The sequence below is a fragment of the Mesorhizobium sp. WSM4849 genome (assembly GCF_055811385.1).
The window spans coordinates 126457-182041 of sequence record NZ_JBVVPW010000008.1; the positions used below are offsets into that span (position 1 = coordinate 126457).

General features: G+C 61.1%; 55 protein-coding genes and 2 pseudogenes (1 of these 57 cut by a window edge). 16 read left to right on the top strand and 41 right to left on the bottom strand.

Going from position 1 to position 55585, the window contains the following annotated elements; all coding sequences use genetic code 11:
• Window positions 1-135: 135 nt before the first annotated feature.
• Together AC0L3L_RS10940 and AC0L3L_RS10945 are read right to left on the bottom strand one after the other, a co-directional pair.
• Window positions 136-1806 carry a peptide ABC transporter substrate-binding protein gene (locus AC0L3L_RS10940; protein ID WP_473637560.1) on the bottom strand — a complete coding sequence of 557 codons (1671 nt, stop codon included), beginning with the start codon at window positions 1804-1806 and terminating at the stop codon, window positions 136-138.
• Between the two features lie 38 nt (window positions 1807-1844).
• Entirely contained in the window at window positions 1845-3509 is a 1665-nt protein-coding gene (locus AC0L3L_RS10945; RefSeq protein WP_473637651.1) for an ABC transporter ATP-binding protein, read from the bottom strand.
• A 783-nt stretch (window positions 3510-4292) separates the two neighbouring features.
• Between AC0L3L_RS10945 and AC0L3L_RS10950 the strand changes: the two genes are divergently transcribed.
• The 3 genes from AC0L3L_RS10950 (at window position 4293) to AC0L3L_RS10960 (ending at window position 7262) form a co-directional block, all read left to right on the top strand.
• The gene (locus tag AC0L3L_RS10950; protein ID WP_473637561.1) at window positions 4293-5618 is read left to right on the top strand and encodes an NAD(P)/FAD-dependent oxidoreductase; all 1326 of its coding nucleotides are present in this window, start codon (window positions 4293-4295) and stop codon (window positions 5616-5618) included.
• Window positions 5619-5701: 83 nt separating this feature from the next.
• Window positions 5702-6775 carry a tartrate dehydrogenase gene (locus tag AC0L3L_RS10955; protein WP_473637562.1) on the top strand — a complete coding sequence of 358 codons (1074 nt, stop codon included), beginning with the start codon at window positions 5702-5704 and terminating at the stop codon, window positions 6773-6775.
• A 10-nt stretch (window positions 6776-6785) separates the two neighbouring features.
• A complete protein-coding gene (locus tag AC0L3L_RS10960; protein WP_123145906.1) occupies window positions 6786-7262 on the top strand; it encodes an Lrp/AsnC family transcriptional regulator in 477 nt (158 codons plus the stop codon).
• A gap of 40 nt (window positions 7263-7302) precedes the next feature.
• Here the strand turns inward: AC0L3L_RS10960 and AC0L3L_RS10965 are convergent, their stop codons facing one another.
• Together AC0L3L_RS10965 and AC0L3L_RS10970 are read right to left on the bottom strand one after the other, a co-directional pair.
• Entirely contained in the window at window positions 7303-8679 is a 1377-nt protein-coding gene (locus AC0L3L_RS10965; protein ID WP_473637563.1) for an aminotransferase class III-fold pyridoxal phosphate-dependent enzyme, read from the bottom strand.
• Window positions 8680-8692: 13 nt separating this feature from the next.
• Window positions 8693-9535, bottom strand: a complete 843-nt coding sequence (locus tag AC0L3L_RS10970; RefSeq protein ID WP_473637564.1) for a GNAT family N-acetyltransferase — start codon at window positions 9533-9535, stop codon at window positions 8693-8695.
• A gap of 321 nt (window positions 9536-9856) precedes the next feature.
• Between AC0L3L_RS10970 and AC0L3L_RS10975 the strand changes: the two genes are divergently transcribed.
• Window positions 9857-10546 carry a haloacid dehalogenase type II gene (locus tag AC0L3L_RS10975; protein ID WP_287174371.1) on the top strand — a complete coding sequence of 230 codons (690 nt, stop codon included), beginning with the start codon at window positions 9857-9859 and terminating at the stop codon, window positions 10544-10546.
• 109 nt (window positions 10547-10655) lie between these two features.
• On the opposite strand, the gene AC0L3L_RS10980 is transcribed toward AC0L3L_RS10975, so the two are convergent.
• The 5 genes from AC0L3L_RS10980 to argE form a co-directional block, all read right to left on the bottom strand.
• A complete protein-coding gene (locus AC0L3L_RS10980) occupies window positions 10656-12131 on the bottom strand; it encodes an NAD-dependent succinate-semialdehyde dehydrogenase (RefSeq protein WP_473637565.1) in 1476 nt (491 codons plus the stop codon).
• A 20-nt stretch (window positions 12132-12151) separates the two neighbouring features.
• Entirely contained in the window at window positions 12152-13195 is a 1044-nt protein-coding gene (locus tag AC0L3L_RS10985; protein WP_473488322.1) for a tartrate dehydrogenase, read from the bottom strand.
• 177 nt (window positions 13196-13372) lie between these two features.
• Window positions 13373-13729 carry a cupin domain-containing protein gene (locus tag AC0L3L_RS10990; protein WP_292178204.1) on the bottom strand — a complete coding sequence of 119 codons (357 nt, stop codon included), beginning with the start codon at window positions 13727-13729 and terminating at the stop codon, window positions 13373-13375.
• A 14-nt stretch (window positions 13730-13743) separates the two neighbouring features.
• Window positions 13744-14667 (bottom strand): 2-hydroxyacid dehydrogenase, encoded by a 924-nt coding sequence (locus AC0L3L_RS10995; RefSeq protein ID WP_473637566.1) that lies wholly within the window; start codon window positions 14665-14667, stop codon window positions 13744-13746.
• A gap of 17 nt (window positions 14668-14684) precedes the next feature.
• Window positions 14685-15809, bottom strand: coding sequence for an acetylornithine deacetylase (gene argE / locus AC0L3L_RS11000; protein WP_473526737.1), 1125 nt, complete (start codon window positions 15807-15809; stop codon window positions 14685-14687).
• A 242-nt stretch (window positions 15810-16051) separates the two neighbouring features.
• Between argE and AC0L3L_RS11005 the strand changes: the two genes are divergently transcribed.
• A complete protein-coding gene (locus tag AC0L3L_RS11005; RefSeq protein WP_473637567.1) occupies window positions 16052-16930 on the top strand; it encodes a GNAT family N-acetyltransferase in 879 nt (292 codons plus the stop codon).
• Window positions 16931-16980: 50 nt separating this feature from the next.
• Here AC0L3L_RS11005 and AC0L3L_RS11010 read toward each other — a convergent pair whose 3' ends face one another.
• The 5 genes from AC0L3L_RS11010 to AC0L3L_RS11030 all read right to left on the bottom strand — a co-directional run bounded on the left by AC0L3L_RS11010 (window position 16981) and on the right by AC0L3L_RS11030 (window position 22891).
• On the bottom strand, window positions 16981-18159 hold the full coding sequence (locus AC0L3L_RS11010) for a MalY/PatB family protein (RefSeq protein ID WP_473526739.1): 1179 nt from the start codon (window positions 18157-18159) through the stop codon (window positions 16981-16983).
• 164 nt (window positions 18160-18323) lie between these two features.
• Window positions 18324-19463 (bottom strand): amino acid ABC transporter permease, encoded by a 1140-nt coding sequence (locus AC0L3L_RS11015; RefSeq protein ID WP_473637568.1) that lies wholly within the window; start codon window positions 19461-19463, stop codon window positions 18324-18326.
• Between the two features lie 3 nt (window positions 19464-19466).
• Complete coding sequence (locus AC0L3L_RS11020; RefSeq protein WP_473637569.1) at window positions 19467-20654, bottom strand: amino acid ABC transporter permease; 1188 nt, start codon at window positions 20652-20654, stop codon at window positions 19467-19469.
• A gap of 67 nt (window positions 20655-20721) precedes the next feature.
• The gene (locus tag AC0L3L_RS11025) at window positions 20722-21735 is read right to left on the bottom strand and encodes an amino acid ABC transporter substrate-binding protein (protein WP_473637570.1); all 1014 of its coding nucleotides are present in this window, start codon (window positions 21733-21735) and stop codon (window positions 20722-20724) included.
• 202 nt (window positions 21736-21937) lie between these two features.
• Window positions 21938-22891 (bottom strand): LysR family transcriptional regulator, encoded by a 954-nt coding sequence (locus AC0L3L_RS11030; protein WP_473488331.1) that lies wholly within the window; start codon window positions 22889-22891, stop codon window positions 21938-21940.
• A gap of 41 nt (window positions 22892-22932) precedes the next feature.
• Here AC0L3L_RS11030 and AC0L3L_RS11035 point away from each other — a divergent pair, with 41 nt between their 5' ends.
• The 3 genes from AC0L3L_RS11035 to AC0L3L_RS11045 all read left to right on the top strand — a co-directional run bounded on the left by AC0L3L_RS11035 (window position 22933) and on the right by AC0L3L_RS11045 (window position 24944).
• On the top strand, window positions 22933-23430 hold the full coding sequence (locus AC0L3L_RS11035; protein ID WP_473637571.1) for a TetR/AcrR family transcriptional regulator C-terminal domain-containing protein: 498 nt from the start codon (window positions 22933-22935) through the stop codon (window positions 23428-23430).
• A 231-nt stretch (window positions 23431-23661) separates the two neighbouring features.
• On the top strand, window positions 23662-24177 hold the full coding sequence (locus AC0L3L_RS11040) for a lysostaphin resistance A-like protein (protein WP_473637572.1): 516 nt from the start codon (window positions 23662-23664) through the stop codon (window positions 24175-24177).
• Between the two features lie 164 nt (window positions 24178-24341).
• A complete protein-coding gene (locus AC0L3L_RS11045; protein ID WP_473488332.1) occupies window positions 24342-24944 on the top strand; it encodes a cupin domain-containing protein in 603 nt (200 codons plus the stop codon).
• A 283-nt stretch (window positions 24945-25227) separates the two neighbouring features.
• On the opposite strand, the gene AC0L3L_RS11050 is transcribed toward AC0L3L_RS11045, so the two are convergent.
• Window positions 25228-27402, bottom strand: a complete 2175-nt coding sequence (locus AC0L3L_RS11050; protein ID WP_473637573.1) for a xanthine dehydrogenase family protein molybdopterin-binding subunit — start codon at window positions 27400-27402, stop codon at window positions 25228-25230.
• An 11-nt stretch (window positions 27403-27413) separates the two neighbouring features.
• On the bottom strand, window positions 27414-27884 hold the full coding sequence (locus AC0L3L_RS11055) for a (2Fe-2S)-binding protein (protein ID WP_123145890.1): 471 nt from the start codon (window positions 27882-27884) through the stop codon (window positions 27414-27416).
• Window positions 27885-28204: 320 nt separating this feature from the next.
• Here AC0L3L_RS11055 and AC0L3L_RS11060 point away from each other — a divergent pair, with 320 nt between their 5' ends.
• Window positions 28205-28924: a response regulator gene (locus AC0L3L_RS11060; protein WP_123145889.1), complete on the top strand. Its 720-nt coding sequence runs from the start codon at window positions 28205-28207 to the stop codon at window positions 28922-28924.
• Window positions 28921-30402, top strand: coding sequence for an ATP-binding protein (locus AC0L3L_RS11065; protein WP_473488335.1), 1482 nt, complete (start codon window positions 28921-28923; stop codon window positions 30400-30402). The genes AC0L3L_RS11060 and AC0L3L_RS11065 overlap by 4 nt, the downstream gene beginning before the upstream one ends.
• 183 nt (window positions 30403-30585) lie before the next feature.
• On the opposite strand, the gene AC0L3L_RS11070 is transcribed toward AC0L3L_RS11065, so the two are convergent.
• From AC0L3L_RS11070 to AC0L3L_RS11085, 4 genes are all read right to left on the bottom strand, one after another.
• The gene (locus AC0L3L_RS11070; RefSeq protein ID WP_473488380.1) at window positions 30586-30852 is read right to left on the bottom strand and encodes a BrnA antitoxin family protein; all 267 of its coding nucleotides are present in this window, start codon (window positions 30850-30852) and stop codon (window positions 30586-30588) included.
• Window positions 30853-31382: 530 nt separating this feature from the next.
• Window positions 31383-33248: a CHASE2 domain-containing protein gene (locus tag AC0L3L_RS11075; RefSeq protein ID WP_473637574.1), complete on the bottom strand. Its 1866-nt coding sequence runs from the start codon at window positions 33246-33248 to the stop codon at window positions 31383-31385.
• Between the two features lie 5 nt (window positions 33249-33253).
• Window positions 33254-33790, bottom strand: a complete 537-nt coding sequence (locus tag AC0L3L_RS11080; RefSeq protein WP_473637575.1) for a FecR domain-containing protein — start codon at window positions 33788-33790, stop codon at window positions 33254-33256.
• Window positions 33791-34285: 495 nt separating this feature from the next.
• Window positions 34286-34879 carry a hypothetical protein gene (locus AC0L3L_RS11085; protein WP_473637576.1) on the bottom strand — a complete coding sequence of 198 codons (594 nt, stop codon included), beginning with the start codon at window positions 34877-34879 and terminating at the stop codon, window positions 34286-34288.
• A 32-nt stretch (window positions 34880-34911) separates the two neighbouring features.
• Between AC0L3L_RS11085 and copM the strand changes: the two genes are divergently transcribed.
• Together copM and AC0L3L_RS11095 are read left to right on the top strand one after the other, a co-directional pair.
• Window positions 34912-35187, top strand: a complete 276-nt coding sequence (gene copM / locus AC0L3L_RS11090; RefSeq protein ID WP_473637577.1) for a CopM family metallochaperone — start codon at window positions 34912-34914, stop codon at window positions 35185-35187.
• A gap of 51 nt (window positions 35188-35238) precedes the next feature.
• Window positions 35239-35570 (top strand): annotated as a pseudogene (locus AC0L3L_RS11095) (four-helix bundle copper-binding protein).
• A gap of 82 nt (window positions 35571-35652) precedes the next feature.
• On the opposite strand, the gene AC0L3L_RS11100 reads toward AC0L3L_RS11095, so the two are convergent.
• The 17 genes from AC0L3L_RS11100 to AC0L3L_RS11180 form a co-directional block, all read right to left on the bottom strand.
• Complete coding sequence (locus AC0L3L_RS11100) at window positions 35653-36402, bottom strand: DUF4336 domain-containing protein (RefSeq protein WP_473637578.1); 750 nt, start codon at window positions 36400-36402, stop codon at window positions 35653-35655.
• A 150-nt stretch (window positions 36403-36552) separates the two neighbouring features.
• Window positions 36553-37134 carry a hypothetical protein gene (locus AC0L3L_RS11105; RefSeq protein WP_473637579.1) on the bottom strand — a complete coding sequence of 194 codons (582 nt, stop codon included), beginning with the start codon at window positions 37132-37134 and terminating at the stop codon, window positions 36553-36555.
• A gap of 16 nt (window positions 37135-37150) precedes the next feature.
• Window positions 37151-37891 carry a cytochrome c biogenesis CcdA family protein gene (locus tag AC0L3L_RS11110; RefSeq protein ID WP_473637580.1) on the bottom strand — a complete coding sequence of 247 codons (741 nt, stop codon included), beginning with the start codon at window positions 37889-37891 and terminating at the stop codon, window positions 37151-37153.
• A 32-nt stretch (window positions 37892-37923) separates the two neighbouring features.
• A complete protein-coding gene (locus tag AC0L3L_RS11115; protein WP_473637581.1) occupies window positions 37924-38676 on the bottom strand; it encodes a DsbA family protein in 753 nt (250 codons plus the stop codon).
• A gap of 65 nt (window positions 38677-38741) precedes the next feature.
• Window positions 38742-39488, bottom strand: coding sequence for an SCO family protein (locus tag AC0L3L_RS11120; RefSeq protein WP_473637582.1), 747 nt, complete (start codon window positions 39486-39488; stop codon window positions 38742-38744).
• Window positions 39481-39816: a hypothetical protein gene (locus AC0L3L_RS11125; RefSeq protein WP_473637583.1), complete on the bottom strand. Its 336-nt coding sequence runs from the start codon at window positions 39814-39816 to the stop codon at window positions 39481-39483. Before AC0L3L_RS11125 ends, AC0L3L_RS11120 begins: the two co-directional genes overlap by 8 nt.
• 11 nt (window positions 39817-39827) lie before the next feature.
• The gene (locus AC0L3L_RS11130; RefSeq protein ID WP_473637584.1) at window positions 39828-40355 is read right to left on the bottom strand and encodes a TlpA family protein disulfide reductase; all 528 of its coding nucleotides are present in this window, start codon (window positions 40353-40355) and stop codon (window positions 39828-39830) included.
• A complete protein-coding gene (locus AC0L3L_RS11135; protein ID WP_473637585.1) occupies window positions 40352-40966 on the bottom strand; it encodes a DsbE family thiol:disulfide interchange protein in 615 nt (204 codons plus the stop codon). Before AC0L3L_RS11135 ends, AC0L3L_RS11130 begins: the two co-directional genes overlap by 4 nt.
• Entirely contained in the window at window positions 40963-41130 is a 168-nt protein-coding gene (locus AC0L3L_RS11140) for a hypothetical protein (protein WP_473637586.1), read from the bottom strand. Before AC0L3L_RS11140 ends, AC0L3L_RS11135 begins: the two co-directional genes overlap by 4 nt.
• Window positions 41131-41134: 4 nt before the next feature.
• Complete coding sequence (locus AC0L3L_RS11145; RefSeq protein ID WP_473637587.1) at window positions 41135-41572, bottom strand: DUF411 domain-containing protein; 438 nt, start codon at window positions 41570-41572, stop codon at window positions 41135-41137.
• A gap of 27 nt (window positions 41573-41599) precedes the next feature.
• Complete coding sequence (locus tag AC0L3L_RS11150; protein WP_473637588.1) at window positions 41600-43069, bottom strand: multicopper oxidase family protein; 1470 nt, start codon at window positions 43067-43069, stop codon at window positions 41600-41602.
• Window positions 43070-43204: 135 nt separating this feature from the next.
• Entirely contained in the window at window positions 43205-43555 is a 351-nt protein-coding gene (locus tag AC0L3L_RS11155; RefSeq protein WP_473637589.1) for a hypothetical protein, read from the bottom strand.
• 159 nt (window positions 43556-43714) lie between these two features.
• On the bottom strand, window positions 43715-46882 hold the full coding sequence (locus tag AC0L3L_RS11160; protein WP_473637590.1) for an efflux RND transporter permease subunit: 3168 nt from the start codon (window positions 46880-46882) through the stop codon (window positions 43715-43717).
• Entirely contained in the window at window positions 46879-48303 is a 1425-nt protein-coding gene (locus AC0L3L_RS11165; RefSeq protein WP_473637591.1) for an efflux RND transporter periplasmic adaptor subunit, read from the bottom strand. Before AC0L3L_RS11165 ends, AC0L3L_RS11160 begins: the two co-directional genes overlap by 4 nt.
• Window positions 48300-48707 (bottom strand): FixH family protein, encoded by a 408-nt coding sequence (locus tag AC0L3L_RS11170; RefSeq protein WP_473637592.1) that lies wholly within the window; start codon window positions 48705-48707, stop codon window positions 48300-48302. Before AC0L3L_RS11170 ends, AC0L3L_RS11165 begins: the two co-directional genes overlap by 4 nt.
• Before the next feature lie 126 nt (window positions 48708-48833).
• A complete protein-coding gene (locus tag AC0L3L_RS11175; RefSeq protein WP_473637593.1) occupies window positions 48834-49181 on the bottom strand; it encodes a hypothetical protein in 348 nt (115 codons plus the stop codon).
• 238 nt (window positions 49182-49419) lie between these two features.
• Window positions 49420-50121: a spondin domain-containing protein gene (locus AC0L3L_RS11180; protein ID WP_473637594.1), complete on the bottom strand. Its 702-nt coding sequence runs from the start codon at window positions 50119-50121 to the stop codon at window positions 49420-49422.
• 315 nt (window positions 50122-50436) lie between these two features.
• Between AC0L3L_RS11180 and AC0L3L_RS11185 the strand changes: the two genes are divergently transcribed.
• The 4 genes and pseudogenes from AC0L3L_RS11185 (at window position 50437) to AC0L3L_RS11200 (ending at window position 52014) form a co-directional block, all read left to right on the top strand.
• A complete protein-coding gene (locus AC0L3L_RS11185; RefSeq protein WP_473637595.1) occupies window positions 50437-50592 on the top strand; it encodes a hypothetical protein in 156 nt (51 codons plus the stop codon).
• Between the two features lie 238 nt (window positions 50593-50830).
• The gene (locus AC0L3L_RS11190; protein WP_292178089.1) at window positions 50831-51040 is read left to right on the top strand and encodes a DUF2243 domain-containing protein; all 210 of its coding nucleotides are present in this window, start codon (window positions 50831-50833) and stop codon (window positions 51038-51040) included.
• Between the two features lie 217 nt (window positions 51041-51257).
• Window positions 51258-51455 (top strand): annotated as a pseudogene (locus AC0L3L_RS11195) (four-helix bundle copper-binding protein); the annotation flags it as partial.
• Window positions 51456-51645: 190 nt separating this feature from the next.
• Window positions 51646-52014 carry a hypothetical protein gene (locus AC0L3L_RS11200; protein WP_473637596.1) on the top strand — a complete coding sequence of 123 codons (369 nt, stop codon included), beginning with the start codon at window positions 51646-51648 and terminating at the stop codon, window positions 52012-52014.
• Window positions 52015-52057: 43 nt separating this feature from the next.
• Here AC0L3L_RS11200 and AC0L3L_RS11205 read toward each other — a convergent pair whose 3' ends face one another.
• The 4 genes from AC0L3L_RS11205 to AC0L3L_RS11220 form a co-directional block, all read right to left on the bottom strand.
• The gene (locus AC0L3L_RS11205; RefSeq protein WP_473637597.1) at window positions 52058-53467 is read right to left on the bottom strand and encodes an adenylate/guanylate cyclase domain-containing protein; all 1410 of its coding nucleotides are present in this window, start codon (window positions 53465-53467) and stop codon (window positions 52058-52060) included.
• A gap of 354 nt (window positions 53468-53821) precedes the next feature.
• Window positions 53822-54106, bottom strand: a complete 285-nt coding sequence (locus AC0L3L_RS11210; protein WP_473637598.1) for a copper-binding protein — start codon at window positions 54104-54106, stop codon at window positions 53822-53824.
• A 38-nt stretch (window positions 54107-54144) separates the two neighbouring features.
• Window positions 54145-54633, bottom strand: coding sequence for a cupredoxin domain-containing protein (locus AC0L3L_RS11215; RefSeq protein WP_473488347.1), 489 nt, complete (start codon window positions 54631-54633; stop codon window positions 54145-54147).
• Between the two features lie 43 nt (window positions 54634-54676).
• A protein-coding gene (locus tag AC0L3L_RS11220; RefSeq protein ID WP_473637599.1) for a multicopper oxidase family protein crosses the window boundary here: on the bottom strand, window positions 54677-55585 show its 3' portion. It continues 450 nt past the right edge of the window; the window shows 909 of its 1359 coding nt (coding positions 451-1359); its start codon lies beyond the right edge, outside the window; the stop codon is at window positions 54677-54679.

Below are 55585 nucleotides of genomic sequence, written 5' to 3' on the forward strand. Positions count from 1 at the left end.
TTCCCCCCCCCCCACCCGCCCCTGTTGCCGGCCCGCCGCCCGGGGTAAAACCCCCCCCCCCCCAAAAAAACCCCCATTTAAAACCCCCCCCCCCCCCCCCCCCCCCCGCGGGGGGGGGGCCGCGGCGTATGTATGTCAGCCCTTCCAATACCATCCGGCGGCATGCCAGGATGCGACGCGGGTGTTGGAATTTGCCTCGAAACCCTCCAGCCCTTCCTTGCGGCCGAACACGTTGGTGGAGGCAAACAGAGGCAGGAACGGCAGATCCTGACGGACGATTTCCTGCACACGCAGATAAATGGCGCGCCGCACTTCCCGATCGAAGGTGCGGGTGCCCTTCTCAAGCAGCGCATCGACCTCCGGGTTGGAGTATTGGCCTGTGTTCGAGCCCTTTCCGCCCTTCGCGACGATCGCCTTGGTGTGCAGGCGGTTGGAAACGTCGGGGTCGCCCGCGATGACATTTGTTACACCGGAGATGGCTGACTCGAACTGCGATTTGAGCCAGAAATCGCCCCACATGACGGCGGCCGGCAGGTTCGAGATGGTCATCTCCACCCCGATCTCGGCGAATGTCTGCTGCAGGAACTGCTGCGTCTGCTCGCGCAGGTGGTTGCCGGAGGTGGTGGAGTTGGCGAACGACAGACGCACCCCGTCCTTCACCCGTATTCCATCGGCTCCGGGTACCCAGCCGGCCTCGTCGAGGATCTGGCCCGCGCGCTCGAGGTTGAACTCCTGGGCCGGCAGGTTCGGATTGTAGTAGTAGGAACTCTGCGGCATGAACGTCTCGGTGGGGGTGTGGACCCCGTAATAAATTGCTTCGAGGATCGCTTTCCTATCGATTGCGGCGTAGAGCGCCTGGCGGACCGCCGGGTCCTTGAATTGCGGCTTCTCAAGATTGAGATAGATCGACTCGACCGATGCCCCAGGCTCCAGCTTGACCACACGATCCGATAGTTTGCTGGCTTCCGCGTAGTGGTCGGCGGTTATGAATGCTTGGTCGACAAGATCAATGTCGCCGCTCTTGAACTGGGTGTAGAGCACCGTCATGTCGGGGATGTATTTGAAGACGAGCCGCTCCAAATAGGGGCCCTCCCCGACATAATCCGCGTTCGCGACGAGTTCGATATGGTCACCGGCAACGCGCTGCGCCCACTTGAATGCGCCAGTGCCGACAGGCGCCTGATTGAAGGCGGCGGCGTTAGGGTCGGCCTCTTTTTCGAGGATGTGCTTGGGAACCATGAAGGTTTCGGCGAGAAACGACAGGTAGGGGGCGAAAGCCTCCTCCATCCGCCAGGTCAACTCGGTCGGCGAGACCACCTTGATATCGCGCACCAGCGAATGGCCGGCCGTGCGCCAGGCGCGGAATTGCGGATTGGTGATGAGCTCAAGAGTGAATTTCACATCCTCAGCCGTGAAGGGCTTGCCGTCGTGCCAGCGGACGTCGTCACGCAGGCGGATGCGCCACTTAAGACCGTCCTCTGAAATGTCGCCGTTTTTCTGGCTTGGCACTTCGACCGCAAGATTGGGCTGAAGAACGCCTTTGGGATCCATGCGGAAGAGCGCATCGAAAAGCGAGAAATGCACAGCGTCGTCGACCTCGATATGCGGCATCAACGGATTGAACACGGTGGGTTCCTGCGAAAGTCCGACGACGACGCGACCGGTTGGGCTCGCTGGCGGGGTCTGGGCGAAGGCGGGCTTGCCCAACAGATTGGGCGCAATGAGGCCTGCCGCCCCGCCTATCGCCATCAATCGCAGTGCATCGCGCCGCGAGTAGTTTGATTTGGTGTCTGAGCGTTCAGTCATTGGAATTCCCCTTGTTCTGGCGGCATCCGCCGTGGCTCTTACCCATTTGCTGCAACCGGACGGGTAGATCCCGGCTGCTCTCCAGGAATCGCCGCCACCAGCTCACGCGTGTAGGCTGATTGCGGGTCGAGGAAGATTTGCGAGGGCGGTCCGCGTTCCACGATCCGCCCTTTCTGCATCACCGCGATTTCGTCGCAGATCTGGCTGGCGACGCGCAGGTCGTGGGTGATGAAGATCATCGAAACGCCGGTCTCCCGCCGGATCTGGTCCAGCAGCTGCAGGATCTGGGCCTGGATCGACACGTCGAGCGCCGACACAGCTTCGTCGGCGATCAGCAGCTTCGGTTTGAACATCAGCGCCCGAGCAATGCCTATGCGCTGGCGCTGCCCACCGGAAAATTCATGCGGAAAGCGACCAAAGGCGCCGGCATCGAGTCCGACATGAGCCAGGAGCGCCTTCGCCTCATCACGCGCCTGGGCATAGGGCGTCCCGTGCGCGACTGGGCCAACGGTCAGGATGTGGCCGATCGTCGATCGCGGGTTGAGCGAGGCGAAGGGATCCTGGAAGATCATCTGAACCCGCGGCCGCAGCGGGCGGAATTCGACTTCGGAAAGCTTCGCGATGTCGCGGCCCTCGAACAGAATCCCGCCGCCGTCGCTGTCCAGCAGCTTGATCAGGAGCCGGCCAAGCGACGATTTGCCGGAACCGCTTTCGCCCACAACGCCCAGCGTACGCCCGGGCGCCAGATCGAACGAGACCTCGTTGACCGCGGGCACGACGCGCTGCGAGCCGAACAGGGAACTGCCGCTGCGGTAGGTCTTAACCAGGCCTTCGACCTTCAGGATCGGCGCTTTGTCGGCCGTCTCCAAAGGAACGCGGTCCTCACCGGTCAGGTGCGGGACGGCTGCGATAAGACGCCGAGTGTAGGGATGGCTAGGCGACTTCAGGACCTGTTGGGCGCTACCCTGTTCGACGATGTGGCCCTTCTCCATCACGACGACACTGTCTGCGATCTCGGCCACCACCCCGAAGTCGTGGGTGATGAACATGACGCTCATTCCCTTGCGGCGCTGAATGTCGCGGATCAGGTCCAGAATCTGTGCCTGGGTGGTCACGTCGAGCGCGGTCGTCGGTTCATCCGCAATCAGGATCGTGGGCTCGAGTGCCAACGCCATGGCGATCATAACCCGCTGCCGCTGCCCGCCAGAAAGCCGGAACGGATACTGATGGTACATGAGTTCGGGGTCGGGCAGCCCCACCTCGGTCAGCAACTCGATAGCGCGGCCGCGACGGGATTTCGGGGTGCCGACGCCATGCGCCGCCATGACCTCGTCGATCTGCGCGCCCACCGTCATCAGCGGGTTGAGTGCAGAGAGCGGATCCTGGAAAATCATCGAGACAACCCGGCCGCGTAAGCTGCGCAGCTTGTCGGGCGACAGGCCTATGATGTTCATCCCATCCAGCTGGATGGCGCCCGAGGAGACGCGGATCACCTTGGGCAGAAGCCCCATGATCGCATTGGCTGTGACAGACTTTCCCGATCCGGATTCGCCGATGATGCACAGGATCTGTCCGCGCTTCAGGTCAAAGGAGATGTTCTCGACGGCATGGGTCCGTTCCATGCCTTCCGGCAAACTCACCGTGAGGTCGCGTATCGAAAGCGCCACATCGTGGGGGGCTACGGCCTGAATGCTTGCGATCATCGAGATCACCTCCCCTTTCAACCGAGCGGGTCCACGCTGTTGCGGACCGCATCATCGCCCTTTGAGCAGAAGCGCCTCACTGTAGCGGCCGTCGTCTGGCCATCTCGGCGCTTCGCGCCCTGAGGCTGCGAGAAACGGATTCTGCTCATCCTGGCGGCTCCCTTGATGAAATCCGGTCCGTGTACCGGACACTGTTCCCTTTTCTTGGAGAAATCTCCGAAGGCGTAAGCCAGCCTATCGGAAGTCCTCTGGAGCTTGCCTGCCATAAGGAAGGGCTGCTCCGTTCTTTCAGCCAGTTTGACTGTTTTGTTTCCGCAGAGTCATCGAAACTTGGCCCTCGCGCGGCAGGAACTTCTGAAAAGAACGTCCAGTTCGGCATTTCACTCTGCAGCTGTTCGGCGTCCGCGACATGATCAGGCAACCATATCCTTCATGCGGTAATAGGCCCCACGACGGGCAGGAATCAGGGCTTCCGGCGTGCGTCGGCACCCTGTGCCAGAATTCGGTCGAGCGGATCGGTGTCGGTGCGGCCCATCGCAATGTCGGCCAAGGCACTGCCGATCAGGGTCGGCAACTGTGCGTCGCGCTGTGAGTAGCCATGCCTTGGATGACGCGACTGTATGAAGTGTACTCCTGCTTGCCCCGGTGACAGCGAGCTTTTCTCCGAACAATTGCCCGTCCTAGGGGCCGCTGGCCGCACGATATTCCGTCCAGGCACAAACTTCGCAGCCTGCCTCTGCAGGCGGCAGGTTAGGATGCTTCAAATTACCGGAGTCCCCATCCATGCCCGCGCCGCTCATGCACATCGATGCCAGCCCTTCCCTGCCTCGCGAGGCGGACGTCGTCGTCATCGGCGGCGGCGTGGTAGGCGTATTCACGGCATATTATCTCGCACGCCGCGGTGTCAGCGTTGCCCTGCTGGAGAAGGGGCGCGTTGCCGCCGAACAGTCCAGCCGCAACTGGGGCTGGTGCCGCCAGCAGAACCGTGACGCGCGCGAGTTGCCGATGGCAACCAAGAGCCTCGATCTCTGGGAAAAAGTGGCGCAGGAGACTGGCGAAGACACCGGCTTTCGCCGTTGCGGGCTGCTCTATCTCTCGCAGAACGACGATGAACTCGCAGGTTGGGCAAAGTGGCGCGATTTTGCAAGGACGGTCGGCGTCACGACACATATGCTGAGCGCGGAAGAAGCCACCGAACGGGGCAAGGCGACCGGCCGCAAATGGAAGGGCGGCGTGTTCTCGCCAACTGACGGAACGGCGGATCCTTCAAAGGCGGTGCCCGTTGCCGCGCGCGGCATCATGGCGGCCGGCGGCACGGTACATCAATACTGCGCGGCTCGCGGCATAGAGTTGAGCGCCGGCCGGGTCAGCGGTGTCGTTACAGAAGCGGGAACCATCCGGACAACGACCGTGGTCATGGCCGGAGGCGCGTGGGCTTCTTCCTTCTGCAACCAGCTTGGTATTCGTTTCCCGCAAGCTGCCGTGCGTCAGTCCATTCTAGCCGTAGCGCCGGGCGCAAATGGCCTGCCGGATGCCCTGCATACCGCGCGCGTCTCGCTGACGCGGCGCGGCAACGGTGGATACGCGCTGGCGATCAGCGGGCGGGCGCGCGTCGATCCAACGCCGCAGCAGCTCAGGTTCAGCCGCGAGTTCGTGCCCATGTTCGCCCGCCGCTGGCGCAGTCTGGCCCCGGGAGCGTTCGAGGGCTGGCGTCAAGGTCATGAAAGCCTGAGGAAATGGGTACTTGACGACGTGACACCAATGGAACGGAATCGGATTCTCGACCCCAAACCTGACATGAGGCAGATTCGCCTGACATATCAAAGAGCCTGCGAATTGCTGCCCGAACTCCAGCGCACCGCGATTTCTCATGCTTGGGCGGGCTATGTCGACAGCACGCCCGATGGCATCCCGGCAGTCGGTGAAATCGAGGGGATTCCGGGCTTCATCCTGGCGGCGGGATTTAGCGGCCACGGCTTCGGGATCGGCCCCGGCGCCGGGCATATGATCGCCGACATCATCACCGGCAGCGAGCCGATCGTCGATCCGCGTCCCTATAGGCCGGAGCGTCTGAAGACCGCTGCGTGGGGCAAGGTCGCTGAATTCTAAGAAGACCGATTTGCCAACGTCCAACCGGTCGCACACGAGATCGAGGCCGCGAGGCGGCCAGCTCGAAAACAGGGAAAGTGACGATGCGCGTATATGAGATTGCCGCCATTCCGGCCGACGGGATCGGCCCAGAGGTCATTGCCGCCGGTCTCCAGGCGCTTGAGACACTTGAAGAGCGCTGCGGCGACTTCAAGCTGCGCGTCCAGCACTTCGACTGGGGCTCAGACTACTACAAGGCCCATGGTCGGATGATGCCCGAGGACGGTGTGACGCAGCTGAAGCGTTTCGACGCTATCTTCTTTGGCGCGGTCGGTGCTCCCGATGTGCCCGACGACATCACTCTCTGGGGCCTCCGGCTGCCGATTTGCCAAGGCTTTGATCAGTACGCGAACGTGCGGCCGACCAGGATATTGCCGGGCATTGCTTCGCCGCTGGCGGGCGTTGGCCCTGGCGATCTGGATTGGGTGATCGTGCGGGAGAATTCCGAGGGCGAGTATTCGGGCCACGGCGGCCGCGCCCATCGCGGCCTTCCCGAGGAAGTCGGAACCGAGGTCGCGATCTTCACGCGCGTCGGCGTCACCCGCATAATGCGCTATGCATTCCGGCTGGCGCAGTCACGGCCGCGAAAGCTCCTGACAGTTGTTACGAAATCCAACGCGCAGCGGCACGGCATGGTAATGTGGGACGAAATCGCCGCCGAGGTGGCACGGGAATTCCCGGACGTCACGTGGGACAAGATGCTGGTCGATGCTATGACGACGCGTATGACGCTGAAACCACGGAGCCTCGATACGATCGTCGCCACCAATCTTCACGCCGACATATTGTCGGACCTTGCAGGCGCGCTTGCGGGCAGTCTCGGCGTAGCACCGACCGCCAATATTGATCCCGAGCGGCGCTATCCCTCGATGTTCGAGCCTATCCACGGCTCGGCGTTCGACATTGCCGGCAAAGGTATCGCCAACCCTGTCGCCACCTTCTGGACCGCCGCCCAGATGCTCGACCATCTGGGGGAAAGCGAAGCGGCCGACCGGCTGATGTGCGCTGTGGAATCGGTGACAAGGGAAGGCGTGCTGACGCCGGACGTTGGTGGCACCGCGACCACGCAGGAAGTAACGGACGCCGTTTGCCGGACGATCCGCGGTTCGAACGTGTGACAGGTTTCTGATGAAGCTCGACAAGATCGACATCAAAATTCTCTCCGAGCTGCAAAAGAACGGGCGGATATCCAACGTCGAGCTTGCCGAGCTGGTGTATCTGTCACCGAGCCCCTGCCTGATGCGGGTCAAGAAGCTTCAGGCGGAAGGCTTCATCACCGGTTATTCCGCCCAGATCGATGTCTCCAAGCTCGGGCAGACGTTGACGGTCTTCACCGAGATCACGCTCAGGAACCATCGGCAGAACGACTTCGCGCGGTTTCTTGCCACTGTCGAGAAGATCGATTCCGTCATCGAATGCCATCTTGTTTCAGGCGGCTACGACTACCTGGTGAAGTTTGTCACAGCGGGAATCACCGAATACCAGACGGTCATGGAGCGCCTTGTCGAAATGGACATCGGCATCGACAAATATTTCAGCTTCGTCGTGCTGAAATCCCCTATCGTGAAATCTCACCTGCCGCTCGACGCCATATTCGGCAGATGAGGAAGAGGCTGCCCCGCGCATGCGGCGGCAGTCTGGACGATCATCTTTTCATTGCTGCCCGCACGTCCTTGTCTTCGAGGGTTTGGTCCAGCGTCATCCGCGTGCGTTCGAGGATTCCATCGATATCGTCCTCCGTGCAGCACAACGGTGGCGCATAGCCCAGGATGCCGCTGTTGAAGGCGCGGATGATGAGGCCGTTCGCCCATGCGCGGTCGAAAATACGGCGACCCGGATCGGCTGCCGCTGGCAGCGGCGTCTTGCGCTCCTTGTCAGTGACCAACTCGACCGCGGCCAGCATGCCGCGACCGCGAATATCGCCAACCAGCGGGTGGTCGGCGAGCGAGCGAAGGCCTTCCATCAAGCGCTTCCCGGCCTTCCGCCCGTTCTCGAGCAAGCCCTCTTCGTAGAGACGCAGGCATTCCAGCCCCACCGCCGCGCTCACAGGATGGGCTGAATAGGTGTAGCCATGGCCGACAGGCGCTTTGCCGGCTCCGTCCGCGATCGTATTGTAGACATGGTCCGACATGAAGACTGCGCCCATCGGCACGTAGCCCGAGGTCAGTCCCTTCGCCGTGGTTATGAAATCCGGCACCACATCGTCCTCTTCACAGGCGAAGAGCGGACCGGTGCGGCCAAAGGCAGTGATGACTTCGTCGGCAACGAACAGAATGTCGTGTTCCTTGCACACGGCGTGCAGGGCCTTCAGCCAGCCTGTCGGTGGAACGAGGACACCGCCCGAACCCTGAATGGGTTCGGCGTAGAAGGCCGCAACGCGGTCCGCGCCGAGTTCCGCGATCTTGGCGCGCAGGGCCGCGACCGATGCGTCGATAATCGTCTGCGGATCGGAACCGACCGGATTGCGATAGGCGTAGTGCGAGGGAATCTTGTGCTGCCAGTCGTAAGGCACGCCGAAGCCCGCATGGAAAGCGGGGATCGCGGTCAGACCGGACCCTGCCGTCGAGGATCCGTGGTAGCCATACTCGACCGAGATGAACTGGTCCTTTTGCGGCGTACCCTTGGCATGGTAGTAGTAGCGGATGAAACGGATCGTGCTGTCGACTGCGTCGGAACCGCCCAGCGTGAAATAGACATGGTTCAGATCGCCGGGCGCCAGTTCGGCAAGTCTGGCAGCAAGACGAATGGCGGGCTCGGACCCCAGCCCGAAGTATCCCGTCGCATAGGGAAGCTCTCTTAGCTGCTTGGCCGCTGCCTCAACGACGCTTTCCTGCCCGTATCCGATGTTTACACACCATAGACCCGCGAATCCGTCCAGCAGCGTTTTCCCGCTTGCATCGGTCACCATCGCGCCCTTGGCGGATTTGAGCACCCGCACACCGGTTTCCTCGTGGCTCCGATAGCATGAAAACGGGTGAACCAGATGCGCGCGATCGAGTTCGATCAGTGAGTTTGCCAGCATTTCTTCCTCCGATTCAACCGAGTGCCTGACTGACCAACGCATATGTGCGGTGATGCACGGGCTTGCTTTCTTTGGGCGTGGCCATGGAGCGTCGCATCGTGATCCCACCGCCGACGGGCGCGAGCCCGCGCCCGGTGAGCCATTCAGCAAGATCCGTTGAAACGTCGGTATCGACACGGACGAACTGGCCCTGATGATGGGCGAGCAGAAAGTCGATCAGGGCTTTGGCCTCGGTACCGTTTCTCGCCACCACCGGCCCAATGACCAGCCCCCGGCCGAATGGCCGGATGGCGGAAAAGGCCTGGGTATCGCCTTCATCGCGAATGACAGCGAACTTCGCGCGCTCGCGAAGCAGCTTCATCAGCGCCGAACGGTCATGGCCAAATGCCTCGCGATCCAGCACCCCGAGGCGGGCAAGATCGCCGCTCTCGGCCCAGGATACACGGGCCGGCGCGGAAACAGGCAATGCCTCGCCCTGATGCTGTTCGATCTCGCCAGTCGTGACGAAGCCCAACTTCTCATAGAGCGGCAGACCTTCCCGTGTCGCCGCCAGGCAACAGGTGCGCTCACCCGCCTTGGCAAGCGCCTCTTCCATCATCTTTCGGCCGAGCCCGCGGCCGCGCATGGCCGCATCGACGATCACCATGTTGATGGCGGCGGCATCGTCGCCGTAGGGGGTCATCATGATGGTCGCCACCACGCGTTCTTCTTCCAGAGCGACGATCCCCCGGCTGACCGACTGGACCAGCTCCCAATCCTCGCGGCGATGCGGCCATCTAACTTGGCGAGACAACTCGACAGCACCTTCCAGGTGCCCCGGTGTCATCTCTTCAAGGATGATCTGTTGTGTGGTCATGATGAATTTCCGGCCTTCGTCTTCAGGTGCTAACGGTAGACCACCAAAGACAGCAGTTCCTCCCGACCGGCAGCCATGCGCGACGCGTTTTCACTATCCTTCGCCGCTCGCGCCGCATCTTCTGCCGAAGCATGGCCGACAGGCCGCGCTGCTCCCAAAGCTCGAAAGGACACGTGGCGCAACTCTCTGCCAAACCGGCGATGCAATACGAAACGATCTGCTTCAGGTCGCAGCGAATGCGGCCGTTAGTCTTCCAGATCTCCGACTATGGTGATCGTGGTACAGGCACGCTGTGCCGAGAAAACTAGGAGGATGGTCGCCATGTCGACGTTCAGACCGAAATATATCACCTTCGACTGCTACGGCACGCTCACCAATTTCGATATGGCCGGTGCGGCGCGGCGCGTCTACGGCGAGCGCCTCTCCCCAGAGGCAATGGCCAGCTTCGTGGAGGCTTTTAGAGGCTATCGCCTTGACGAGGTGCTGGGGCCATGGAAACCCTTCCTCGAGGTGGTGCAGAATTCCATCGAACGCAGCTGCAAGCGCATCGGTATCCAGTTCAAACCCGAAGATGCCCAACGCATCTATGACGAAGTGCCAACCTGGGGTCCGCACCCCGACGTCCCGGCTGGCCTGTCCAGAGTGGCCAAGGAAATCCCACTGGTGATCCTGTCCAACTCCATGAACAGCCTGATCATGTCGAATGTGGAAAAGCTCGGCGCGCCCTTTCACACCGTCATCACCGCCGAAGAGGTTGGCGCCTATAAGCCGCTGATGAAGGGCTTTGAATACATGCTCGACAAGCTCGGCTGCGGCCCTGAGGACATTACTCATGTGTCGTCCTCATTCCGCTACGATCTCATGACCGCCTATGATCTCGGTATCAAGAGCAAGGTCTGGGTGAATCGCGGCCACGAGCCCGCGAACCCCTTCTACGAATACACCGAGATCAAGGATATCGGAGGACTGGCCGCCGCCGTCGGACTGGAGCCCGTTCGGGAAGTTGCTTGAGGCTGGCGGGCCTCCGGCCATCGCGGCATCCGAAGTATCGAATGAGAAAGGGGCGGTTCGGCCGCCCCTTTCTCATTGCTTGTCTCGCTCTTGAGATTCGAAAAGGCCTCTAATTCAACCCGCCGACGTGAAGCGTCTTGACCTCCAGATATTCCTCAATCCCCAGCTGCGATCCTTCGCGCCCCAGCCCCGACTGCTTCACACCGCCGAACGGAGCGACCTCTGTCGAGATCAGGCCGGTGTTGAGCCCGACCATACCGAACTCCAGCGCCTCGGCCACACGCCACGATCGTTTGAGGTTTTCCGTGTAGAAATAGGCGGCAAGGCCGAAGGGTGTTCCATTGGCGATCGCGATGGCTTCCTCCTCGGTTTCAAAACGGAACAACGGCGCAACTGGCCCGAACGTCTCTTCCGACGCCAGCAGCATTTCGGTCGTGGCGTCGCCGAGCAGAATAGGCCGGGCGTATTGCTTGCCTTCCGGCACTGCTTCGCTCCGGGCAATTATCCGGGCGCCTTTCTCCAAAGCATCGGCGACATGCCGCTCGATCTTCTCGATGGCGGCCCCATTGATCATCGGCCCGATGACGACGCCCTCCTCTGTACCGGCGCCAACCTTCATCTCTGCAACTCGGCTGGCGAGCTTGGCAGCAAACGCCTCATAGATGCCGGCCTGCACGAGAATGCGGTTGGCACAGACGCAAGTTTGGCCGCCATTGCGAAATTTGGAGTTTACCGCCCCTTCGAGGGCGAGATCGAGATCTGCGTCATCGAAGACGATGAAAGGCGCGTTCCCGCCGAGCTCGAGGCTGAGCCTTTTGATGCCGTCGGCGGCGCCCTTCATCAGAAGCGCGCCGACGCGGGTTGAACCTGTGAAGGAGATCTTGCGCACCGTTTCGTTGGCCATCAGCTCTTTGCCGATCTCCGCCGGCATGCCGGTTACGATGTTGATAACGCCTGCCGGGATGCCCGCCCGCACCGCCAGGACGCCGAGCGCGAGCGCCGAAAAGGGTGTGAACTCCGACGGCTTGATCACCACCGTGCAGCCGGCGGCAAGTGCGGGCGCCACCTTGCGCGTGATCATCGCATTCGGAAAATTCCACGGGGTGATGACGGCGCAGACGCCGACTGCTTCCTTGAGAACCAGAATGCGGCGATCGGCAGTGGGTGACGGAATGGTCGAGCCACCGATCCGGCGCGCCTCCTCCGCAAACCATTTCACGAACGACGCGCCGTAGCGGATCTCCGCGAGCGCCTCGGCAAGCGGCTTACCCTGTTCCAGAGTCAGCAGAAGCGCCAAATCCTGTTCATGCCGGCGAATGAGGTCGTGCCAGCGTTCCAGCAGTCCCCCGCGCTCGGCATGAGTCTTCTTCTTCCAACTCCTGAACGCCTCGGCCGCAGCGCCGATCGCGGCCCTGGTCTCGTCGCCCCCCATGTCGGGAACGGTGCCGAGAACATTCAGGCTGGCAGGGTTGGTGACCTCGGCGACGGCCTTTGTGTCCGCGTCCCGCCACACACCGCCAATCAACGCCTGCTGGCGGAACAGGTCGGTATCGTTAAAGGTGCCAATCTTCGTGATCGCATTCATGGTCTTTTTCCTCTGCCCTTTCAGCTCAATGCCGCAAGCACGGCTCGCGTGATTGTTTCAGTCCGGTCCTTGCCTGCGATCGTGCCTATGCCCTGCGCGGTTACGGACTCGATCGCCGACATCACTTCGGCCGCAGCATGCCGCTCGCCCAGATGCTCCAGCATCATCGCACCGGACCAGACCGCGGCGATCGGATTGGCGACGCCGAGATGCGCGATATCGGGTGCCGAACCATGGACAGGCTCGAACATGGAAGGTGCGCTGCGATCGGGATTGATATTGGCAGAGGCGGCATAACCCAGCCCGCCCTGGATGGCCGCTCCGATATCGGTGAGGATGTCGCCAAACAGGTTCGAGGCGACGATTACGTCGAGGCTGTCAGGCGCCAGCACCATGCGGGCAGCCATGGCGTCGATGTGGTAGTGCGAGACCTCCACATCGGGATAGTCCTTCGCTATCTCGCGCGTCACCTCATCCCAGAAAACCATGGAATGTTTCTGCGCGTTGGATTTGGTCACAGATGCGAGCTTCTTGCGGCGCGCCCGGGCCTGTTCGAAACCGAAACGCATGATCCGTTCGACACCCGCACGCGTGAAGATTGCTGTCTCAATCGCGACCTCATTGGCTGTGCCGGAATGAACGCGCCCGCCGGCACCGGAATATTCGCCTTCCGTATTCTCGCGTACGCACAGGATGTCGAAACCATCGGATCGGAGGGGCCCCTGAACGCCCGGCAACAGCCTGTGCGGTCGTATGTTGGCGTACTGCGTGAACCCTTTCCGGATCGGCAGGAGCAGTCCGTGAAGCGATACTGAGTCGGGCACTTCGGCGGGCCACCCCACAGCACCGAGATAGATCGCATCGAATTTCCGCAGTATCTCGATGCCGTCTGGCGGCATCATTGCGCCGGTTTCCAGGTAATAGGCGCACGACCATGGGAAGCTTGTGCCATCAAGGGCGAAACCGCCGCGTTTTGCCGCCGCCTGCAGCACCTGCCATGCCGCCCCAGTCACGTCTTTGCCGATTCCGTCGCCGGGGATGAGCGCTATTTTATAGGTCGTCATTTGATGGAGGTCCTCATCCGGCACTAGCGTTTCATCGGAACAATAATGGACCACGCGCCGCATTTTCCGTCGAGGATGAGCCGCCCGACGGCGTTGAATCGCGTCAGGCGGAACTTGGAAAGTCGATTGTTCTGGAACCGCCGCGCGCGCTATTCGGCCGGACCTTGGGCATTGAACTCAGTCATAAACGCAGACGTAGATCTTGCGCACGGTCTCGATCGTACGCCAGACGCCGACGAAACCGGGCTTCATCACGAAACTGTCGCCGGCGCGGTAGGTCTTCGTCTCGCCCGCCTTCTCCTCGATTTCGATCACACCCGAAATGATGTGGCAGAACTCGTAGGTAGTGCCCTTGATCGAATGCGTCTCGCCGGGGGTCGCCTCCCAGACGCCGGTCAGAACCTTCTCACCTTTCGAGGCATCCTGCGCCCAGGTCTTGAAGGATGGAGTGCCAGAAATGAGCCGCTCCGGCAGCGGCAATGCCTCCTTCGGCGTGAAGGCGGGATTTGTGTCAATCGTGGTCAGCAGTGACATGTGAGGTTTCCTGGTTAGTAGCCGAGCGTTCGATCGACGAGGCCGATCAGTTCGTTGCCGGCGCGGTGGCGCCGGATGTTGTCCACGGCGGATTGCGCCGCCGTATGCGATTGTGTCACCGAGGCAATGTGCGGCGTTATCATCACCTTCGAATGCGACCACAGCGGATGGTCTTCCGGGAGCGGTTCTGGATCAGTGACATCAAGCATCGCCGCAGTTAGGTGACCGGTGTCGAGCGCGTCGATCAGCGCGGCCTGGTCGAGTTGCGGACCCCTGCCGACATGCAGCAGCTGCGCCCCGGCTGGTAGCAAGGAGAAGAGCCCGCCATTGAGAATGCCGCTCGTTTCCTGTGTCAGCGGTAGCAGACAGACGAGAATGTCCGTCTGCTTTAGAAAGCGGGGCAACTGATCGGCGCCGTGAAAACAGGCAACGCCCTCTATCCGCTTTTCGCGGCGGCTCCATCCGGCTAGCGGAAACTGGAACGGCTTCAGGAGCTCGATTGCCGCCTGCGCCAGCATGCCAAGACCAAGAAAACCGACCCGGCGTTCGGCCGCCTGCCGAGCGGCAATCGGTTGCCAGAGGCACCTTTTCTGCTGCTCGAGATAGGCGGGCATCTCCCGGTGGAGCGCCAACACGCCAAGCGCGACGTATTCCTGCATCATGCGTATGATGCCATCCTCGACCATGCGCACAAGCTTCACATGGCTTGGCACCACGTCCTGATTGAACTGGTCGACGCCCGCTCCGATGGAAAATAGCACTTCCAGATTGCGGTAGCGCGAGATCTCGTCCGGCACTGTCCAGGTGATGAGATAGCGCACATTCTCCGGCTCCATCTCCTCGCCGGAATGGAAGAATTCCAGATCCGGGAGTTCGCGCGCGAAGATCTCGCGGAACACCGCAGCACGCGCCGCATCGGAATTGAAAAGAAATGCCATGGAACCCGCCCTCTAGTTCATGCTGCAAGGCGCGCGCCGAGATCCTCGATCATGCTCTGGCAGGCAGCAAGTTCACCGATCTCGATGTATTCATTGGGACGATGCGCGCGGGAAATTTCGCCGGGGCCGCAAATGATCGCATCGATACCGGCCTGCTGATAAAGCCCGGCCTCCGTGCCGTAACTAACCGCTGTGAGCGGCTCCTGCCCCGTCAGCTCGGTCAGAACCGCCGCTAGCTCACTACCCTTCGCGGGCGCAAGGGCGGGATAGGAACTCAACTCGTGCCAAATTACCTCGAAGCCGCTGTCGCGCAGGGCAAAAAGCTCGGCCTTGACCGGCTCAAGCAGGGAGGCTGGAGAAACGCCCGGCACGGCACGTACCTCGATATCGGCAGTGCAGTGGCCAGCGATGATGTTGACCGCCTGTCCACCGGCGATGACGCCCACCTGCAAGGAAGAATATGGGGGCTCGAAATCTTGATCGAGCGGTCCGTCGGCGAGGGATTGGCCATAGGCCACGGCGTGCGTGATGACGCCGGCCATGGCGTGCACGGCATTGAGTCCGAGATCGGGGCGTGACGAATGGCCGGATCGCCCGATCACTTCGAGCCGCGCCGCCGCCTTCCCCTTGTGCGCACGCACAGGTTGCATCCGGCTCGGCTCGCCGACAATCGCGCCAAGCGGCCTCTCGCATAGCATCGGCAACGCAACCAGAAGATGCGGCACACCACGGCACCCCGCCTCTTCATCGTAGGAGAATGCGAGATGAACTGGCTGCCGCAGTTTCATCGCCGCAAGCCCCGGCAGCGCGGCCAATGCGCAGGCGAGAAAGCCCTTCATGTCGGTGGCGCCGCGGCCGTAAAGCCTGCTGCCCTCGCGACGCAGGACGAACGGATCCGAGCTCCATTCCGGCTCGCCGGCCGGCACAACATCCATATGTCCGGAGATGATGTAGCCCCGACCCTCGCGCGGGCCGACCGTGACGAACAGGTTGGACCGGTCGCCCTCGGGACCGGGCAGAACCGTCACCTCGGCTCCGGCTGCCTGACAGTAGTCGCGGATCCAATCGACGATCGCGCCGTTTGGCGTGCCCATAACAGAGGGAAATGCAATCAGGGTCGCGAGAATTTCTTCCACGTTCATGGCGGTCCGCTCTGCTTGCACATTGTCACCGGGTGCGACCAGCCTATCCGTAGGCAGCAGTGTTCCCTGCCGAATCGCGTCGTGCTTTGGCTGAAGATTGCGAAAAAACGCCTCGAATCAGCGAAACCTGCTGGCTTTCCCCTGTAAAGCTGCGGCAAATGAGGCCTGTCGCAAACATGGCTAAAGGCGCCAGGATCAAGACGCATGCCTTGGGCATTCGTTGAAGGAGCGGATCGACTAACATGCAGAGATCAGTGCGCCTGAAATCCTTTGAACTGGTCGCGCGGGACATCAATGATGTCGACGTTGATCTGCTGCATGCACTATCGATTTCTGTCCGCTGGCCGCATCGCCCCAAGGACTGGAACCTACTGCGCCGCGCCGGCCACGGCATCGTCGCCGTTGACGGAATTGGGCGCGTCTTCGGAAGCGCGATGTGGTTTCCCCACGGGGACGATTTTGCCACCATTGGTCTGGTGATCACGACGCCCCGCGCACAGGCGCAGGGAGGTGGCCGATGGCTCATGGAACAGGTACTTGAGCAGTGCGGGGATCGCAATCTGGCCCTGAATGCAACCCATCCCGCCTATCCTCTGTATATTTCACTCGGCTTCACGAGCGAGGCGATCGTCTACATGCGCCAGGGCGAGGCCCCACAAAAACTCCCGCCGATGCCAGTTCTGGATGGTGAACTCAGTGAGCTGCCCAGCGACAGACTTCGCGAGATCACCGAGCTGGACGCGCGTGCGTTTGGGACAAATCGTGCGGGGCTACTTGCGTTGCTCGCAGAGGATGCTTCGATAGCCACCATTAGCCGTGGCAGCGAGGTCGTCGGCTATTCCATGTGTCGCGAGTTCGGGCGCGGCCATGTGATTGGCCCCATTGTGGCTCGAAGCGACCAGGACGCGGTCCATCTCACCGCCGTCCATCTGAAGAAGCTGGCAGGTCGATTCGCGCGCGTCGATACGCGCGAGAGGGATGGCGTGTTTGCCGAGTTCCTTCAGCAGAGCGGCCTCGGCATTGCCGAGACCGTGACGACAATGTCCAAAGGCCGCCGGTTCCTGAACCGGGAAAGCAACGGACCTTGGGTTTACGGATTGGCCAGCCACGCCTGGAGCTGAATGCAAGCACGCTATCGCCGTCAAGCAGCAGATGTGCAGGTTCAAGGCTCTCACAACGACTCCAGCGCCCTGGACATACGTTCGAGCCCTCTGCGCAACAGCGGACGAGGGCAACCGACATTGAGGCGAATGTAGCCTTCGCCACCGGGTCCATAGACGCGCCCATCGTACAAATTGACTCCGGCTCGGTCGACGAAAAACCGCTGAACGCCTCCCACCTTCCGATCGAGCCCGCGCGCATCCAGCCACACCAGGAAGGAAGCGTCCGGCCGCATCGGTGTGATGCCCGGCAGGCGATCCTCGGCGAACTTGAGGACGAAATCGACATTACCGCCGATGTAGCGCGTCAGCTGATCCAGCCACGGCGCGCCGGTGCTGTAGGCGATCTCTAGCGCCAGCCGTCCAAAGAAGTTGGCGTTGACCATGAACGATGCCTGCATGCTGGCCAGAAGCGCCTCGCGCCGCTGCTTGTTGGCCACCGACACGGTTGCGGAGGGCACGCCGGCCAGATTGAAGGTCTTCGTTGGAGCCGTGCAGATGAATGACTTTTCCGCGGCATCCTCCGAGAGGGACGAGAAGACAATGTGCGGGCGATCCGATAATCTGATATCGCAATGGATGTCGTCAGATATGACGAGGATGCCGTAGCGCTCGCAGACATCGTTCAGCGCCGTCAATTCCCCGTGCGTCCACGCCTTTCCAGCTGGATTGTGCGGATTACACAACAGGAAGGCCTTGGCCCCGGCTGCCAGTTTCGCGAAGTTCTCCAGGTCGAGCTCGTATCGGTTATTCTGCAACCTTAGCCTGTTGACCAGCAGCTTCCTTCCGTTGCCCTGAATTACTTCGAAATAAGGCGAGTAGATGGGAGACTGCACAATCACCCCGTCCCCGGGCTTCGTGAAGGTCCGAAGCATCGCGGCCACCGACGGCATGATCGCTGGCGCCGGCAGCAGGGATTCCAGTGCCGGCGACCAGTCGTGCCGACGCGCGAACCATGATTGCACAATCTCGTAGTGACGGGGGTCGCGGCGGGTATAGCCATAGATACCATGGTCCGCGGCTTCTCGCAGGCGCGCGATGACGGTTTCAGGCGCGCGAAAATCCATGTCCGCGGTCCATAGCGAAAGCAGATCTTCGCCCTCGACCCGAGGCGAGAATTCGTCCCACTGATTGGCCCATTTGACTGACCCAAATTGGTGGCGATCATAGATCCTGTCGAAGTCGATCATTCCAACATTTCTTTCCGCAACCGTAGATTGCGATGCATCTGCACAGCCATTGCTTGATTTCCGGGTGTGGTTTTTGCCGCTCGCCGCTGCTCGAACTTTCGGAGCGCTATCTGAGGATTTTGCGCAGGAAACTGTCGAGCACGGTCTGTCGCATATTCCGCTTCCTAGCTCTCGTGGCCGCGCGCCAACGCGCGCTCCATCGACTGCGAGTAGCGGGACATTCCAAAGCAGAAGATCCAGTAGACCAGCCCGGCGAAGAGATAGCCGGTCGAGGAGATCGTCGGCCCAGCCCAGTTCGGGTCGACTCGCGCCGTTTCGACGGCCCTCAGGAAGTCCGCAATGCCGACGATCGCTACCAGCGTCGTGTCCTTGAACAGCCCGATAAAGGTAGAGACTATGCCTGGGATAACGATCGTGAGCGCCTGCGGCAGGATGATCAGACGCATCATGGTGAAATAGCTGACGCCGAGCGCCTTTGCCGCCTCATATTGCCCCTTGGGGATCGCCTGAAGGCCTGCGCGCACCACCTCGGCCATGTAGGCGGACGAGAACAGCGCTATCGCAATCAGCGGACGCAGCAACCGATCGGGCGTCAGATAGTCGGGCACGAAGAGCGGCATCATGAAATTCGCCATGAACAGCACCGTGATGAACGGCACACCCCTCACGACCTCGATGAAGGTGACACATACTGCTCTGACGAGGGGAAGCTGCGATCGCCGGCCAAGCGCGAGAAGCACGCCGAGCGGCAGCGAGAAGACGATGCCCACGATCGACATGAGCAGCGTGATGAGCAGACCTCCCCACAAGACGGTATCGATGACCGGCAGATCGAGCGACGCGACGCCCCTCAACAGCACGAAGGCGACGAACGGATAGACAATAAAGAACAGCAACCCAGCCAGGTTGCGCCGCGGCGCTTGTTTCCACATCAGCCAGACGATCAGCACGGCGCCGATTGCCAGCGTCAGGTCCACCCGCCAGCGCTCGGACACGGGATACGCCCCGTAACGGAGATAGTCGAATTTCTCGACGATGAACGGCCAACAGGCGCCGTCAGGGTTGGCGCGGCATTCTTCCTGTCCGCCGGCCCAGACTGCGTCCAAGACTGCAAAGCTCACGAACTGCTGCAAAAGCCATGCGGCGAGAACTGTGAAGCAGATCGTGAGCACGCCGGAGAACGGTGTCGAGAACAGGTTCTTTCTGATCCAGGTCGCCGGGCTCGGCCGGATTCCACAAGGCGGCGCCATAGGCGGCAGAAGCGGAGCGCTAACCAGGGGCGGATGCAGGGACTGGCCGCTCATGCATCACCTCTCGACGATCGCGAAACGTTGATTGAAAGTGTTCATGGCCATCGACATGACGAGCGAAATCGCGAGGTAGACCGACAGCGTGATCGCCATCACCTGGACGGCGGCGCCGGTCTGGTTGAGCACCGTTCCCGCGAAAATCTGGACGAGGTCGGGGTAGCCGATAAACACCGCGAGTGAGGAATTCTTCGTCAGATTCAGGTACTGGCTGGTCAGGGGCGGTATGATGATGCGCAGTGCTTGCGGAACAATGACCAGGCGAAGCGTTTTGCCCGGCGCAAGCCCGAGCGCATGGGCGGCTTCGGTCTGGCCTTTCGGCACAGCCTGGATCCCGCTGCGGACAATTTCCGCGATAAAGGAAGCGGTGTAGACGGACAGGCCGATCAGAAGCGCGGCAAACTCCGGATAAAGCTGGTGTCCACCCCGGTAATTGAACCCTTTCAGCTCCGGCGTCACGAACGACACCGGCGAGCCGACCAGGAGAAAGACGGCCAGAGGCAGTCCAATCAACGCAGCGAGGCTGACCCACAGCACGGGCAGCTGTTTTCCGGTGCGGTTCTGCGTGCGCCTGGCGTAGAACCAAAAAGCGACGCAGAAGATGCTGGCCGCCAGGACTGCAAGTCCCACGCTACCTGCTCCTGCGTAGAGCTGGATTTCCGGAATGATGAGACCGCGATTGTTCAGATAGATGCCGCCGGGGAGTTCGATCGACGCCCTCGGCGCAGGCAGCGCTTTCAGGACTGCATTGTACCAGAACAATAGCTGCAGCAATAACGGGATATTGCGTATGATCTCGACATACGAGGCCGCGACCTTTGAAACGATCCAGTTCGGTGACAGGCGGGCAATGCCGACGACAAAGCCCAAGATTGTGGCCAACACGATTCCAAGCAGGCTCACATAGAGGGTGTTGACCACACCCACCCAGAACGCTTGGCCGTAGGTGGAGAGCGTGTCGTAGGGGATCAGCGTCTGATTGATGTCGAAGCCGGCGGCCTCGTTCCAGAAGCCGAAAGACAGCGGAATCCCGCGTGCCCTCATGTTCGACGCAGTCTGAACGGCAATGCCCACGGCCAAGGCCAGCAGGCTGCCCGCCAGCAAAAGCTGATAGATGATGCCTCGGACCTTGGCGTCGTGCAGGGACAGGCTCCTGCGCGAGGGCGCGGCGAGCAGCACATCGGACATGACCCTGTTCCTGTGTTGGTGAAGAAAGACGCCGGCGCAATCGCCGGCGGCTCGTGACCGACCCAGCCTAGCGGATCGGCGGGGCGTACTGGAGACCGCCCTCACTCCAAAGAGCGTTCAGGCCGCGCTCCATCTTGAGCGGCGAGGCCTTCCCGATATTGCGATCGAACACTTCGCCATAGTTGCCGACCTGCTTGATAACGTCCACGGACCAGGTATCGCCAAGCCCGAGATCCTTTCCGAGGCTGCCCTCTGCTCCGAGCAGCCGACGAATGTTCGGGTTGTCCGACGACTTCATTTCATCGACATTCTCAGAGGTTATTCCCAACTCTTCGGCGGCTACCATGACAAGGAGCGTCCATTTGGCCACATTGAGCCAGTGATCATCGCCCTGCCGCACGGCAGGCCCAAGCGGCTCCTTGGAGATAAGTTCGGGAAGCACGACGCTGTCGTCAGCCTTCGCCATACGCTGGCGCGACGCATTCAAGGTGGACGTGTCAGCGGAGAGGACGTCGCAGCGACCTTCGTCGTAGGCCTTTACGACGGCTTCTTCATCGGCAAACCCGACGGTCGAGTATGACATCGAATGCGACCGGAAGTAATCGGCGAGATTCAACTCGGTCGTCGTGCCCTGAGTGACGCAGATGGACGCGCCATCCAGATCCTTGGCCGAACCGATGTTCTCTGCTTTGCGGACCATGAAGCCCTGGCCATCGTAGAAATACGTGCCCGCAAAAAGTATTCCGAGAGATGTGTCGCGGGATGACGTCCAGGTTGCGTTATGTGCGAGTATATCGATCTCGCCCGACTGTAGGGCGGTGAAGCGGTCCTTCGGCGTAAGCGGAATGAACCTTACCTTCTGCGCATCCCCCAGAACCGCTGCGGCAACAGCGCGGCAATAGTCGACCACGAATCCGGTCCATTTGCCCTCATTGTCCGGAAGGCTGAATCCGGCTGTCGCTGAGTTGGTTCCGCAGGTCAGAACTCCGTTCTTCTTGACATTTTCGACCGTCGCGGCGGACGCGTTGGATGCGACGAGCCCTATAGCTGCTCCGACCAGTCCTTTGAGAATTGCCTGCATCTTGGTTCCCCTTATTCTCTTGTGGAGCACCAAGGTTGCGCAAGCGTCATTATTGGTCAAATTCATTCTCGTCATGATGAATATGAGCCCCACTCATACACATGGCTACGCTCGTAAGGGTTTCAGCCGTTAATCCCTGTCTGAAGACACATCTTCTCATACCAGCGCACTTCATTGGAGCAACGCGACGTGTGTCTCCTGTTTATTTCCTCTGTTCTCTCTCAGAAACAATTTCTCTCTTCTTTATCTGCGACTCAGAGTAGATATTTGAGAGAACTTCTTTGAGCCAGATCGTCCCTGGGTCTGTGGCCATCTGCGGATGAAGGAGCAACCACGCGCTCACATTTGGGATCGGCAGGGGCGGCGAAAGGAGCGTCACTTCACTCGCTTTATCAAGGATTTGGAGGATTCCGTCACCACAATGAGCAACAAGTTCGGTGCCTCGCAAAACCCACGGAAGTGCCAGATAATTCGATATCGTCGCGACCACGTTCCGCCGCAAACCAAGCTCCTTGAGGGCGGCATCGGCAAGCCCGCTGGAAACACCATCGGCGGAAACCTGCAAGTGAGACGCTGACAGATATGTCTCCATTGACATCGCCGAACTTGCGATTTGGCTGCCGCTCCAAACTGCGCAGAAGAGACGATCCTGGCCCAGTTCGATCTTCAACAGGCTTGGGTCATCCTTGATCACTGCTCCAGTCAATGCACAGTCGATCTGTCGAAGATGAACCGAGGACGGAATATCGAGCCCGTTCGCTGGAATAATGTTCAACGTGGCACCGGGCGCCTGCCTGGAAAACTCCCTGAGAAGACGTGGTATGATTATCATCGCATGGTAGTCAGTGAGTCCGACACGAAAGTTCCGCCGAGTGGTTGCGGGATCGAAAGTTTGATGGCGATCAATCGAGGCTCGAATCGTTGCTAATCCGGCTGAGATGTCTGGCAGAAGCTCAACCGCCCGCGGGGTTGGCCTCATAACTCCTCCATCGCGCGTGAACAGCTTGTCGCCGAAAAGGTGCCGCAGCCTAGATAAGGAATGACTGATCGCAGATTGCGTTCTTCCCAATTCGCATGCCGTACGCGTAACGCTTCTTTCGCGCATCATTACGTCGAATACGCGCAGCAAATTCAGGTCGAGGTCATCGAAGCTCATGAGATTGCCATGAATGGTTTGTCATGAATCAGCACCGAAAGATGACCCGTCTCAAAGAGCCGATAAGGCCTTGGTTTTTCATCATGAGGCGAGAACGTCCACGAGTCACGCGCGCCTCGTTTGCGAGCCCTGCCATCGCTACGGATTTGCAAGTCGGCGCGGGCAAGCGCCCGGAGACGCCACGTGACTTTCTGCGCCGGGTTGCAAAGGAGCTCGCATCGCTGTCCGAGGCGCGTGAGACGGCCGGCCTCAATCGGCTGATTTTTGCCGAGGCCTTCAGGTTTCCGGAACTTTCGCGGCTTTTCATCGAGCTCCACGACCGCGCGTCGGGGGTGATCCGCGAACCGCTCGAGGCGTGGCGCGAGGAGGGGCTTCTGCCTAACCTGCCCCAGCCGAAACTGGCGGCTATGCTGTTCGTACAGATGGTGGCCTCGCTGCCGCGCATCCGAGCGCTGCTTGGCGAGCCGATGAGCCGGCGTGAGAGCAACGCCGTGAGTGCAAGTTGCCGCCGACCTCTTTCTCAGAGGCTGCGGTTATAAGGAGGAGCGGCGGTGAGGCTGGTTCTCATCTTTGCCGGATTGCTGGCCCTCTGGTCGCTCCGGAGTTTTCGGGGCGAATGGGGGCTCATTGTCGGGACGCTAACGATCGTTGCGGCCTTCATTGTTGAGTACATGGTAGCGCGGAAGGTGCCGCGAGAGGCGGCGCTGGCGCTAGGCCTCGGTGCGCCGCGAAGCGGAGCAACTTGGTTCACAGTGATCGGCAGCGTCGTCTTGATCACACTGATCCCAATCTATTGCGCGATCGCGGGGCTACCGCTCTCGCTGCGCGATGGCTGGTGGTGGCTCGCGTTCGGCATCTTTGCACAGGGCGGGATCGCCGAAGAGACAGTGTTTCGGGGGTTCCTCTTCCGGCACCTGCGTGAGGGGCGGACCTTCTGGAGGGCGGCTGCAATCGCGGCGGTGCCGTTCGTTCTCGTCCATCTCGCGATGTTCTGGACGATGGAGCCGATCCTCGCGGCAGTGTCACTAGGGGTGGCGTTGTCGCGGATCTTCCCGTTGGCCGCGATCTTCGAGCGGGCGGGGAATTCGATCTGGCCGGGTGCGTTTCTGCATGCCGTGATCCAGGGGACGATCAAGCTTGTGGTGGTACCGGACGAAAGCTTTATCCAGCTCGCACTGGTCTGGCTGGTTGTGACCGCGGTGGCGCCATGGGCGGTGTTCCTCTTGCCGAAATCGCAGGCGGAATCGTTACCGAGAGGCAACCCTGGCCGGGCGCATGGCGGGTAGCCGCATCTGCATTCTGCAGCATCGCCGGCCGCTTCATCCAGTCGAGTGGCCTCGAAGGCAGAGATAGGGACGGCCTGCAACAGGCAGCGGAACCGACCGGCATGCAGCCGGTTGAATCGGCATGAAGGCTCGTCTTCCGACAACCAGCAATGCAAGGCTACATCATGAGCGTTCTGCAGAGTACCAAGAAAGCCGTCGAGCAGGTTACCGGTTTCGCAGCACCGGGCAGGCAAGAAGTAACCGATCTTGTAAGGCGGCGAAAAGCAAATGAGTTTTGGTTCAAGGATGATGGCCTGGTACCCAATCATCCGTTTTGGCCGCTTGTCGCCTATCGCGGCGCCGTGAGGCTGCCCGAAGAATTTGATCCCACAGCTGTCTTGGAGGAGCTTTTCGAGGTCAATGGATGGGGGGACAGCTGGCGGAATGGCATCTACGACTACGTTCACTACCATTCGCGAATACATGAGGTGCTCGGGGTTGCGGCCGGTACGGCCAAAGTCCGGTTTGGAGGCAAAAAGGGCCGAACCCTGTCCCTGAAGGCCGGCGACGTCGCGGTTCTTCCGGCCGGCACCGGGCACCAATGCCTTTCGGCATCCGACGATTTTCTAGTTGTCGGCGCCTACCCTCCATTTGGGACCTATGACGAATGCACGACTGCCCAGGAGCATGATCGCGCGCTCGCGACGACCAAGAAGGTAAGTCGTCCACGCAAGGATCCCGTCTATGGGAGCAGAGGCCCGCTTCTGCAAAGTTGGAAGAAGACCTGAAGCAGGCGCAGATCGATCGAAGACCCACAAGCACAGAACGCACGAGCTGGGGCGTCTCGCGCTCCTGGTCGCATTGTTTGGAAAACCCATCGATCAAGACGGGCACTTGGTGCTCGGCGATTACGGCCAGGTTGTTGCCGAGCGCCGCCGGCCCGTGACAGCCAGGTGCACGCCGTCGCACCAGGCGCCGCGTCGGCCCACGCCGACGCGCTGGCCACGAGCCCCGTAAGCAGAACGGGCACGCACGATCGTCCGCCGCGCCTGTTCTTCGAGCGCCTCCATGTCATGCGAGGTCATGGTTCTTCAGCGGCAGCGTGCGAATGCGCTTTCCGGTGGCGGCGAAGATCGCATTGAGGACAGCCGGCGCAGCGACCGCGATAGTCGGCTCGCCGACGCCGCCCCAGAAGCCGCCGGATGGCATTATGATCGTCTCCACCTCCGGCATGTCGGCCATGCGCACGACCTCGTAGCTGTCGAAGTTCTCCTGCTCCATGCGGCCGCCATTGACGGTGCATTCGCCGTAGATGCAGGCGGAAAGGCCGTAGACGAAAGAGCCCTCGACCTGCCTCTCCACCTGTGCGGGGTTGACGACATGACCCGGATCGGTGGCCGCCACGATGCGGTGGATCCTGAGCTGCCCGTCGATGGTCGAAACCTCCGCTGCCGCCGCGACATAACTGCCGAAGCCCATGATCTGCGCCAGGCCGCGGTGAACGCCGGCCGCCGGCGGGGTGTCCCAGCCGATCCGTTCGGCAACCGCCTCCAGCACGGCGAGATGCTTCGGATGTTTGGCCATCAGCTTGCGGCGGAAGGCGAGCGGGTCGACGCCGGCCGCATGGGCGAGTTCGTCCATGAAACACTCGACGTAGAGCGCATTCTGGTTGAGGTTGACGCCGCGCCAGAAGCCTGACGGGATCGGTGGGTTGCGCATGGCATGGTCGACAAGCAGATTGTCCACCGTATATCCCAGCGTGCCTTCCGTGCCGCTGAGGACCAGCCCCTGGAAGACGACCGGGTCCATGCCGTTCTGCATTCCTTCCGGCCGCACCGCGGCAAGGATCGACTGGCCGGAGATGCGCATGTGCAGAGCGGTCAGGTTGCCATCGGCGTCGAGCGCGCCCGTCAGCCGGCATCGGGTGGTCGGGTGATAGGCGCCGTGCAGCATATCCTCTTCGCGCGACCACATGAGCTTTACCGGCGTCCCCGGCACCTGCTTGGCAATGCTGACCGCCTGGCGCACATAGTCCTGGAAGTTGCCGCGCCGGCCGAAGCCGCCGCCGAGATGGATCTTGTGCACCTCGCATTGCTGCACCGGCAGGCCGGCGGCCTCGGCCGCTGCAGCAAGGCTCGCCTCGCCATTCTGGGTCGGCACCCATACCTCGCAGCGCTCCGGCGTGTAGAGGGCCGTCGCGTTCATCGGCTCCATGGTCGCGTGGTTCTGGTAGGGGAAGGCATAGGTCGCCGTGACCGTCCGGCCGGCTGCGGACAGGACAGCACCGGCGTCACCTTGCTTGGCGCCGACGAAGGCGTCATTTGTGCCGAGCCCCTCTTCGAGCATCGCCGCGATCGAGGCGCTGGTGACCTGCCTGTTGGGACCTTCGTCCCAAACGACCGGCAAGGCATCGAGAGCGGTCTTCGCTCGCCACCAGGTGTCGGCGACAACCGCAACGGCGGTTTCGTCGACCTGAACGACGGTGCGCACGCCGGGCATGCCTGCGACCGCCGCCGCGTCAAAGCTCTCCACCTTGCCGCCGAAATACGGGCAGGCCCGGATCGCCGCGTTGAGCATGTTCGGCAGTCTGAGGTCGACGCCATAGACCTGGCTGCCGTTGAGCTTGTCGGCCGTATCGAGCCGCGGCAGCGGCTTGCCGGCTATGGTCCAATCCTTCGGATCCTTCAGCGTGACATTGGCGGGCGGCGTCATCCGCGCGGCGGCGGCGGCCAACTGTCCATAAAAGGTGGCGCGATCTGATGCTGCATGCGTGACCATGCCCATCCTTGCGGTGCATTCGCTGGCCGGCACGCCCCATTCGGCGGCCGCAGCGGCGATCAGCATCTCGCGCGCGATGGCGCCGCCAATACGCACATATTCGTGCGATTCGCGGATGCCGCGGCTGCCCCCGGTCGAGAAATTACCCCACACGCGGTCGCGCGCAAGGTTTTGGGCCGGCGACGGATATTCGGTCGTGACCTTGGACCAGTCGCAATTCAACTCCTCGGCGACGAGTTGCGCCAGGCCGGTCAGCGTCCCCTGCCCCATCTCGGAGCGGGCGATGCGGATGACCACCGTTTCGTCGGGCCTGATTACCACCCAGGCATTGATCTCCGACGTGGTCTCGGCGCCCTCGGCAAGCGCAGGTTTGATGAACGGCACGTTGAATCCGAGGGACAGGCCGCCGGCCGTGGAGGCCACGCCGATGATGAAGCTGCGGCGGGAGATGGAAATTATGGCGTTCATGACGGTTCTCCTCAACCGCGTTGCGTGGTTTCGCCGCTTTTGGCGGCCAGCTTGATCGCGGCGCGCACCCGGTTGTAGGTGCCGCAGCGGCAGATATTGGTGATCTCGGCGTTTATGTCCTCGTCCGCGGGGTTCGGGTTCTGCATGAGCAGACCCGCCGCAGCCATGATCATGCCGGCCTGGCAGTAGCCGCATTGCGGCACGTCGAGCGCCAGCCAGGCCTGCTGGACCGGATGCGAACTGTCCGGCGAAAGCCCCTCGATAGTGGTGATTTGCTGGTCCGGCTCGACCGCGCTCACCGGCAGCACGCAGGAGCGCGTGGCGACGCCGTCTATATGGACGGTGCAGGCGCCGCAGGCGGCAACGCCGCAACCGTATTTCGTCCCGGTAAGCCCGATCTGCTCGCGGATCACCCACAGCAGCGGCGTATCCGGATCGACCTCGATGTCACGTGGCGTGCCGTTGATGATCAATCTGGCCATTGTGCAATCCTTTCGATCAAAGGCTGGCGAGGACCTCCGTCCGGATGCCGCACGGCATGGCCTGGCGGCAAAGACTGGAAGTCCGGGCTAGCGACGAGGCCAAGTTAGGCGGAAGCTGTCGCAGAACCTTGTCCCGACGACCGGCAGTTCATCGCAAGCTGTCGCAGGCGCTGCGCTCTGATACATTTCGTTACACTTCTCACGCTTTGTTGATGCCGCGCGAGATTGCCGCCGTGGCGCAGAAGGTGATCATCCGTGTAGACGCAAACTAGATATCGTCGATACTGGCCGACTATTCAGCGGCGGCTTTGGAGCATTGTATGGAAGCGGCGCAGCACATCGCGGTCGTCGACGACCACAGGGACATCCGCGACCTGGTCGGGAAATACCTCACCCAGCAAGGTTATCGCGTCAGCGTCGCCGACAGCACGGCCGCGCTCAAGCGGCTGCTCGACCGCAGCCTGCCCGATCTTATCGTCCTCGACGTCATGATGCCTGGCGAGGACGGCATTGCCGCCTGCCGGCACGTGCGCGGAACGGTCGACGTTCCGATCATCTTCCTTACCGCCATGGCCGAGGAGGTCGACCGGATCGTCGGCCTCGAGATCGGGGCCGACGACTACCTGACCAAGCCGTTCAATCCACGGGAACTGCTGGCGCGGATCAAGGCCGTGCTCAGGCGCGTCCACAGCCTGCCGCCGCAGCGCGGTCGTCTAAAGTCGAACGCGCTTCGGTTCGACCGCTGGACGCTGAATGTCGGCCGCCGCGAGTTGGTCGGGCACGACGGCGTGGCGGTCGCGCTCAGCACGGCCGAATTCCGCCTTCTCACCGCTTTTATCGAGCATGTCGGGATCGTGCTCAGCCGGGATCAGTTGCTCGACCTCACCGTCGGGCGCTCGGCCGACGGTTTCGACCGGGCCGTCGACAACCAGGTGAGTCGGCTGCGCAAGAAGATCGAGGCGGACCCAAAGAATCCGATGCTGATCAAGACGCACTGGGGCGGCGGCTACTGCTTCACCGCCGAGGTGGCCCAGGCATGATGCGGTTGTGGAGACGCAGTCTGGCGGCCCGCTTCCTGATGCTGGTGCTGCTTGCGCTCGCCCTGTCGCAGGCGATCACGTTCCTGATCTCGTGGGACGAGCGCGGCCAGGCCCTGCACGCGGCGGCCAAGGGCGAGTTCGTCAGCCGCACGTCCTCGCTTGCGCTTCTGCTGGACACGACGCCGCCCTCGCTTCGGCCCGACATCCTCAATGTCAGCGGCACGGCCTATACGCGCTTCTGGACCTCGGACGATGGACCGAGCAATCCCCTCGCCTGGCAGCAGGAAGCCTTGACAGAGCTCGCCAAGCCGCTGCCAGGAATTGCCGGCAAGTATGCCGCGTATATGAACGGGCAGGCCTCGACCGCGGTCGATGCCGCTGATCCTTCCGTGCCGCCGCGCATGCTGGATTTGTCCGGCAATGGCATGCCATTCTCGCGGCCGGCCAAGTTTCTCTATATGGACGCCGCCCCAAACGGCATGGGCCTTTCCGTCCGCCTCGAGGATAGCACCTGGCTGAACGCCGCCTACGCCAAGGCGATGCCGAACGCCTTCTGGACGGCGCAATCGGCGATATCGCTGGCGCTCACCGCACTCATCCTGTCCGCCATAGCGATTTTCGGGGCGCAGGCAATCGCGCGTCCGTTGCGACGGCTCGCCAATGCCGCTGAACTTTTCGGCCGCGGCGAGGCCGTGCCGCGGCTGCCGGAATCAGGACCGGACGACATCCGCCAGACCGCCGAGGCGTTCAACCGCATGCAGGAGCGCCTGCAGCGCTTCGTCGAGGACCGGACGCGCATGCTGGCGGCGATCAGCCATGACCTGCGCACGCCGCTGACCTCGCTCCGGCTGCGCGCGGAGTTCGTCCAGGATCACGATCTCCAGGAAAAGATGCTGAAGACCATCGAGGAAATCCAGACGATGACGGAAGCAGCGCTCGCCTTCGCACGCGAGGACGCCGCGGTAGAGGAGACGCGAACCGTCGATCTTTCGGCGCTGGTCGGCAGCCTCTGCGACGATCTCGCAGATCTGGGCCAAAACATCACCGTCAGCGACGGGCCAAAGGTGCTGTACCGCTGCCGGCCGGACTCCCTGCGCCGGGCGATCCGCAACCTCGTCGAAAATGCCATCCGCTACGGCGAGCAGGCCAAGGTGAGCCTGGTCAGGCGTACCGACAGCCTGGACATCATGGTCGAGGACGCCGGGCCCGGCATTCCGCCAGGCGAAATGGAACAGGTGTTCGCCCCCTTCTTCCGCCTGGAGCAGTCGCGCAACCGGGAGACCGGCGGCGTCGGGCTCGGCCTGTCAATCGCCCGCGCCATCGCCCGTCACCACGGCGGCGACATCGTGCTGGAAAACCGGAGCAGCGGCCTTCGCGCGGTCATCCGGCTGCCGCTGATCGACATGGCCAAGCAGCTTGCCCCGGCGCCTGTGCCTGAGACCAACCCTCCGACCGGACTGCAATCCTTGCCGGTTTGACCGAAACCCGTTCCCGCGATCGCGCCAGGCGCTCGCATTTGCGTTAATGCATGTCGCGCAAAAGCATGCCCCCGGGCCTGACCCGGGCCTGACCCGAGGGTGTGCAGCGGTTTTGCGATTTACGACATGCATAAAACAACAACCTAAAGCGCGTCGCATGAGGCCGGTCAAACGCGACGCGCTTTAGGTGATGGCGTCTGAACGGTCGTCCTCGGCGGCGATCCGCTTCTCGACGATGGCTCGCAAAGCGTCGTTAATAGGGTCCTGCCAGCCCGGTCCGTCGCCCTGGAAGTAATCCAGGACAGCTCGATCAATCCTGATTGAAACAAGCTCTCTGACATTTGGAGCAGCTGCGGTTTCGCGAACCGGTGCGGCCGGCTTCTTGGCAGGCTTGAAGGCGGCTTCGGCGGCAGCCATTGGATTTGTCGGTCGGCGCGGAGGATTTGCCATTGATGGTCCCGACTCGAGATAACGAAAGGAAGAGACATGCAACGCAATACGCATCTGAATGCCTCGGCCCACTGCCTGGAACAGTGAATCGAATGTCGACGCGAGAGGCAATGGTCTCGCCTCCCCGGGAGCAGGAAATGCGCGCCCTTGCATTATTTGCCGGCGTGTTGGTGGCTACGCCCTCGATGGCGACGGTGCAACTGGGCCCCTGTCCATTATTGGGACACAGATTCACGGTAGCGTTTCGCCGATACCTGATCGGCAAGGTTCGACCTCTCTCTGTCTTTCCGCCGCACAGCCTGAACCGGAAGTTCTAACCCAAAGGCGACCTTCGCCAGCCCATTTTGCTGCCCGATAGCCGACATTCGCGGCACAGCGCTGATGACCCGAAGCCGCCTTCCATCAATGCGGATTTTTCAAAATCTCCCGTTCGGGTTGGCCGAGGCCTCAGGCAGGATTTGAAGTGTCGCGGCCAAAATGGGCGCCATTCAGACATTCCGGTACCATCATTGTTCACGGGGCCTAGAATCCTACAGCGTCTGCGAACTCTGCCACAGCCAGATTGCGAGCGAGCCTGAACGCCCGCGGACCTGTGCTTGCACAGGTCCTCTTAGAGCACCAGATTTGAACAACTCGCAGTCGCGGCCGGCGACTTGCACCATTTTGTCGCTCACTGCGACTTCGGCATTTTGGTCGGCCGCGATCTCCATCAAGCGACTGGCGACGTTAACCGTATCACCAGTAGTCGCGATGTGCTGACGGCCTTTGCCACCGAGTCTCGACGCAACGATTGTTCCGTAATGCGCTCCGATCTTGAAGCCGAGCCTCGATGCAGTTGATGCGGGCAACGAGACGAGCCAGTTGTTGGTACGGCTGGAGAGCGCTGCGCAGCAGCGGGCAGCATTGAAGGCATCATCTGTCGCTGCTTCCGGTAGACCGAACAGGATCATGGCTCCGTCACCCATGAAATTCGTGACAACGCCACCACAGCTTGTCACCTCTTCGTCCACCAACGCATGGAACGTGTTCAAAAGTTCGCGTGTGGCGTTCGGCCCCAATGTTTCGCTCAGTCCGGTGAAACCGGACAGGTCAATGAATATGATGGCGGCGTCCCTCCGGACAGGTTCCAGGAGAAAGTCGCCATGCTTCGCGAGCCACCCCGCAAGGCCCGGGGCCTGAACTCGTTGAAGCAATTCGCTCTGCGTGGCGAAATACTGGGCCTGGTTCCTGCCCAACCAAAGCTGCGCGGCCCCGAACAAAATAGCTGGCGGAATGGCGGCGGCCATCGGCAACGCCGCGCTCAGCCAGATATGGTGTGAGAATGCGGTCATATTGACCACGAACCAGATCACAACCACGCCGACGATCGCCGCAAGGCCGATGGCGTTGCGACGCCATGCCAACAGCCCCACAAGAACCACTGGCAGCACCACTGCAAAGCCGGCATCTGCAAGGCGAACGTACTGATCTCGCACTATGCCGTCGCCGGTCATCAGATGGGCAATGGCCGTCGACATGACCTCGACGCCTGGGAGCACGGGATCAAACGGTGTCGGGAAAACATCGCCGGTGCCGGTTGCAGTTGCACCGATCACAACAATTCGATCCCGAATAATGCCGCCATCGACTTGGCCCCCCAGCACCGTCGTGGCGCTGATCGTGCGGATCGTGCCGCGGGGGCCATAGAATGTCAGAGGGAGTATGTGACCAATGTCCGTCCGAATCCGCTGTCTGCCCAGAGATAGATAGTCGGGCGCAATTCCCGGATCCTCTCCCACCGCCATGGCGGCAACGCGCAGGGAGAAAGACGCTTCCGTCCGATCTTCGGCCCGAAACAGCAATGGGACGAACCGAGGCGTTCCCGTCCAGTCGGTAACCACGTTCACGACGCCGACAGCGGCGATATCCGAGAACGCTTCCAGGGGCCACAGAAACCGCTTGGCATTCGGCACTCGGGCGAGAGGGCCATCGCCCTCGACTGCAATCGATTGTTTACCTCCCGAGTAGACCGCTGCAGCAGCGATTACGCTTGAAGTCCTACGAAGCGAACGCGCGAGCGCCTCATCATCATCTTTTTTCCCGGGATCGACCAGCAGCAGGTCGACCGCAATGGCTTTCGGCCCAAAGCGAGCTATCGTATCGACAATCCGGGCAAGCGTGGCGCGGCTGAGGGGATAGCGGCCGTCGTTTCGGACTGTTTCGTCGTCTATTGCGACAATGGTAATCAGCTCCGGCGGCTTTGCCGTTCCCCGAACAAGCGTTCGAAGATCCGTCATCGTTGCTTCGACGCGATCGAGGGACCACATGTTGCCGCGCCAGTGCGCAAAGCCAAGGCCGGCCCCCCAAAGACCCGCCAGAACGAGCGCAATCAGCGTCTGAAGCGCTCGCCCGCTCATTTAGCTTACTGACCGAAACGGGCCATCAAAGCCGAAACACGTGCGGCGGGCCAGCGCTTGACCGTCAGTGTGCCTGTTCCGGCTTCCACATCGACGCCTTCGCCCGGCCCGAGGACTACGCCAGCATTGGACGCCGGCCTTTGCACGGCGACGCGACCTTTGACGACGAAAACAGACGTCTTGCCACGGGCAACGTCGACTGCCCATTTTGTGCCTCGCACCGCGGCGATCGCCTGCGGGGTGACGACAGCGAAGCCACCCCGGGCCCTGCCGGCTGGAGCATCGAGCAACAGCGCCTTGCGCCGTAATGTGACCGCATCGGCACTACCATTTCGATCACGGTCCACCAGTGCAAAACGAGCGCCATCTTCCGCAATGATGGTAAGGCCTTCCCGGCATCTCAGAATTTGTCGGGACGTACCTGCTACCAGTCGGAACGTACAGCCGGCGTTATTCGACTGCGCTGAAGCGGTATCCACCCAGAAGACACAGGCAAGCATGCATGCAATCAGGCTCCGGAGATATCGGCCACTTGCGCTCATGAACGTCTCCTTGCTTTTGCGAAAATCTGCGGCAAGAAATCTTTGCATTGTCTTCTGCGGTCAGCTTGGCAGTATACTCATACGTACGAACCGGCATTTGCAGCCGCGTTGCCCTAAAGATAGCACGGTGCCGACCAGCAATCTTAACACAATAGCTTGCTCCAACACCAAATAAGGCGACATCAAGCCGTTTGAAGCGGCCGCGATGCGAATGTCGCGAACGTCACGCGGCGACGCTGCTGTTCGGCTCATCTGCCAGAACGAGCAGGTCGCGCCACTACCGGTCATTCGCAGCGCGCCTATTAGCTGACCTTCAGCCACTGGCCAGAGACGACCCATACAAGACGACAGTAGGTCAGTAGTGCGTGCCTCGAAGCGGACATTCCATATCGGCATATTACCTGATGATGCTCCTTCCTCATCCGCCGCATCGCCCGCCAGTCGCGAGTAACGGGACGGACTCTTGAAAGAGGTCGATACGGGTGAAAGATCACCTCACTTGGTTTGAGGCGGCTCATCATAGCAGATGTTGTAGAGGATTCGGCAACGCAGCTTCGTCATGTCCGGATAGTCATAGACACAGATCATCGACTTGAAAAACAGGTCGGTTTCCCTGAATCCGTGCATCGCCTCTTCGTGCTGCATTGCTTGGTCGATGTTCGACTGAGGTATCATGGAGGCGAAAAGCTCGGCTTCCGGAAAGTCTTCAATCCTCTCGAACTTCTTGATCGAGTCGAGTTCGTTCATGACATGGAACATCTCGAAGGGCTTGTTCCCTTTGAAGATAACGTCGATCAAGCGTTCCGCCACCTCGTCGTAGGCGTCTTCTCCGCGACGTCGCAGATCGGCAATCATCTTCTCTCTGGTTCCGTCGAACCTGCGCCGGGCGATGTTTCTGCAGAGCTTGAGTTCATTTGCGATGGTCACGGAGAACTCGTCGCCTTGGCTCTTGTCCAGATAAGAGGCTTGCTCAAGGTCGTCGATCGCCTTGTCGAAACGGAGCTGCCACCTGTAAAGCTTGGCTCGATTGATAAGTGGAGAAGGGTTCGGGTTTACCTCAAACGATCGCGTGTAGAGATCAAGGCGCATCAGCCGGGCACACCATGCCGGGAATGGCCAACATGGACATGTCGGGCATGGATGAAGCGCACAAGGCCAACATGGCGGCAATGATGAAGATGCATCCTGCCATGATGCAAGGCATGATGGCCAAAGACCCTGATGTCGCCTTCGCTTGCGGGATGATTGCGCATCACCAGGGCGCGATCGACGTGGCCGAAGTCGAGCTGAAATACGGCGACAACGACGAAGCCAAGAAGATGGCTCAGACGATCATCGACGCCCAGACCAAGGAAGTCGGCGAGTTCAAGCAGTGGCTTGAGACGAACGCAAAGTGATCGTTAGGAGGCTCCGTAGCGCGCTCCTAGGATCGAAGAAAGGACACCCCCATGCATCACCTTAGCCCCGAAATGAAAGCTGCATCGACGAATGCCTGCGCTGCTATTCCGAGTGCCTTTCGACCGCGATGGGCCACTGCCTGGAAGTGGGCGGCCGACACACCGAAAAACAACACTTCACGTTGATGATTGCGTGCGCCGAGATCTGCCGGACGTCGGCGCATTTCATGCTCATCGGTTCCAAGCACCACAAGCATACCTGCGGCGAATGCGCGGAGATCTGCAACGAATGTGCGGATGACTGCGAGCGTCTCGGTGACATGCCGGAATGCGTAGAGGCCTGCCGTCGCTGTGCAGAGAGCTGCCGGAAAATGGCCACCTAGTGGTGAAGTCTGACGCTTGGTACCCCCGGTGCAGAATACCCGTTCCGACCTATCGCGAGGCATTGGCCTGCAAATCAGTGCCTCACCGCGCCGACTTTCCGAATATTCTACGGACAATCTCGTCCTCGTTGGCATCAAAGCAGCGGCCGTGGCTGAGAATGACCCGCCGCGGTTGCCACGATCGGAGCTTGCCTATTACTGCCTGTGCCTTGCGCCGCTGCAGGAGAATTGGCAGCCGCATACCGAAGAAGGTCCGCCCGTGGGGATGGTCCATCCGAGTCAGCTTGATCGCCGTGCGCCAGGGTTCATCGATCATGTCCAGTTCGAGATTGATGATCGTGTCTGTGAGGATCAGCGTCTTTGAAGCGTAGTGGAAAAATATGAACTCTTTGAAGTAGCCACCGGGAAACAGCATCTGGTCAATGTCCTGCCGCCACGCCTCAGGCGGCTTGATCTCCAAATCTCGCGTGAACGTCACATCGGCGTGCCGTGCCAGCGCTCTTTGGCGAACTCTGGGTGATGCCCAGGTGATTGCCTCTGGAAAGACCTTCGACCACTCACCGATATGAGCGTAGTGAAACTGGTTGGGTGAAACAAGGTGGCGGATCCTGCCCAAGTTCCGCAACTCTTCGGCCAGCGTCGCAGAGAACTTGATGGGCGAATGAAGGAACAGATCACCGTTCGACAGGCGCACCACCGTCATCCGAGTGGTAAATGGCAGCGGAAGCTTTACTCCGGCTATCGTCAGATACTCAAACGGGCCGTCAACGACGCCGATATCAGGTCCGTGAGGCTTGTAGACGTTGACCGGCTCGTAAAGGGACGCACCCACAGTCCACTCCAACATCAACCGCCGCGCAAGGACAACATAATCTGGTTGGTAGGCAAAACGTCCGGCCTGAAGGGTCCGCTTTCGTTCTCCTGATCGACGACGACTTGCAACATCGGCCGAAGCGCTCGGCACATTGACCGCTGACGCTCCTCAGCCGTGCTGGTGCTCCACTCCTCCGCCGCAGCCGCTCGACAGGTTCCACACCTCGACGAGCTTCTCGCCGCTGAAACGATGCTCGCGGATCAGGAACTTGCCGAGGCCGCCGTAGACGCGCCAGCGCCAGCATTGGCAGCAGCACGGCCCCTTCTCGTCCGAGTTGTCCATCGCATATTGGTAGGCCTTCTGATCATCAGGGGAGAGGGTCAGGTCGAAATAGCTCATCGCCTTTTGCGCTGTGCCTGCTGCAATGTCGTAAGGGTCCGGCGGGATCTCTGGAATGGAGGCGTATTTCTTGAGCGCCTCCACCTGCTCGCCATAACGATGCCTGTCCATGGGCGCGCAGCACGAGCCTTGCAGCCGCGACACAGTCGACATCTTTGCGATAGAATCGGTGAACGCGGGCGAGCAGGTGCTGTTGCCGTGAGTGCTCAGGAAATCGAAGCGCTCGTCGAGGGTCAGCTGCCCGGCAGCCTCGGCGAGCCGGGGCATGAACGAGTTCAGCGCTAAAAAACCCACCGCGATCGAAAAGTCTCTGCGGGATAGGTTGCATCTGCATCCCACGTGCCTGATCATTTTCGTGCTCCTTTCCTCAGCCGATACGGGTGAATATCGGGAAATTCTCCAGCAGCCAGAACGAAAAGACCGACAACTGCCCCGTGATCATGGCGAGTCCCATGGCGACCATGATCCCGCCAGCAGCGAACTGAAGCATCCGGCCCGCTCGGCGCATCGCTTTCAGCCGTCTGGCAAGACCGTCGGTGAACAGGGCGGCGAGCAGGAACGGTATGCCGAGGCCGAGCGAATAAATGGCAAGCAACGCGATACCCTGGCCGACAGTGGCAGATGCTGCGCCGACCGTCAGGATCGCGCCGAGGATAGGTCCAATGCACGGTGTCCAGCCGAAGGCGAAAGCAAGCCCAAGAACATAGGCCGATGCTGCACGTCCGGCCGGCATGTCGGAATGAAACCGCGCCTCGCGCATCATCCAGGACGGACGAAGGAGGCCGGTGAGGAACAGCCCGAACAGGATGACGATCGCGCCGCTGACGAGGTTGAGCTCGACACGGTAGCTGAGAAGCATTTGACCCAGTGCCGTCGCGCTAGCACCGAGGGCAATGAATACCGTCGAGAATCCGAGCACGAAACAGAGGCTCAGACCCATTGCCGGCAAGCTGGGTGCAAACGCGGTGTCGGCCGCCACAACCGCCGGCTTCCGGCCGGCGACATAGGAGACGTACCCCGGCACGAGCGGCAGCACGCAAGGCGACAGGAACGAGAGGATGCCTGCCACGAATGCCGTCAGCACGCCGATGTTGGAAATCTCGAGCACGGGTCAGTGCCTTTCTTTTCTCGGCGACTGCGTCATTTTTCTTTCCTTGCCTGCTCGATGGCTTGCATCAACGTCGCTAGGTCGGTCGCGCCATGCAGAATCTGCTTGCCGGCGACAAATCCCGGCGTGCCGTTGATGTTGAGCGCCTGCGCGAGCTGCAGGTTGCGACCGATCGAAGCCTTGATCTCGGGACTCTCCATGTCGGTCTTTAGGCGCTCGACATCGAGGCCGGCTTCGGCTGCGGCCTTGAGCACGACCGCCTCTGTCACTCTGCTCTTCACCTGATACAGTGCTCTGTGGAATTTCACGTAGCCTCCCTGCCGATGAGTGGCGAGCGCCGCTTTGGCTGCGAAGGTGGAGTCCGGACCGAGGATCGGAAATTCCTTGTAGACGATCCGCAACTCGGGATCCGCGGCCTCGGCCTGCGCCATGATCGGCATCATCTGCCGGCAATACGAACAATTATAGTCGAAGAACTCGACCAAGGTGACGTTTCCCCGAACGTTGCCGCCGACCGGGCTCACCGGGTCTCGCAAGATTTCATCGGCCCGCTCGGCCAGGACGGCGCGTATCTGGTCTTCTTGGGTCTGTCTCTGGCGAGCGTCGTATGCCTGCAATGCCTCTACGACGACTTCGGGATGGGCCAGAAGATAGTCGCGGACACGTTGTTCAAACTCCGCCTGGGGCATGCTGTCGGCGCGGACCGGCGCCTGAAACGCGATGGCACTCAGCAGAAGGGCGAGTGCGAACCAAATGACTCGTGGATGCGTGCCTATGCTTGTCATGAAGCCTCCCCTGTTTCGTGTTGCCGCCAGCTGTGGGCGGATCGGCTTGCTTATGTCGGTCCTAATCACCAATCCCACATCCAGCTCCGCCAGCTCTTCTTCTCGTGACCATGCGGGACGCCGACATCGTTGGTGAGCGCGTTGACGAAAGTGACGAGGTTGACGGGATCGAAGTTGAGACCGTGGAAATTCGCCTTCCATCGGCCGCCTTTGTCGATGGCGTGCGTGACAATGCCGTGCATCTGCAGGCCGTCGTCGGTCTTGCTGAATTTGTGTCCGAAGGCTTCCGCCAGCTTGCGGGTTGTGTCCTCCGGCTGATCCGGGGTCGTGGTCAGGAACAGCCAGTTGGCGGTGTCGATTCCACGCGCGGCAGCATAGTCGCGCAGCATCTCGGGCGTGTCCTTCGAGGGGTCAGTCGTGATCGTCACGAACCTGACCCGGTCCTTCATCGGCGTATCGTTCACCATCGCCTGGATATCAGCGAGCCGCTCGGTATGCAGTGGGCAGACGTCGGGGCAGGACATGTAAATGAAATGCAGCACCAAGACTTTGCCGCGAAGGTCCGAAAGCTGGACGACGCGGCCGTCGGCTGCCTGCAGCCTGAAGTCCGGCGCTGGCTTGTCGATGGCCTGGAAATACTTCTCCTTGTCGCCGAGCATCGCATCGACTTCGTCAAGCGAGTGGGCTCGCGCAGCGGGGGCGATTGTCACGATCAGCGCAAGGGCGGCGACGCACATTGTGACGAGACGCGCCAAACCTCCGGAAGTGGCGGGCCCGCCAGACAAGTCGAGCATCGATTTTGTTTCAATCACGGTTTGGTCGCGGCTCCGTGCGGTCCAATTCATCTGTGCCGACGTGTTCGATCGCCTTTTGCGATACAGCGTCGGTCGAGCATTGGCGGCCGGTCAGCCGGTTCATGCAGAGGCCGAGCGCGCACATCGCGGCGCAAGGCAGGATGCTGAGAAGCAGCGGCGCGACACCGGCAGCCACCAGCCAGCTCCAGCCGAACGCAAGACTGGCGAAGGCGACGGCAGCCAGCACGGCGGGGCCGCGCCAGCCGCGGAGGTAGTAGCGAGCGGCATGAAGAATATCGCGGCCGAGTGAAGCTTCGGACGTCTGGGAGGATTCGGTCGTGGTCATCTCTGGTTCCTTCATTTGGCCGCGATGCGGTCGCGGATGAACGCCACTATCTCGGGGGAATCCCATTCTGCCGGGCCGACGACCCGGCCGACCTCACGTTCTTCACGGTCGATCAGAAGCGTTAGCGGCAGGCCGACGGCGCCGAGGGCGAACATCGCCTTGCTCGACGTGTCGATGTTGAGCGCGAGGTGTTTCACGCCGATCTCCGTGAAGAACTTCCTCACGGCCTCCGGACCCTTCCGATCGACCGACAGCGCGACGACCTCGAAATCCGGTCCGCCGAGTTCAGCCTGCAGCCGGTCGAGGGTCGGCATTTCCTTCCGGCACGGGGCGCACCACGTCGCCCAGATGTTGAGCAGCACGATCTTTCCCGAAAAATCGGCGAGCGTCCTCGGCTGGCCGTCCGCATCCTGGAATGAGATTTCCGGCACTGGCTGCGGCGTGTCATGAATGGCAAAGTTGGCCGGCGGCTCAGTCGCCGATGTTGCCTGTGTTAGAGCAAGCAACGCCCCGACGAAAGCGAGAGCGAGCGTCTTCATGGCTCCAGCTCCTTTGCTTCGGCTCGCAAGCGTTCTACGAGCGGCAGGATGGTATCGGTGAGCGCCTGCTCCGTCACTGCGCCGATGTGCTTGTAGGCGATGTGTCCGTCGGCACTAACCACGAAGGTTTCCGGCACGCCGTAGACGCCCCAGTCGATCGCGACCCGGCCATTCAGGTCTGCGCCGGTCCGCGCGTAGGGATCCCCCATCGTATCGAGCCACCGAGCCGCGTCGTCGGGCCGGTCTTTGTAGTTGAGGCCGTGCAAGGGCACCTTCTTGCTCGCCGCGAGGCGCATGAACACGGGATGTTCTTCCCGGCAGGCGACGCACCAGGAAGCGAAGACGTTTACCAGCGAGACTTCATGACGGAGGTCGCCACTCGACAAGCCAAGGGTGCGGCCCTTGACCGGCGGCAGGCTGAACTCCGGCACAGCCTTGCCGATCAGCGCCGAGGGAATGTCGGTTGCGTTGCGCGTAAGCCCCCACGCGAGCAGGCCTGCAAGTATAGCGAAAAGTGTCACCGGCAAAAGGACGACCAGCCGGCGCGGCAGCATGCGCCGCCTGACTGCGGGCGGACCTGCAGCGGCTCGGATGTCGTTACCGGCGGTCATGGAGCGCTCGGGTGGTTGGTCCGGCGCCCGGTCAGTACGTACCGGGCAAGCGCCGCGATCGCGAGCAGTAGAACCAGCAGGCCGAGCGTGCCGCCGGCCGAAATGAATGCCATGGCAAGCAAGCCGTTGAAACTGCATTCGAGGATGTCGGTTCCCATCGCCATGGCCTCATTCCGTTGAATAGACCGCAGGCGCCTTGCCGTCCTTGGTGATTGCGTAAATCGTGAACGGCTCGGTCTTCCCGCCGACCATGCCCGGAGAGCCCGCCGGCATTCCAGGCAAAGAGATACCAGCGATGTCAGGTCGATCAGAGAGCAGCTTCCTGACGGTTTTCACGGGAACATGCCCGTCGACGACGTAGCCGTCGACAAACGTCGTATGGCAGCCCTGGAAGGTCGCGGGGACGCCCGCCTTGCTACTGATCGAGGCGAGGTCGTTCGTCGGCTTGACCTCGACTTCGAACCCGTTCTTCCTGAGGTAGTCGGCGTAACCTTCGCAGCAGCCGCATTGCGGGTTCTTGTAGAGCGTCGCCTTGAGCGTCTCGTCGGCCTGGGCGAAAGAGAGCCCTGCGACCATCAGCGCGGTCAGGGCAAGGATGCGTAGCATGTTCGTTTCCTTTCTCGGTTCGGATTCCTAGGCAACGCGGAGCACCGTCATCATGCCCGCCGTCTGGTGGTCGGTGATATGGCAGTGGAGCATCCAGTCTCCGGGATTGTCAGCGACGAAGGCGATCTCGACCACATCCTCGGGTGCAAGAAGCATCGTATCCGCCCACTGGTTATGCGGAACGGGAGATCCGTTGCGCGTCAGCACCCGGAAGCTGAAACCGTGCAGGTGGATTGGATGCCACCATGCGGTCCGGTTGCGTATCGTGACGAGGTGGCTCTTCCCGCGCACTAGGTTGAACAGCGGCGCCATGCCCGCGTGACCGTCGCCTGTCATGGACGTGCCGTTGATCGACCAGACGGCCCGCCCCATGCCGGACATCCCGCCCATGCCATGCATCATATCGCCGCCTTCCATCATGCCGCCGCCCATCATGCCGCCCATGCCCATCATGCGGCTCATCATGCCGCCCTCCAGGGTCAGCTCGCGACGTTCGGCAGCCGCCAGGTCGGGTTCCGGCAGGGGATTGGGTGCGAGCCGGATCGGCTCCGGCGTGTTCGTCCGAAGCGGCGGCTCGTCCGAATAAGCGAACCGGGTCAGCTCGTATCCGAGCCCCTGGTAGAAGTCGTCGGTGATCCGATAGCGACGATTTGGTTCGCCTTGCATGTCGAGGAGAAGGTCGGCGCGCATGGCGGGACCGAGCAGCAGGCGGCCATCATCGAGCTGGTGCGGATCGCACGGCTGACCGTCGCGCGCGATGATCACGGGATCATGTCCCTCAAAGCGCAGCGCCATGATGCGTGCCAGTGAGAAATTCAGGAGCCGGAGCCGGAGCCGCTCACCAGCGCGGACGGGCTGATCGGCTGGGATGGTGCCGTTCAGCGTAACCGTGTTGCCGACCCTTCCCGACATTCCGGCTTCCATCATGTTGCCGAAGCCGGGCGCGATCTCGCCCTGTTCATCGATACGCCAGTCCGCGAGAACCCAGAGAACGTCGCGGTCGACGGGAATGTGCTCCGGTTCCTCGACGATCAATGCGCCGGCGAGGCCGCGGCCCAACTGCTCCAGACTGTTGGCGTGCGGATGGTACCAGAAGGTTCCGGCGTCGGGCGGTGTGAACTCGTAGAGGAAGGATTCGCCCGGCTTGATCGGCGGCTGTGTAAGGCCCGGCACGCCGTCCATCGCATTTGGCAGCCTGATACCGTGCCAGTGGACGGTCGTATCCTGGTCGAGGCGGTTCTCGACCAGGAAGCGAACCGCCTCACCCTGGCGAAGGCGGAGTGTCGGGCCGGGAATCCTGCCGTCATATGCCCATACATCAGATGGCGGCTGGTCTGCGCCGGCAAGCTGCGCGCGCGCCGGTTCAGCCGTGAGGCGAATCTCCTTGGGAGCAGCGCCACGCGCTGGCCACGACCGCAGCGGCGCCGCAAGCGCCAGCCCGGCTCCCGCCAGGAGCAGGCTTCGGCGCGATATGGGATGCCTGAAATCGATACTCACGTTCGACCCTTCCGATCATCGTGGATCAGAGAACGCGCCGTCGGCCTTGACTGCCGGGAACACCCGTCCGATCAGGAAGAGTGCAAAGACGCGTTCTTTCGCTCGGCTAAGCTGCGACAGGCAGCAGCCGGAGCGTCAGACGATGTCGGTGGTTCGGGGAGGACCGGGATTGGGAGGCGGCTCTGTGCCATGGAACGACTGATGAAGCGCCGTGAAGGAGATCGGCACTTCACCGATCGCCATGGGCTCTGCCTGCGGAAGTACAGCAAGGACCGGCGTTACGCAGCCGCTGATGCAGATCATGGCCTTGCCGTTGCCGCCGCCCGTCGGCAGACACGCTTTGCAATCGCCATTGTCCATCGCGCCCATGTCGGACGCCATTTTTGCCGCCATGTCGGAAGCCTGGACATAAGACGAAGTGACACCCGCCGTCACAAAGACGGCGAGGAAGAAGACGAAAACCTGTCGAACCGGCCAGTGCCTCATAGCGGACCAAGGATCGCCTTAAACTGTGCCGAAAACAAGTCAGCTTGGGTGCATTGCTACTTCACGTCATCGTCATCGGATGATTGTGGGAATGAAGTCCATCCCGACGCATGTTTGCGGGCTCCCCTGGTTTGGTTGGGTTACTACAAATGGAGTCTGCTATTCTGCCGCGAGCCTGAGCTCGACCGGCTGAGACTGGCTCTCGTGTACGGTCCGCTCCGGCAGGCGCCAGCCCTTCACGAGGCCGTACACCGCGGGGATGACAATCAGAGTTAAAAGCGTCGACGAGATCATGCCGCCGATCATCGGCACGGCGATACGCTGCATTACCTCCGATCCGGTGCCCGTGCTCCAGAGGATTGGCACGAGGCCCGCCATGATGGCGACGACTGTCATCATCTTCGGCCGTACGCGCTCGACCGCACCGTACATGATCGCGGCACGGAGGTCCGACCTGGCGAGCAACCGATTCTGCAATGCGCAATTCGCTTTCGCGGTTGCAAACGCCTGCTCAAGATAGATCAGCATGATGACGCCCGTCTCGGCCGCGACGCCGGCCAGCGCGATGAAGCCGACCGCGACCGCGACAGACATGTTGAAGCCCAGCCACCACATCAGCCAGATGCCGCCGACCAGCGCGAAGGGCAGCGACAGCATGACGATCAGCGTTTCCGTCAATGCCTTGAAATTGAGATAGAGCAACAGGAATATGAGCACGAGCGTCAGCGGCACGACGATTTTCAAGCGTGCTGCGGCCCGTTCGAGATATTCGAACTGGCCGCTCCAGGCGACCGAAAAGCCCTGCGGCATTTCCACTTCCCCGGCGACCGCCCTTTGCGCCTCGGCGACGTAGCCGCCGAGATCCCGCCCGGCGATATCGACGAAGATATAGACCGCGAGTTGGCCGTTCTCGGTCCGGATGGAAGTCGCCCCGCGCGTCAGCTCGACCTTGGCCACTTCGCCAAGCGGGACTGACCCGCCGCCCGGAAGCGCCACCTGGACGTCGCTGGCGATCGAGTGCGGATCGCTGCGCATCGCTCTCGGGTAGCGGACCGCAACCCCGTAGCGCTCGCGGCCCTCGACCGCCGAAGTAACCACCTCAGCCCCTAGTGCCGATGAGATGACATCCTGAACATCAGCGATCGACAGGCCATACCGGCCGAGGGCGACGCGGTCCGGAACGATGTCGAGATAGTAGCCACCGATGACGCGTTCGGCATAAGCGCTCGACGTGCCGGGCACGGCTCGGAGAACGGCCTCAATCTGCCGCGCCACCGTTTCCATTTGGGGAAGGTCGGTCCCGAATACCTTGACACCGACCGGCGTCCGGATGCCGGTCGACAACATGTCGATGCGCGCCCGGATCGGCATGGTCCAGGCGTTCGACACACCTGGGAACTGAAGCGCTGCATCCATCTCGTTTTTCAGGCTTTCGACGGTGACGCCGGGACGCCATTCGGATTTCGGTTTCAGATTGATGATCGTCTCGAACATTTCGGTCGGCGCCGGATCGGTGGCGGTCTGCGCCCTGCCTGCCTTGCCGAATACGGATTCCACTTCCGGAAAGGACTTGATGATCCGGTCCTGCATCTGCATCAGCTCCGCGGCCTTGGTGACCGACAGGCCAGGAAGTGTGGTCGGCATGTACATCAGCGTGCCTTCGTCGAGATTCGGCATGAACTCGCTGCCGATCTGCCGGGCCGGCCAGTAGGTTGCCGCCAGCGCGGCGATCGCCAACAGGATCGTCAGGGTCTTTGCCTTCAAAACGCCCGCTATCAGCGGCCGGTAGAGCCAGATTAGAAAGCGGTTGATCGGATTGCGGCGCTCGGGAACGATTCTGCCGCGCACGAAGATGACCATCAACGCTGGCACGAGCGTCACTGACAGGAGCGCGGCAGCAGCCATGGCGAAGGTCTTGGTGAACGCCAGCGGCCCGAACAGGCGTCCTTCCTGTGCTTCAAGCGTGAAGATCGGCAGGAACGAGACGGTGATGATCAAAAGGCTGAAGAACAGCGCCGGCCCGACCTCGCTTGCGGCCTCGGTCAGGATCTCGATTCGGGGTTTTCCCGGCGGCGCCCGTTCGAGGTGTTTATGGGCGTTCTCGATCATGACGATCGCCGCATCGATCATGGCGCCGATGGCGATCGCGATGCCGCCGAGGCTCATGATGTTCGAGCCGAGGCCGAGAAGTTTCATGGCGGCGAACGCCATCAGGATGCCGACCGGCAGCATGATGATCGCGACAAGCGCACTTCGCACATGCAACAGGAAGACAATCGTGACCAGCGCCACGACGATGCTTTCTTCGACCAGCGTCGATTTGAGGGTCTCGATCGCTGATTCGATCAGCTTCGAGCGATCATAGACGGGGATGATCTCGGTGCCTTCCGGGAGGCTGCCGGAGATCTCCGCGATCTTTTCCTTGGCATTTTCTATGACGGTCAAAGCGTTCGCGCCAAACCGCTGCAGTACGATGCCGCTCGCGACTTCCCCCTCCCCGTTCAACTCGGCGATGCCACGCCGCTCGTCGGGAACGATCTCGACGCGAGCCACATCGCCGAGCCGCAACGGGACGCCGCGCTCGGTCTTCAAGACGATGTTCTCAATATCGGCCACGCCTTTCAGGTAGCCGCGGCCGCGCACCATGAATTCGAATTCCGACAACTCGACCGTGCGGCCGCCGACATCCATGTTGCTGGCCTTCACCGCGTCGCTGATCTCCCCAATCGTGATGCCTTGTGCTTTCAATCGCGATGGATCGACGACAATCGAATATTGCTTGACGAAGCCGCCGACGCTGGCGACCTCGGCGACGCCCTCGGCCTTGGATACGGCGAAGCGAACCACCCAGTCCTGCAGCGACCGCAGTTCGGCGAGCGACAGTTCCTTGGCGACGACGGCGTACTGGTAGACCCAGCCGACGCCGGTGGCATCCGGACCGAGGCTCGGCGTCACCCCTTCGGGCAGTCGCGTTGCCGCTGCACTGAGATATTCAAGGACACGGCTGCGCGCCCAATAGGGATCCGTGCCGTCGTCGAAGATCACGTAGACGAAGGACACCCCGAAGAACGAAAAGCCGCGCACCACTTTCGACCGGGGAACGGTCAACATGGAGGTCGTCAGCGGATAGGTGACTTGGTCTTCCACGACCTGCGGTGCCTGGCCCGGATAATCGGTCAGCACGATCACCTGAACGTCTGAGAGATCCGGGATCGCGTCGAGGGGCAGCGTTCGCAGCGCGTAGACGCCGGCCCCCACTGTCAATGCGGTCGCGACGAAGATCAGAACGAGATTGCGCGCCGACCAGGCTATGAGCTTGGCGATCATGGCTTCGTCTCCGCCGGCGTCAGTGCGCTCAGCGCGGCTTTGAGATTGCTTTCTGCGTCGATCAGGAAGTTGGCGGAAGTCACTACTTGCTCGCCTTCCTCGACGCCTTTGCGGATTTCGGTCACCCCTTGGCCGCGCATGCCGACCTTGACTTCTCGCGGCTCGAAGCTGCCCTCCCCCTTGTTGATGATGACGACCTGGCGTTCGCCGGTATCGATGACCGCGCTGTCGGGAACTGTGACAACCGGCTCGCCCGCGCCTGCTGCGATTTCCACGTCCGCGTACATGTCGGCGAGCAGGAAACGGTCGGCATTGGGTACTTCGATGCGAACGCGCGTCGTCCGGGTCTGCGTATCAACCTGCGGGTAAATCAGCCCGACCTTACCGTTGAGGACCATACCGGGCTTGCTGCGGATGCGGATCGTCGCCTCGGCGCCGACACGGATCGAGCCCAGTTCATACTCCGGAACGTCCGCCACCACCCAGACGGTGGAGATGTCGGCGATGCGGAACAAGGCCTCCCCGGGCTCCGCCTTCATGCCGTCGACCGCCATGCGCTCCAGCACCACGCCGCCGCGAGGCGCCGTCATGGTTACCGTAATCGGCACCTTGCGGGTTTTCCTGATTTCGGCAACCGCTTCGGCGGGAACACCCAGGTTCTCCAGCCGCTGCAGACTGCCGCTGGCTGCTGCGCCGCCCGGGCCGTTGTTCAAATCCGTGGCATACTGCGCGCCGGCGGCGGCAATTTCCGGCGAATAAAACCGGACAAGCGGCTGGCCTTGGGCAATGACTTCGCCCGTGGTCACCTGCGCGACCTCTTCCACGAAGGCTTCGGTCCGTGTCGAAACGACACTGATCCGCCGCTCGTCGAGCTGAACGGTTCCAGGCACGCGCACCGGGCGAACGACAACGCTGCGTGTCGCCGCCCCGGTCTTGACCCCTGTTCGCTGCAGCTTGCCTGTCGAGACCTTGACTGTCGAGCCGTCGTCTTCCTCGCCTTCGTAGACGGGAATGTAATCCATCCCCATGGAGTCCTTCTTCGGGACGGGCGAGGTATCGGGCAGGCCCATGGGATTGCGGTAGTAGCGAATGCGCTTTTCCCCCGCGGAGTTGACCGCCTCTGCGGGCGCTGTTGCAGCGGTTGGCCCAAAGCTCACGTCCTCGCTCGCATGGACGGCTTTGAAATCGCGGCCATCTTCCGTCCGCCGTGAGTTCGCCGAATAGACCGGCTCACCATCGGGATGCCGGAAGTAGATAACCGGCCCCGCAGCTTTGGGTGGAGCAGGACGTTCCTGCGACCAAGCCGCGATGAATGATTCCAGGCTGGGCGCCGCGTAGCCGCGGAGCCCAGCCCAATATCCTCCAGTCCCTGCCGCCGCGAGGGCGATAAGGAAGAAGGATGCCGTGGCAATCCGCTTCATGGCACGGCCTTGAAGACGAGCTTGCTTTCGACCGTGTCCGGTTCGCCCTGGATCTTGGCCGCGACCGAGAACTGCCAGCCGCCCGGCATCATCAAGTTGGTCTTGAAGCGATAGACGCCGGGCTGGTCCGAAGGTATCGCCTCGATCGACGTCGTCATCGCCTCCATGCCGTCCGGCGCCATGTCCATGCGCGTGGCGAAGATGACGGCGTCGGCTACCGGACCGCCGGTTTTCTTGTCGACGAGCCGTACGGCCACCGTGGCGCTTTCGCTTTGCTTGACCTCGGTCTCGATGAGTTCGAACGCGTAGTCGGCGCTGCCGGCTTTCGCGGGCCCGAAAGCGGTCGCGACAATGATTGCGGCCAGCGCTCCGGCAAGGGCGCGCCAATTGAGCTGAATTCCCATGATTTCCAATTTCCTTTTGTTGCCGGAACGTTGCCGGCGCATGCCATCTCGTGGCGAAAAGCCACACCTCATCTCCGCGCGAACCTCGCACGGCATGGGCGGCGTCAAGGCGCCGCAGACGATGGCTCAGGCTTTTGGAGGTCTGGGATGGGGCTCGTGGTGAAGCGAAGCGCCGGGAGAATATCCATGCGGCGGGATCTTGCTTCCGATGATCGGAGGAATGGCCAATGAATCGTCGACGGACGCCACCGTGGAGGTGAATACCGTCATGCACAGCGCGACCAGCGGACAGTCCTTGTCACAATCCGGCAGCGCTGGCGGACTATCCGGACAGGGCATGCCCTCCGCCATTTCCATTACCACCGGTGCCGCCGTTGCTGGGCCGGCCATGAAAGACGCGAACGGCCCGAGCAGGAGCCCGAGAACCGCAAAAAACACCAGCAGTCGATCGATGGGTGGCAGCAGGATCATCATGGAAAGTCTGCCATAACGCGCTCCGATTGAAAAGGCGCTCACCAAAATGTCACAGCTTCGCGATCGACAGGGGCCTGTCCGATACCAACGATCTTGAGCAACTGCTGCAGTAGCGTGATGCGCTAATGCTGCCTTCAGGGGCAAAGCCTCGGATGATCGGGCATTCCGGCATAATTTCGCTGGAGCCTTGTGCAGCTATCCAGGTCGAGACGCTTTCAAACTTCTTACCGATGCCGAGCTAAGAGCCCGACTTCGATTTCACTCCTCGCGGCAGAACCGTGAGCTGAATGACATCGGAAATCGCAGGGTAGGTAAATCCGTCGTCTGCCGCTCGAACCACCCCACGCTCATCGGGGCCCGTATTGGGTCCGGCTTGCCTCTGGGCCTGGTTTGGTCCTGCTCCCGGGGCTTCGTCCTTTTCCGTTCCAGCGTCCCACAGAACTACCTTCGACGTTAGATCGCCGGCTATAGGATCCTGACCCTCAAACAGGTCGATGTCATTGGAATCTGTCGCGACGAATTTGTCATTCGACTGGACGAACATCGAGGCAAATACGAAGCGGTCACCCGGCTGGGCTTTGACCGTCAGAGGCAGCCCAGGGGCGAACATATCAGCGGTCACGACACCATCCATGTACTTGATGGCGGCCAGCAGTGCCGCTGCATCGCCATCTTCGGCGAGACTTTCCAGGGAGTGACCTGCCGCTTCATTCGGTGTGAAAAGTTTCGCGTCGCCTCTGACCACGGCATAGAGCCCGGGCGCGATAGGTGCGGAGGTCGCTTTGCCATCTGGCAGCGCAAGCGTAGTGGCGCCACTCACATTTCTGATCGTGATCGAGAAGGCTGTCGCATCGGCGGCCTGCACTTTGGTCGCAGATGCAATCGCCCCGGTCGCGACCGCCAGTGTCATCAAAGTAGTGACTTTCAATAATTCGCACATGTTTCTTATCCCTTTGCAGCCCGGACGACCCCGTTGGTTGTGCTGGATAGTTACTGCGTCGGGATTGGCCCTTCCAATATTTACTGGGCATGGTTTTGATGGCCTGAATGCATCAGCGCGGAAAATGGCGCCCGTGCGGTTCCGGTATTGACCCCGGTCGGATCACATCTCGGTTCCCAAGTCCTCGAAGCGGCAGTTGTCTACCGTCCGTTTCGTGGTGCCGTCGAAGGGGGAGACGCACGTGTCCGCCCCGCTCCTTCGCGCATGTCGGGCTGAGGCGCTCAATCTTGACCCACGCGGTCTGGTGGCCTGCAGGTGTTGCTCGTGCCTGTGGCGGTGTCGCTACAAGCTACGCGCATCAACCGATACGGATGGCGCAAGCAGCATGAGCAGCGTGCGCTGTCGCAGCACATGCAGCAGATGCAGCATTTCCTGGTCGGTCTCGTCCGGGCGAGCGCTGTCCGTCGCTGACCAAGACAGCGGTGGGCGTTATGAAGCCACCCAAATCGCTCGAGAGTTTCGGTCTCTGATCCCGCTCGATGGCTGGAGCGCGGGTATTCCGAATATGTCGGCCGTCGATCTATCCGCCGAGATGCGGCTCCGCTAGTGCGGCACAGGAGGTGGCATAACCGAGGCACTGCGCCATAATAGGTTGATGCTCAGAAACACCGGCCAAGAGCCTGATCTTGGGAAGCAATGAGCACCTGACATGAATGAACGAAACAGCGCCGCGATCAACGGTGCCTTAATGGCAATCGGCGCTCTGGGCATTGTTGATAATATCGTGTTCCATTGGATCCTCCGGCTACATCGAGCGGTCCCTGGTCAATCGGCTTTGTTCATCGAGGTGATGCTGGTGATAGTGAGCATAGGGCTTCTTGCTGTTGGAATTCGGCGGGAAATGCGAGAACGCCAGTAGTTTCCTCCGGCACCGGCGAGGCGCAGGTATGGGATGCCAATAGGGTGATTTCGCAAGGGTTGTAGACCGCAACCCATTGGGTCCGAGTGATCGGCCGAACATCTCACCCCCACTCTCGGCCTGACGATGGACATAGTTGAGCATTCACACGAAGGCTTGCCCCGTGCCCATCCACGTTGGGAGCAGGGGCAGGGCACGGCTCGAAACAGCCACGCCCATGATAGCGTGCGCCGAGATCTGTCGGACATCGGCGCATTTCATGCTCATCGGTTCCGAGCACCACAAGCATACCTGTGGCGAATGCGCAGAGATCTGCAGCGAATGTGCGGAGGACTGCGAGCGCCTCGGCGACATGCAGGAATGCGTCGATGCCTGCCGTCGCTGTGCAGAAAGCTGCTGGAAAATGGCGGCCTAGAAGCATAGTCGTCCGAGGGTGCGAGGTTCGGCCCCGCGTCCTCGTTTCCGCGGTTGTCATCTGAAGAACCGGAACTTGTTCTCAAAGAAAATCCGGCCCTTCTGAATGCCTCGGGACCCGCTGCCGGACAGAGAATCGATTCGGATATTTGTGCAAAAGATGGTAGTCAGTTGATCCTCGGGAGGAGGAAATGCGCGCCATTGGGTTTGTTGCCGGCGTGTTGGTGGCTACGCCGTCGATGACGGGGGAGCAACTGATCTTTTACACTGCCAATTTTCCCGATGCGACGTCGGTCCAGCTCAGCGTGCAGAGCAATAGCGTCTCACAAGATAGCGACTATGACTTTGACGTGGCTATTGGCTTGGCCGAGACGGACGTAAGCGGCGCTATCAGGTATGAAGACACGGGAAAGCATCGTGCGCGTGTTCGCTGTAATTATCCCGCATATGTGAGTGTGGGCGTGCGGAAATATCCCATGGCTCTTCCTCTCAACCGCTCCGGACACGATGATTGGAAAGAAAGCCTCTGGATGACAATTTGCGCGGTCCCCTCGTCATGATATCCGTGACGTGAGGTCACCGGATCATCCGATCTCCAACCAATCATAGCGGCTTATGCCCTTGATGCTGCCGATTAGGTTCTGACCTGACCGTCGCCGTAACAGGCCGCACACTTCGCGGCGCATCGTTCGGCCGTGAAGCGTTCCGGTCGGGATCCTGTGGTTGGTAACTTTGTATCCTTGACGCCTGCATCGGCAGCAGATGGACGTCGACGGTTTCAGATCGGCCCGGGACGGTTGCAGCCCTCAGCGTTTGCCACTCAGGCGTCCTCAAATGCCGCGGCAGTTTGCAGGCGAGTTCGTCCGAGATGACGATGCGGGCATCCGTCAGCTTACACATGGCCTGAAGCCGTGCGGCCAGATTCACTGAATCGCCAATTACTGTGTACTCACTATGCAGTTCTCCGGGTATGACGCCTCCGATCACGTGGCCGAAGTGAACGCCAACCCCGAAAGTTAGGGGATCCCCGCCGTCGCGCATCCTTTTCTCGCTCCATAGCTCGAGAAAGTTGGACAACTCGACCGCGCATTCGAAGGCCCGGAGCGCGGCGGTCGGGAGTGGCAAAGGAAACCCGAACACAGCCATGACGCCATCGCCGATGAATTTATCCACGATCCCGTCACATCCCGATACGGCTTGCGTCACCCGCCGCCTATATTCGGTGAGGAGGATGGCAATCTCCTCAAGCGGCATCGTCTCGGCGAGTCCGGTGAAGCCTCGGATATCGACGAACAGTATTGCCGCCTCCTGACGGCGAAGGCCGAGATGTGCACCCCCCGTCGCCAGGCGCTCGGCCGTCTCGGGAGCAAAGAAGCGGGCCAAGTTCGCCCGCTCGCTCGAACTTGCGACCGCTTCTTGCACCAGCCGCTGGATGTCGAGTACCAAAACGATCTGGATCGCCGCGACGACGGTGAAAGCCGCAAGGCGAACTACCGCCGCCTGAACTTCCTCCCAAGAGACGCGGAAAATGGCCTCAAAACCGTCCTCCCAAACCGGCAACAAGGCGACGGCCAAGGAACCGAGAATGACAAGGATTGCAAAGGCGGCAACCGGCCCTGCGCGCATGCGCATGCTTGCGTGTGAAAGAAGCACGAACGCGATCACGAGGCTTGGCGTTGCCAGTGCATCGACCAAAGGGGAGGTGGGGTCAAGAAGATGCTCGGCGGTCAGATAGATGACAAGGGACGCGTCTACCGCGACATAGACCCAATTCAGCCACGGGCGGAACAACCTCGTTATCACCAGGCCCACAGCTACAAAGGTAATCGCGGCGTAGGCGCTCAGCAGGGTAACGTGAATCTCGTGATTAACGATGTCCGGTTCGAGCGCGACAGAGAGCGCGAACACGAACAAGGCCACGAAACGCCAGAGCGCGGTGCGTAGTTCGTTGCGCTGTTCGACCTCCGAAATAAGGCCGCCGATCTCGGTTCGAGCGCGATTGCTAGATGTCATCGGTATTCAGCTCGACTTCTCAATAGGTGAACCCATCGGCGCGGACCGCGTCCTTGGCTTCGGGGCCACAAACATTGGCCTCCAAATGGGCAGCAGGGATCATCGACCGTCCCAACAGACGATCGTGACGCAGTTTGATTTCGCGGGATTTATCGGAGCATGTCCCGTCTGAAGCGCATCTCGCGGCCAAGCTGCGAACTGATGATACGGCCCAGCACGTTCCGAATGCTTTCCGAAAGGCGAAAAGCACTTGTCCTCGGCTCCGACAGTGCGTCACCCGACGGCCCAAAATGGATCTTAGCAGCCACGGGCGGCGCTGGCCGACATTTCCGACGGCCCGCTACCGCACCTCGCCTACTTGATTTCCGTGACCGTAATGCGCCCGTTCACACGGTCCGCGACGAACTCTATCGCTTGACCTTCCTTGACTTTGTCGAGCATCGCATCATCGGCGACCACGAAAACCATTGTCATCGCCGGCATGCCGAGGTTCGTGAGTTCTTCGTGCTTGATCGTGATCTTCTTCTGTTTCGTGTCGACCTTGGTGACCTCGCCCTTGGTATATTCGGCAGCCAGGGTCGCGGTAGCAAATGCGAGCGCGATGGTCGCGGCGGCGGTGATTTTCACGAACGATTTCATTTCAGATATCCTTCTGTTTGCTCAGAGTTGACGAGAAATCAGGGAGCGACGACCTTGATGTCGCCCTTCATGCCTGACTCGTAGTGTCCGGGAATAAGGCAAGCGAACGCGAAATCGCCAGCGTTGGCGAACGTCCAGATGATCTCGCCAGACGCGCCCGGGGCAAGTCGGATCGAGTTCGGATCGGCATGTTCCATCTCTGGGAACTTCTCCATTACCGCCTTGTGTTCCATGACCGCGGCGTACTGATCCATGACGAACTCATGATCTCCTTCGCCCTTATTCACGAACTTTAGGCGGATCGTCTCGCCCTTCTTGACTTTCAACAGGGCTGGTTCAAAAACCATTGCCCCGTCGTCCTTTTCCGTCATGGTTATGTTAACCGTCCGTTTTGCTTGTGCTTTCTTGCCGGGCGTTCCGATTTCCATTGACGCGGCCTCACCGTGGCCGCCACTGTGATTTCCCCCGGCTAAAGCCGCGCCGGGAACGACTGCCATCATCATGGCCGCGATCATCATTCGTTTCATGCTGGTCTTTCTCTGTTTGTTGGGGTTTGAGACGGTGGGCATTTCATCCCTGTTTTCCGTGGCTGCCGTGCGCTGCCGGAGCCATCGTTTTTGCGTCACCTGACTTTGCGGCGGCGGGAACGTCACCCGTCCACTCATAAGCAACGGTTCCTTCCGGATGCTGGTACCAGCCGGGATCGGCGTAATCGTTCGCGGACAGGCCCTCGCGGACCTTCACGACCGAGAACATGCCGCCCATCTCGATCGCGCCGAACTGTCCCCATCCCGTCATCATCGGGATGGTGTTGTCGGGAAGCGGCATCTCCATCTCGCCCATATCGGCCATGCCGCGGTCACCCATGGCCATGTATTCCGGCTGGACCCGGCGGATCTTGTCGGTGACTTTCGAGTTGTCGACGCCGATGAAGGTGGGCACGTCGTGGCCCATCGCGTTCATTGTATGGTGCGATTTGTGGCAATGGATCGCCCAGTCGCCCTCATATTTGGCTTCGAACTCGTACGCCCGCATGGCGCCGACCGGAATGTCGATCGACACCTCCGGCCACCGCGCCTCCGGACGGACCCAGCCGCCATCAGTGCAGGTCACCTCGAAGTCGTAGCCATGCATGTGGATCGGATGGTTGGTCATCGTCAGGTTGCCCACCCGAACCCTGACGCGGTCGTTCTTTGCCACCGGAAGATGACTGATCCCCGGAAAGACGCGGCTGTTCCAGCCCCAGAGATTGAAATCCGTCATCTCCATGATGCGCGGGACGTATGACCCCGGTTCGATGTCGAAGGCGTTCAGCAGGAACACGAAATCGCGGTCCACGCGCATGAATTTCGGGTCTTTGGGATGAATGACGAAGAAGCCCATCATGCCCATGGCCATCTGGACCATTTCGTCGGCGTGCGGGTGGTACATGAAGGTCCCGCTCTTCACGAGGTCGAACTCGTAGACGAAGGTTTTGCC

What these genes read in the sequence shown, in the direction of transcription:
- AC0L3L_RS10990 (WP_292178204.1), bottom strand. Translation starts at nt 13,729, where the DNA reads ATGTCACTGCTGACCACGATTGACACAAATCCCGCCTTCACGCCGAAG.
- AC0L3L_RS11115 (WP_473637581.1), bottom strand. Translation starts at nt 38,676, where the DNA reads ATGACAAGCATAGGCACGCATCCACGAGTCATTTGGTTCGCACTCGCC.
- AC0L3L_RS10940 (WP_473637560.1), bottom strand. Translation starts at nt 1,806, where the DNA reads ATGACTGAACGCTCAGACACCAAATCAAACTACTCGCGGCGCGATGCA.
- AC0L3L_RS10970 (WP_473637564.1), bottom strand. Translation starts at nt 9,535, where the DNA reads ATGACCACACAACAGATCATCCTTGAAGAGATGACACCGGGGCACCTG.
- AC0L3L_RS11055 (WP_123145890.1), bottom strand. Translation starts at nt 27,884, where the DNA reads ATGGCCAGATTGATCATCAACGGCACGCCACGTGACATCGAGGTCGAT.
- argE (WP_473526737.1), bottom strand. Translation starts at nt 15,809, where the DNA reads ATGAACGTGGAAGAAATTCTCGCGACCCTGATTGCATTTCCCTCTGTT.
- AC0L3L_RS11105 (WP_473637579.1), bottom strand. Translation starts at nt 37,134, where the DNA reads ATGATCAGGCACGTGGGATGCAGATGCAACCTATCCCGCAGAGACTTT.
- AC0L3L_RS11155 (WP_473637589.1), bottom strand. Translation starts at nt 43,555, where the DNA reads ATGAGGCACTGGCCGGTTCGACAGGTTTTCGTCTTCTTCCTCGCCGTC.
- AC0L3L_RS11025 (WP_473637570.1), bottom strand. Translation starts at nt 21,735, where the DNA reads ATGCAGGCAATTCTCAAAGGACTGGTCGGAGCAGCTATAGGGCTCGTC.
- AC0L3L_RS11075 (WP_473637574.1), bottom strand. Translation starts at nt 33,248, where the DNA reads ATGAGCGGGCGAGCGCTTCAGACGCTGATTGCGCTCGTTCTGGCGGGT.
- AC0L3L_RS11215 (WP_473488347.1), bottom strand. Translation starts at nt 54,633, where the DNA reads ATGAAACGAATGATGATCGCGGCCATGATGATGGCAGTCGTTCCCGGC.
- AC0L3L_RS10945 (WP_473637651.1), bottom strand. Translation starts at nt 3,509, where the DNA reads ATGATCGCAAGCATTCAGGCCGTAGCCCCCCACGATGTGGCGCTTTCG.
- AC0L3L_RS11030 (WP_473488331.1), bottom strand. Translation starts at nt 22,891, where the DNA reads ATGAGCTTCGATGACCTCGACCTGAATTTGCTGCGCGTATTCGACGTA.
- AC0L3L_RS11070 (WP_473488380.1), bottom strand. Translation starts at nt 30,852, where the DNA reads ATGGCAAATCCTCCGCGCCGACCGACAAATCCAATGGCTGCCGCCGAA.
- AC0L3L_RS11085 (WP_473637576.1), bottom strand. Translation starts at nt 34,879, where the DNA reads ATGCGCCTTGATCTCTACACGCGATCGTTTGAGGTAAACCCGAACCCT.
- AC0L3L_RS10980 (WP_473637565.1), bottom strand. Translation starts at nt 12,131, where the DNA reads ATGAATGCGATCACGAAGATTGGCACCTTTAACGATACCGACCTGTTC.
- AC0L3L_RS11010 (WP_473526739.1), bottom strand. Translation starts at nt 18,159, where the DNA reads ATGATCGACTTCGACAGGATCTATGATCGCCACCAATTTGGGTCAGTC.
- AC0L3L_RS11165 (WP_473637591.1), bottom strand. Translation starts at nt 48,303, where the DNA reads ATGAAGCGGATTGCCACGGCATCCTTCTTCCTTATCGCCCTCGCGGCG.
- AC0L3L_RS11065 (WP_473488335.1), top strand. Translation starts at nt 28,921, where the DNA reads ATGATGCGGTTGTGGAGACGCAGTCTGGCGGCCCGCTTCCTGATGCTG.
- AC0L3L_RS11190 (WP_292178089.1), top strand. Translation starts at nt 50,831, where the DNA reads ATGAATGAACGAAACAGCGCCGCGATCAACGGTGCCTTAATGGCAATC.
- AC0L3L_RS11180 (WP_473637594.1), bottom strand. Translation starts at nt 50,121, where the DNA reads ATGTGCGAATTATTGAAAGTCACTACTTTGATGACACTGGCGGTCGCG.
- AC0L3L_RS10995 (WP_473637566.1), bottom strand. Translation starts at nt 14,667, where the DNA reads ATGGCATTTCTTTTCAATTCCGATGCGGCGCGTGCTGCGGTGTTCCGC.
- AC0L3L_RS10975 (WP_287174371.1), top strand. Translation starts at nt 9,857, where the DNA reads ATGTCGACGTTCAGACCGAAATATATCACCTTCGACTGCTACGGCACG.
- AC0L3L_RS11035 (WP_473637571.1), top strand. Translation starts at nt 22,933, where the DNA reads ATGACCCGTCTCAAAGAGCCGATAAGGCCTTGGTTTTTCATCATGAGG.
- AC0L3L_RS11170 (WP_473637592.1), bottom strand. Translation starts at nt 48,707, where the DNA reads ATGGGAATTCAGCTCAATTGGCGCGCCCTTGCCGGAGCGCTGGCCGCA.
- AC0L3L_RS11135 (WP_473637585.1), bottom strand. Translation starts at nt 40,966, where the DNA reads ATGACCGCCGGTAACGACATCCGAGCCGCTGCAGGTCCGCCCGCAGTC.
- AC0L3L_RS11050 (WP_473637573.1), bottom strand. Translation starts at nt 27,402, where the DNA reads ATGAACGCCATAATTTCCATCTCCCGCCGCAGCTTCATCATCGGCGTG.
- AC0L3L_RS10960 (WP_123145906.1), top strand. Translation starts at nt 6,786, where the DNA reads ATGAAGCTCGACAAGATCGACATCAAAATTCTCTCCGAGCTGCAAAAG.
- AC0L3L_RS10950 (WP_473637561.1), top strand. Translation starts at nt 4,293, where the DNA reads ATGCCCGCGCCGCTCATGCACATCGATGCCAGCCCTTCCCTGCCTCGC.
- AC0L3L_RS11210 (WP_473637598.1), bottom strand. Translation starts at nt 54,106, where the DNA reads ATGAAATCGTTCGTGAAAATCACCGCCGCCGCGACCATCGCGCTCGCA.
- AC0L3L_RS10955 (WP_473637562.1), top strand. Translation starts at nt 5,702, where the DNA reads ATGCGCGTATATGAGATTGCCGCCATTCCGGCCGACGGGATCGGCCCA.
- AC0L3L_RS11200 (WP_473637596.1), top strand. Translation starts at nt 51,646, where the DNA reads ATGCGCGCCATTGGGTTTGTTGCCGGCGTGTTGGTGGCTACGCCGTCG.
- AC0L3L_RS11160 (WP_473637590.1), bottom strand. Translation starts at nt 46,882, where the DNA reads ATGATCGCCAAGCTCATAGCCTGGTCGGCGCGCAATCTCGTTCTGATC.
- AC0L3L_RS11020 (WP_473637569.1), bottom strand. Translation starts at nt 20,654, where the DNA reads ATGTCCGATGTGCTGCTCGCCGCGCCCTCGCGCAGGAGCCTGTCCCTG.
- AC0L3L_RS11175 (WP_473637593.1), bottom strand. Translation starts at nt 49,181, where the DNA reads ATGATGATCCTGCTGCCACCCATCGATCGACTGCTGGTGTTTTTTGCG.
- AC0L3L_RS10985 (WP_473488322.1), bottom strand. Translation starts at nt 13,195, where the DNA reads ATGACGACCTATAAAATAGCGCTCATCCCCGGCGACGGAATCGGCAAA.
- AC0L3L_RS11060 (WP_123145889.1), top strand. Translation starts at nt 28,205, where the DNA reads ATGGAAGCGGCGCAGCACATCGCGGTCGTCGACGACCACAGGGACATC.
- copM (WP_473637577.1), top strand. Translation starts at nt 34,912, where the DNA reads ATGGACATGTCGGGCATGGATGAAGCGCACAAGGCCAACATGGCGGCA.
- AC0L3L_RS11140 (WP_473637586.1), bottom strand. Translation starts at nt 41,130, where the DNA reads ATGGCGATGGGAACCGACATCCTCGAATGCAGTTTCAACGGCTTGCTT.
- AC0L3L_RS11205 (WP_473637597.1), bottom strand. Translation starts at nt 53,467, where the DNA reads ATGACATCTAGCAATCGCGCTCGAACCGAGATCGGCGGCCTTATTTCG.
- AC0L3L_RS11005 (WP_473637567.1), top strand. Translation starts at nt 16,052, where the DNA reads ATGCAGAGATCAGTGCGCCTGAAATCCTTTGAACTGGTCGCGCGGGAC.
- AC0L3L_RS11145 (WP_473637587.1), bottom strand. Translation starts at nt 41,572, where the DNA reads ATGCTACGCATCCTTGCCCTGACCGCGCTGATGGTCGCAGGGCTCTCT.
- AC0L3L_RS11080 (WP_473637575.1), bottom strand. Translation starts at nt 33,790, where the DNA reads ATGAGCGCAAGTGGCCGATATCTCCGGAGCCTGATTGCATGCATGCTT.
- AC0L3L_RS11015 (WP_473637568.1), bottom strand. Translation starts at nt 19,463, where the DNA reads ATGAGCGGCCAGTCCCTGCATCCGCCCCTGGTTAGCGCTCCGCTTCTG.
- AC0L3L_RS11045 (WP_473488332.1), top strand. Translation starts at nt 24,342, where the DNA reads ATGAGCGTTCTGCAGAGTACCAAGAAAGCCGTCGAGCAGGTTACCGGT.
- AC0L3L_RS11130 (WP_473637584.1), bottom strand. Translation starts at nt 40,355, where the DNA reads ATGAAGACGCTCGCTCTCGCTTTCGTCGGGGCGTTGCTTGCTCTAACA.
- AC0L3L_RS10965 (WP_473637563.1), bottom strand. Translation starts at nt 8,679, where the DNA reads ATGCTGGCAAACTCACTGATCGAACTCGATCGCGCGCATCTGGTTCAC.
- AC0L3L_RS11125 (WP_473637583.1), bottom strand. Translation starts at nt 39,816, where the DNA reads ATGACCACGACCGAATCCTCCCAGACGTCCGAAGCTTCACTCGGCCGC.